Source organism: Streptomyces sp. NPDC005402, assembly GCF_040606575.1.
Taxonomy (GTDB): Bacteria; Actinomycetota; Actinomycetes; order Streptomycetales; family Streptomycetaceae; genus Streptomyces.
The window spans coordinates 1-57,009 of the sequence record NZ_JBEXFB010000032.1 but is presented as its reverse complement, the minus strand read 5'-3'; the positions used below and the strand labels follow the sequence as shown (position 1 = coordinate 57,009).

Here is a 57,009-nt window from a genome sequence, read left to right as displayed (position 1 = left end):
GGTTTCGAACACACTCGACCACCAAGTCACAGATTCCCACTATGGCGAAGTTGTAGCGCCTCAGCGCACGAAAGTTCAACCCTTCATCCATGCAGGACGGATGGCCGAAATATCGGACAGAGAGGACGACAGTCAAGAACAAACAAAATCGATCGAAGTCATTGACGCCATGGGCTCGCTGCCCCTCTCATTGATCCCCGCCAGGCGGCAGGGACCCGCCTGCTCGGATCGGAGAGGCAAACGCATGCCCAAGGGAACACCTCATCGGCCGACCGGCCGATGGCGCAGAGCCGCCACCGCCCTTCTGACACTGATCGGCGGTGTGGCCGCCCTCCTGCTTCCGGCGACCGAAGCGCACGCCGCCCCCGTGTCGTTCACCACGGGCGCCGCACGCACCGACCAGAACGGCAACACCCTGCAGTTGCACGGCCTCGGCATCATCAAGGTCGGTGACACCTGGTACGGCTTCGGCGAGGACAAGACCGGCGAGACCTCGGCCGACACGTCCTTCCAGGACATCACCTGCTACTCCTCGACCGACCTCGCCAACTGGACCTACCGGGGTCAGGCGTTGAGCAAGCAAGCCGCCGGGGACCTGGGCCCGAGCCGGGTGGTGGAGCGGCCGAAGGTCATCTACAACGCGTCGACCAGCACGTACGTGATGTACATGCACATCGACAGCACCAACTACTCCGAGGCCAAGGTCGGTGTCGCCACCAGCAGCACCCCGTGCGGCCCCTACACCTACCGCGGCAGCTTCCGGCCGCTGGGCAACCTCAGCCGTGACCTCGGCCTGTTCCAGGACACCGACGGCACCGCGTACCTGCTGAGCGAGGACCGCAACAACGGCCTGCGCATCGACAAACTGTCCGCCGACTACCTGTCCGTCGACAGCGCGGTGGCCGTGCTCGGCAGCAGCGGCAGCGGCAGCGTCGAGGCACCGGCCATGATCAAGAAGGACGGCACGTACTACGTCTTCGGCTCCCATCTGACGGGCTGGAGCCTGAACGACAACATCTACGCCACCGCCACCTCACTGAGCGGCCCCTGGTCGGCGTTCCGGAACTTCGCCGCCCCCGGCACCCACACCTACGGCAGCCAGACGGCGAACGTCATCACCGTCCAGGGCTCTGCCGGCACCACCTACATCTACGCCGGCGACCGCTGGGACACCTCCGACCTGGGCGCGTCGAAGCTGATCTGGCTGCCGCTGACCATCAGGGGTACGACGGTGAACCTCGGCCAGTACCCCACCTGGTCCCTCGACGCCGCGGCCGGAACCTGGACCGCCGGCAGCGGGATACCGTCGGAGGGCGTCCACACCCTGAAGAACATCAACAGCTCCATGCTGATCGACGTGTCGAGCGGCTCCACGGCGAACGGCGCCAAGATCATCCAGTGGGCGTCCAACGGTGGCACCAACCAGCAGTGGACCCTGACGAGGATGGCGGACAACGTCTACACGCTCAAGAGCGTGAAGAGCGGCCTGTGCCTGGACGTACCGAACCAGTCGACCACCACCGGCACGCAGTTGCAGCAGTGGACCTGCAACGGCGGAACCAACCAGCAGTGGTTCCTCGACCTGGTCGGCAGCTACACCGGCAACACGTACATGCTCGCCGGAGTGGGCAGCGACCTTCACGTCGGTGTCGCAGGCTCCACCACCCAGGGGGCGGCGGTGGACCAAGAGACGGGCACCGGCGCGACCAACCAGCAGTGGAGTCTTTCCTGACCCGTCACAATGCCGGTCGGCCTGAGGGCCGTCAGTCCGGGGCAGGTCCGGGGCCGCAGTGCTCCGGGCCGCCCTGTGCCGGTCGATCGACAGTGACTCGGCCAGCGGCGGTCGGCGGTGACCGGCCATCGCGTCACTCGCGGCGAAGCAGCCTGCGGTACTGATGCTCGCGTTCGCGAGCGTCCGCGCCAGGCATCCTGCATCCTGCCGACTCGTGCCGAGGCGGTCGTCGTCGCGTACGGACGACGTCGCTGCGCGAACCGCCCGGAGGTCGTGGCGGCCCTTGAGCGCGCACTCAGACCAGGTCGCCGCGCAGGATGCTGTAGCGCACGCCGTCACGCCACTGCCCGTCACGGAAGGCGACGCTGCGAAGGACGCCTTCGCGGGTGAACCCGGCCTTCTCCAGGGCCCGTTGCTCGGCGACGTTCTCCACCTCGGTGTCCGCCTCGATCCGCACCACCGTCGTGTGCGCGAGGAGGTAGCGGACCAACTGCCGTTGCGCCTCGGTCCCGACGCCACGTCCGCGTGCCTCTGTCAGCAGGGCGATGCCCATGTTCCAGTACGAGCTGGTCGGCGTCGGCCTGACCTTCCGCCACGCGACGAACCCCAGCCGCTCCGTGCCGCTCACCACCATCAGATGCCCGCCGTCGTCGCCGAGCAGCCCGTTCTCCGCCCACCGGCGCCGCCACCGCCCGGTGTCCCACCAGCCGAACCACTGGAAGGGCGCGGCGGTCTCCGGGTCGGTGAGGAACCGTTCGATGACCGGCAGATCGTCCTCGGCCACTGGCCGCAGCGCGACATCGTCGATGCTCATGCGGGCCACCCTACGACGCGACTCCATAGCGTCCGACACACCCACAAAAACTCGCCAACTCCACCTTGCACAGCGCCATTTGCGCGCATCCCGACTGTGGACGACGCAAAGGAACCTGGATGGAGCGCGGCGCGAAGAGGAACGCATGGGGCTCGCCGCTGCGCGCTCCGCGCCTCTGTTCCGCTCGGCGTGCGCACTCACAGCCGGTCATGAGGCGACAGTCTGGCCGCACCGGCAGTACGGATCCGCCTTCAGGCCGCAGAACGGCATCACGTCGGTGGCCACGACCGACGCAGGCCTCTGATGGCCTTCTGGAACAGCGCCTGGCCGAGATGCGGGATCACCCGTCGCGGGCGAGGCTGGTGCCGTGTCCGCACGCCGAGCGATCGTCCACCCGCCCCCTGAGACCGGCGGCTGCCTGGTGCGCATCAACGACAAAGGCTTCGGCACGGCGTACAGCCCCCACGGCCTGCCCCTGCGCCTCCAGAACGCCAGGCTGATCGGCCGGCCCGAACGGGATGTCGTCGAATCGAGGCTGATCGAGCGGCACGAAGGCGAGCCAGAGGCGTGGGCCCCCTGAGTAGGCGCAAGGGGGTGCGGGACGGCGCGGAACGCGATGTGGAAGAGGTTCTGGACGATCTCTACACCACACCTCCAGCCGACTTCGTCGCCCGCCGTGAGGAGCTGGCCGTCGCGGCCAAGGCAGCCGGCCACGCGGACGACGCCCGCCGGATCCATGCAGCCCGCCGCCCCACCCTGGCGGCGTGGGCAGCGAACCTTCTGCTGCGCTCCCGGCCGCAGGAGAGCGGGCAGTTCCTGGAGCTGGGGCAGGCGCTGCGCGAGGCATACCGCACCCTGGACGCCGCCGGGATCAGCGAGCTGTCCGAGCAGCGTCGGCGCATCGTGGCTGCCTTGTCCCGGCAGGCGGCGCAGCTTGCTCAGGAGGCCGGGCACCGGCTGTCGGACTCGGCCCGGCAGGATGTCGAGTCCACTCTGCGCGCCGTGCTCACCGATCCGGATGCAGCCGACCGGTGGGCCGGCGGCCGCCTGGAGGGCGCTCTCACCCCGCCGTCGGACTTTCCCGGCACTGCCCCGCCGACCGGCGCCGCGCGCAAGCCTCGTCGGGAGACGGCTCCGCGGCCGTCGGCGCGGACGCAGGCGAAGGACGAACTCGCCGATCGGCGCCGCCTGAGCAAGGAGCGGCTCGATCACGCCCGGGCAGTAGCCGAAGAGACCGCGCAACGATTGCAGGACGCGCGTACCGAGGAGACCGATGCTGAGGCGGCATGGCAGCGGGCACGCGACCGGCACGACGAGGCCCGCCAGCAGGTGTCCACCGCCGAGCAGCAACTGCAGCAGGCACGGCAGGAACTCCAACGCGCCGACCGAGAACAACAGGAGGCCGAGGAACGCAGCCGCGCGGCCACTGATGCACTCGCACGGGCTCGGCAGGAAGCGCGCGAGGCCGCGCAGGCGGTGAAGCGCCTGACCGCAGGCAGCAAGTAGGTGGGAAGCCTGACACCGATGTAGTGCCAAGGTGGTGAAACGAGCGTCGGATCCAAGAGCGACGACGAGCCGGTGCGAACGGTGCGTGCGGTGCGTGGAGTGCGTGCGGTGCGTGCGGGCATGACACGCCGTCTGGAGTGTTCCACGGCCTGTCGGCAGAGACGCCGCCCGTCGTCAGCGAGGCGGGTGGGACGGGAGGGCATCGGGGCGGGTGCTCTCGGCCTTGGCGGCGTCGGCGAGGGCCGCGGCAGCGGCTTCTTCCGCCTGGGCCTTGTCGTTTGCCGCCTGGGCAGCCATGTCGTCCGATGGTTTCTCGCGGGTGGCAGGCGACTGGGGCAGCACTTCGGTGAAGGCGCGAGAGACGCCCTGGAGTGCGGAGGTGATCTCGCTGGGGATCACCCAGAAGTTGTTGCCGGAGCCTTGGGCGAGTTGGGGCAGCGTCTGGAGGTACTGGTAGGCGAGCAGCTTGGGGTCGGGGTCGTTGCGATGTACGGCCTGGAAGACCTCGTCGATGGCCCGGGACTGTCCCTCGGCCTGGAGGATCGCGGCGGTGCGGTTGCCCTCCGCGCGCAGAACGGCCGCCTGCTTGTCGCCTTCGGCTGTGAGGATCTGCGACTGGCGCTGCCCCTCGGCCCCGAGAATCGCGGCCCGCTTGTCCCGCTCGGCCCGCATCTGCTTCTGCATCGCGTCCTTGATGGACTGCGGAGGATCGATGGCCTTGATCTCCACCCGGTTGACCCTCAGCCCCCACTTGCCGGTGGCCTCGTCCAGCACACCACGCAGTTGGCTGTTGATGGTGTCCCGTGAGGTGAGCGTCTTTTCCAGGTCCATGGACCCCACGACGTTTCGCAAGGTGGTGACGGTCAGCTGTTCCACGGCCTGCAGGAAATTCGCGATCTCGTAGAACGCCGCTCGCGGGTCGGTGACCTGGAAGTACAGAACCGTGTCGATCTCGACGACCAGATTGTCCTCGGTGATGACGGGCTGCGGTTTGAAGGAAACGACCTGTTCCCGCAGATCGATCACAGGGTGAACGCGGTCGATGAAAGGGATCACGAGACTGAGGCCGGGACTCAGGGTCCGGTGGTATCGGCCTAGCCGCTCGACGTTACGAGCACGTGCCTGGGGAACGATACGGACCGCCCGCATCACGGTGAAAACCGCGATCAGCGCGACGATGAGACCGGCAATGAGGAACGCCGAGGTTTCCATGTTTTCAGTCCCGTGGGTAGACGATCGCGGTGGCTCCGCTGATCTCCATGACGTCGACGGTCTTTCCGGGAGGAATCACCAGCGTCTCGTCGTAGGCGCGGGCCGTCCACTCCTCACCGTCGATGCGGACTCTGCCACTCAGGCCAGTCACCTCTGAGAGCACATAGGCAGCCTTGCCGACCAGTGCGTCCACGCCGAACTTCTCCGCTTGGGGCCGGAGAACGTGGCGGAGCGCAATGGGACGAACGAAGAGCACGGTGACCGCAGCGATGACGGTGAACACCAAGAACTGCAACGGCACGGACAGCCCGACTGCGGCGGACCCCGCCGTGACCAACGCGGCCGCACTCAGCATTCCGAGCGCAGCAGTAAGGGTGAAGATTTCCGCAGCAGCCAACACGGCTGCGACGATCAACCAGATCAGCCATGGATCCATTGCGTGCCTCTTCTGACCGGTGTGGGCGCGGAAGAGCCTGACTCCCACCATTGCACCCTGATTCGGGACAGCCGGATACCCCCGGGAGAGGAGCGCCTGCCGAACGATCGAAGGCGCACGGACGCCTTTTTCGCCTCCGAGCCAGCTATTTCATCTCTTTACAGCAATTTTACCCATAGGCGAAGATCTTCGAACTTCTCAGGGCTGGCCGGCTGGGGTGTGAACGAAACCGTTGGACGTGGCTGTGGGTGATCAGGCAGCTGACGAGTCCGAGGAGCGCTTCGCGGATGTCGTCGCGTTGTTCGCCCTCACCCCGCCTCGCGGTCACCGGGCGGATCCCGTGCTGCCAGGCCAAGCGGCGGTACCTGTCGTGACCGTAGCCGCCGTCGGCCGGCAGCGCGTCCGAGCCCCGGCATGCAGTCTGTCGAAGGCGCTCCCCCACGCATGTGAAACGCCTGCCGGTCCGTGCGCAGATCTCAGCGAGCGGGAAGAGACGTCACGCCCGGCAGCGAGGGTGGGCACGTGCACGCGAAGAACTCGCATCTGCTGCACCGGGTACGGCCGCAACCCTCATGGCTGAATCTGTACTGGCGCAGCCTCGGCAGTCGGCGCCGCCGCCCGCCGGTACCGCACGAGGAGGGCGGCGCCGGCCCGCTCGGCCGACAGGCACTCCAGATCGGTCTGCGGGACGCCGTCGGGAAAGAGCCGTCGGCCGGAGCCGAGGACCGTCGGGAAGGTCAACAGCCGGTATTCATCGATGAGTTCCTCGGCCATCAGGGTCCGTACGACGCTCAGGCTGCCGGTGATGATCACATCGCGTTCCTCGCGCTTGACGACGTCGACGAGGTCGCCGTCGATGATCCGGGAGTTCGCCCAGGCTGATGTGTCAGTCAACGAACGGGAGACGACCAGCTTGGTCGCGGCGTTCATCCGCGCAGCGAACGGGTCGTCTCGTCCCGGCCAGATGCGCGAGAACAACTGCCACGTCGTACGCCCCAACAGCATGACCCCGTCGTCGAGCGTGCTGCCGAGCCGGAACTTGTCCCCGGCGACCGCCTCGGGGCCGTACCGGAACGCCCAGCCCCCGGTCGGCGTTCCTCCGGATCCGGCCGGGTCGGACACGATCCCGTCCAGGGTGACGAACTCAATGACGATGACGCTCACGATGGGTGTCCCTTCGATCGATGCTCACCGGTACGTACCGGCGGCACCGGCTCCACTCATCGCGGCTGGCGAAACTCGTCCGAAGAAATCTGCCGGGGCAGGTCGAACGCCTCGAAAACGTGCGGATCGGCGAACACCACGTTGTGCGCGACCAGGCCGCCGGTGACCGTGAAGACCTGCAGCGTGTGCAGCCGACGCGAGCCGTCGGACTCCGGCGCGTACGCGGCGAGCGCGGGCTGCCCGTTGGCTGTCAGGTGCCTCATACCCCAGCCCGTCCCACGCATCGCGAACACCCGGTCCATGAACAGGCCGTAATCGCGGCTGCCCCGGAACCACAGCGGCACCGGCGGCATCTCCAGGACCGCCTCATCCGTGAGCAGCTGCACGAGCGCGGGGACGTCGGCCGCCTCGAACGCCCGCACATACCGCTGAAGCACTGCCCGTACGTCGGGGTCGTCCGGCTCCGTGACCTCCTCCACGCCCCCCACCTCGGCGAGGGCGGCACGAGCACGCTGAAGCGCGCTGTTCACGGCCGCGGTCGTGGTCCCCAACTGGTCGGCGACCTCGGCAGCGGTGAACTCCAGCACTTCGCGCAGCACCAGCACGGCACGCTGCCGCGGCGGCAGAACCTGCATCGCCGCCACCAGCGCGAGCCGCATGTCGGCCCGTACTTCCACATCCAACCGCGCGTCGGGGAACGGCTGCAGCCAGGGGATGTCCATAGCCGGAGTGAGCGGCTTCCCGGGATCGTCACTCGGCGCACCCAGCCCCGACGGCAACGGCCGCCGCGCGCGCCCTTCCAACGCGGTCAGGCTCACGTTGGTCGCGATCCGGTACAGCCAGGTCCGCACGGAGGCGCGCGCGGGGTCGTACCGGTCCCGGGCCTTCCAGGCGCGCAGCATCGTCTCCTGCACCAGGTCCTCGGCCTCGTGGTACGAGCCCAGCATCCGGTAGCAGTACGCCACCAGCTCACCCCGGTACGGCTCGAAATCCACGGGCCCATCATGGCGCACCGGGGCAGCTCGCGTTCTCCCGCACCTCTGCGACGTGTAGACGGTCCCGCGCGTAGGAGCTCGGCACGGCAGCGTCGAGCAACGGCTGGCCATGTACGACTTCGCCCCTGGCCGCCCCCCTTGTCAGGAGGATGAGGCGACCGTCGTCAGGAGGCGGAAGGGCCCGCACATGGCCGAGCGGCTGAAGGACGGACAGCCGCGCGCCGGCCGAGCGGGGCGTGGCGGACGGACCATGCCTACGCGTGGTGGTCCCGCACGATGATCTTTCCGGTGCTCTCGCCGTGCAGCATGCCCAGGAATGCGTCCACGATGTGCTCGAACCCGTCCACCACCGTCTGGTCCAGCGCTAGTCGGCCGCTCTGCAGATGGGGTACCGCGAACTCGTACAGCTCGTCCTGCAGGTCGCCGTAATTGCTGACCAGGAAGCCCTCCATGCGGAGGCTCTTCTCGACAATGTCCGAGTAGTTGAAGTGCGGCGGCGGCGCGTCCGGGCTGTTGTAGCGGCTGATGGTGCCGATGCGGACGATGCGCCCGAACTCGCGCAGTGCGCCCACCGCGGCGGCCAGTTGTTCGCCGCCGACGTTGTCGACGAAGACGTCGATGCCGTCTGGTGCAGCCTTGGCGAGCAGTTCAGCGGCGAGACCGTCGTGGTAGTCGAACGCCGCGTCGTAGCCCACCTCCCGGGTCAGGTGGTCGACCTTGGCCGCCGAGCCCGCGCTGCCCACGAGTCGGCCGGCGCCCAACAGCCGGGCGAACCGGCCGGTGGCGGTGCCGACGCCGCCGGCTGCGGCGGAGACGAACAGGTCGTCGCCCTCGCGGAGCCGGGCGATGCGGGTGAGGCCCACATAGGCGGTCAGTCCGGTGCCGCCGAGGACGCTCAGGTAGGCCGTCAGGGGAACCCCGTCGAAGCGGGGCAGTCTGCGGATCTCCTCGGGGCGGACCACGGAGTGCGTGCGCCAGCCCTGCCGGTGGAACACGACCCCGCCCTCGGTCAGCTCCGGTGTCCGTGAGGCGACGACGCGCCCGAGAGTCCGGCCCTCCAGCGGTGTGTGGAGCGCGAAGCCGCCGGGCACGTCGTCCATCATCTCGCGGTGGTACGGGTCGACGGACCAGTAGAGGTTCTCCACGAGCGCGGTGCCGACCGCAGGTTCGGGAATCGCGGACTCGACGAAGACGAAATCCTTGGTGGTGGGGAAGCGGTGGGGGCGGGCGGTCTGCTGGACGGTGATCGCGCTCTCGGTCATGACGGGACCGTAGGACGGGAATGGAGCCCTCGGGCAGGCAGTTGGGCTCATGTGATCCCCCGTTCCATGAACAGTTCTCATACCCTGAGGTGAGCACCCTGTGCGCCGCACGACCGACACCGATCTCGCTCCGCACGAACTGCGCATCCTGGTGGCGGTCGCGGACGCCGGCGGCTTCTCGGCCGGGGCCGAGGCGCTCGGCCTGACCCAGTCCGCGGTCTCCCACTCGGTACGCGGCAGCGAGCGCAAGATCGGCGCCGTTCTGTTCGAACGCGGCCGCAGCGGTGCCAGACCCACTCCGGCAGGGGAGAAGGCCGTGGCGCATGCGCGCCGTATCCTGCGGCTGCTGGACGTGCTCGTCGCCGAGGCGCGGGGAGCCGCCCGATCCGAGATGACGCAGGGGCCGGAGGGCCCGCTGCGGATCGCGGCCTTCCGCAGCACCGCGCTGCACCTGCTGCCGCCGGTTCTGCAGCGGCTGCGCGCGCGGTATCCCGGGATCGAGCCGCAGGTGCGGATCGTCCGCGAGCTCGGGCGCGGTACGGCGGGCGAGGTGGCCGACGGGCGGTCCGATATCGCCATTGCCACCTTGGACGGAGCGCAGCTGCCGACGGGGCTGGTTTCGGGCGCACTTTTCGAAGAGAGCTACTCCCTGGTGCATCCGGCCGGACACCCGGCTCCGCGCTCGCTGCCGCTGGTCGACTGGGTCGAGAACTGCGGCTCGTACACCCGCGCCTGGTGGGGCGCGCAGGACTGGATCCCGAGGGCCACGATCGAGGCCGAGGACGACGGAGCCGTGCTCTCGCTCGTGAGCGGGGGGCACGGGATGGCGATCATGCCCGCGCTCTCCCTGGTCGGAGCACCGGGCTCGATCGAGATCACCGATCTCGGTCCGGAGCGCCCGACGCGCCGTGTCGGCTATGTGACCACCCCGGAGCTCGCCGGCTCGGCCGTCGTACGCGCTCTGGTGCGGGAGCTGCGGGCCACCGGCTCCGCCATCTGACGAGCAGCGGGCCACCAGTGCCCGAGGTCCTGCTTTCGGGACTCATCCGTCTGTTTTCTCCGCAACACCCGGGACGACGGTCCCCCGCACGATCGCAGAATGACGCACACGTGGAACAGCCGGTGCCGGGCAGTGGTGGAACTCGCGGTTGCCGATGACACCACCGCGTTCGCCGTCCGGAACGGCTCGCCGGCACACTGCCCGGTCACCCCGGCGAGACCGTACGGTCCGCGGGTCCGGCGGGCGCGGCGGGCCCGCCGTCGGGTCGCGCTACTTCCTGAACCATCCTCATGAGCCCGACGCGCGGGCGGGTGCCGATCACCCTTGTTGCGTTCAGGCGCTCATGTCAGTCGCCATACGCAGTCGCCGGTGAAGTGTCTCGGACTCCGGCAGCGCAGAGACGAGTACTACGCCCCCGAGGGGTACTCGCCTTTATGTAATACATATCTCGGGCAAATGGGAGGTGCCGAAATGACAACGCAGCCCAGGCCGGACATGGCAACACATCCCGACATCCTCGACATGCGCAATCGCCACGAGATGGCCGAGCGTGTCGCGACCACTCCCAGGGCACAGGCCGTCGAGGCCATGGGCCTGATCACCGGCCTCTACCTCGCGGCCTCACCGTGGATCGTGGGGTTCAACGGGTTCTCCACCCTGGCGGTCAACAACCTGATCGTCGGCATCGCGTACGCCGTGATCATGAGCGGTGGCTTCGGCCGGGCATACGAGCGGTCGCACAGCATGGCATGGGCCGCCTGCGCGCTCAGCGCGTGGACGATCGTCGCACCCTGGGTTGTGGCAGGCGATGTCAGCACCACCAGGACCATCGTCAACAACATCATCGTTGGCGTGATCGGGCTCCTGCTGGGCCTCATGGCCGCCGCAGCCGCCCGCCCGGTGGATCAGTCGTCCGGCGACCGCGCGGCGTCGCGCATGTGATCGTCTCCCACCGTCTAGGGACGTGCGTCGTAGGCCGCAGGACAGCCGGGCCGACACTGGGCCATCCGTGATGCCTCGCAGGCTTCACGGATGGCCGCTGGGAGACGCCCAGGACCCAGGATCATTCACGAGACAGCCGTTTTTCTGTGCGCGCCCAGAGACGTACCGGCTCGCATCCCGGACAACGCCAGGCCCATGCTTCGGTTCGTTCCGTTCAGGCCACGCGGCGACCCGGCCCTACGCGCTCGCGCCTCCTCCCGTCCTGCGCCTCGGAGTCCCGCTCACGTGGGATCTCCGCTCCGGCAGAATGCGCCCGTACGTCGAGCGCGCCCCCGTCGCCGGCTTTCGACGGGCGTTGCCCGGTCTCCCCGGCGATGAAGTGGTCCTCTTGCGAGTAGTCCTCTTGGCGAGGCGACGGCGGCGGATGATCCACGCAGAACCGAACGCTGTGCCGCGCTGGGTGGCAGCGAAGTCCCGTCACAGGATGCGGATCGCCCCGCCCGCCTCCACCACTCATGATTCCCGGCCCCTGCGAGCCACCCTGCCCAGACTTCGCCTACGGGACATGGCGGGCGGCCCCGTGAGGACCGGCCCGCCGGAGTCGTCAGCATGGGCCGCCGGTTCAGTGCTGCCGCTTGCCGTGGTAGCGCTCGGCGAGGCGGGCGAGGGCGACGGCCGCGAGGAGGAGGCCGAAGTCGCGCAGGGCGATGTCGTAGTAGTCGGGGATGGTCAGAAGGTTGACGATGATGCCGGCCAGCCAGCCGGCCACCAGCCAGGCTCCGAAGCGGGGAGCGAGGGCCACGGCGATGCCGGCCACGATTTCGATCGCGCCCACGGCGTACATGGCGGCCTGGGCACTGCCGGGAACCAGGTCGTTGATCCAGGGCGCGAGGTAGGCGGGCCAGTCCACGAGCAGGTTGGTGAACTTGTCCAGCCCGAACAGGATGGGCGCCACCGTGAACGCGGTGCGCAGGATCGCGAACGCCTGATAGCCGGGATCGGCGAGCAGCGCACGCCGATCCCGGGCGGCGGCGGACGTGGGGCTTGTGGTTGCGGAGGACATGACGACCTCTCCTTCTATCGACAACTCTCATTACCTATAGAAGCTCCGGGCTCTTCTTTAGTCAATGGCTGTTGGTTTTACACTGGTGTTCGTGGACGACCCGAAGGAAGTACGCGACGCCGACGTCTCCGCCATCGCCGCCCTGGACGAGCCGACGCGCCGGAGGCTGTACGACCATGTGGTGCGCCAGCCGCTCCCTGTCAGCCGGGACGAGGCAGCCGCCGCGCTCGGTCTCGCGCGGCAGACCGCGGCGTTCCACCTCGACCGCCTCGCCGATGAATCCCTGCTCGACGTGGTCTACGAGCGGCGCAGCGGGCGGGCGGGTCCGGGGGCCGGCCGCCCGGCCAAGCTGTACCGGCGGTCGGCGAAGCACATCGCGGTCAGCCTGCCCGACCGGCGCTACGAGCTCGCCGGACGCCTCCTTGCGCAGTCCGTCGAGGAGTCCGCCGCAACCGGTGAGCCGGTACAGGAAGTGCTCTACCGGAAGGCCGAAGAGCTCGGCACACTGTTGGGCGGGCCGGGCAGCGGAGGTCTCTTCGACCTGCTGGAGCGGTACGGGTTCGAGCCGCGGCACGAGGAAGGCGCCGTCGTGCTCGGCAACTGTCCCTTCCATGCCCTGGCCCGTGAGTACACGCATACGGTGTGCAACATGAACCTGCATCTGCTGCGCGGCGTCCTTCAGGGGCTGGGCGAGTGCGGGTACGCGGCCTGTCTGTCGCCGAGCCCGGGTCGGTGCTGTGTCCGGTTGGAGCCCGTCGCCTGATCACAGGGACGGCATGGCCGCAGCTCGTCGCACGGCAGCGACGGGACTGGTGCCGGGCGGCGTGGACGTGTGGGGAATGGGGCCGATGTCAGCGCGCCGCGAGCCAGCCAGAGCAGCGAGTACACGTCACCGCCACTGCTGAGGACACGTGGCTGCAAAACAATTGGACGGAGGATGATCGACCTTATAACTTGCGGTTGTCCGTGACACCGCCCGAGGAGGTGAGACCCATGAACGCTGTAGCGATGTGGGTGCTCCCCCTTTCCGTCACGGCCGGCGATTGACGTAGGTGTCGCCGGGAGCGCCTCGACAACAGGGCCCTCCCGAAAGGCAACACCTATGGACTCTCAGCAGTTCACCGCCGAGCCGTCGTCGAACGATACGGCCGAGCGCGGACGCACCGTGGGCGACCTATCCGGACTCCGGTCGTCGGCTGCCGGTGCTGATCGCGCGCCCCTCACCTTCGACTTCGACGTGATCATTGCCGGGTGCGGGCCGACCGGCGCGATGCTGGCCGCAGAACTACGGCTGCACGATGTGCGGGTGCTCGTCCTGGAGAAGGAAACCGAGCCCGTGTCGTTCGTCCGCATCGTGGGTCTGCACATGCGCAGTCTCGAGCTGATGGCGATGCGCGGGCTGCTGGATCGAATGCGCGAGCACGGACGACAGCGTCCGGCCGGCGGATTCTTCGCCGCCATCAACAAACCCGCGCCTCATAGCCTGGATTCCGCGCACCCGTATCTGCTGGGAATCCCGCAGCCCGTCATCGTCGATCTGCTCGAAGAGCATGCCATCCAACTCGGTGCACAGGTCCGGCACGGGTGCGCGGTGTCCGGATTCGAGCAGGGCGACGAGGGTGTGACCGTCTGGCTGTCCGACGGCGAACAACTGCGTTCGCGTTACCTCGTCGGCTGTGACGGCGGCCGCAGTACGGTGCGCAAACTGCTCGGTGTCGGCTTCCCCGGCGAGCCCTCACGGAACGAGACGCTGATGGGCGAGATGGAAGTGGGCGTGGCGCAGGAGGAGATCGCCGCCAAGGTGACCGAAATCCGCGAGACCCATCAGCGCTTCTGGCTCCGGCCTTTCGGCGAAGGGGTCTACAGCGTCGTAGTGCCCGCCGGGGAAGTCAGTGATCGCTCGATTCCGCCCACTCTCGAGGATTTCAGACACCAGTTGCGCGCCGTCGCCGGCACCGATTTCGGCGTGCACTCCCCGCGCTGGTTGTCCCGCTTCGGGGACGCCACCCGGCTGGCCGACCGCTACCGGGTCGGACGGGTGCTGCTGGCCGGCGATGCGGCACACATCCATCCACCCATCGGCGGACAGGGACTCAACCTGGGCGTCCAGGACGCGTTCAACCTCGGCTGGAAACTGGCCGCTCAGGTCCGCGGCTGGGCACCGGAAACACTGCTGGACACCTACCAGGCCGAACGTCATCCGGTCGCCGAGGACGTGCTGGACAACACCCGCGCCCAGATGGAACTGCTCTCCACGGAACCGGGCCCGCGAGCCGTGCGCAGGCTGCTCACCGAACTGATGGACTTCGACGAGGTGAACCGTCATCTGATCGAGAAGATCGCCGCGATCGGCATCCGCTACGACCTCGGCGAAGGCCCCGACCTGCTCGGCCGGCGCCTGCGCGACATCGACCTGAAACAGGGCCACCTCTACGGTCTGCTGCATCGCGGCCGCGGACTGCTGCTGGACCGCACCGAACGCCTGACCGTCGGCGGCTGGTCAGACCGGGTCGATCAACTCACCGACCCCTCCGCCGCACTTGACGTTCCCTGCGTCCTGCTACGTCCCGACGGCCACGTCGCCTGGATCGGCGACGATCAGCAGGACCTGGACAACCATCTCTCGCGCTGGTTCGGCAAGCCCGTCAGCTGATACCGCCTGAGCAACCGAAAAGCCCGTGAAGGTCGAACGGCCAGTAACGACTGACCATCAAGGGGCTGGAGGCAGCGTCAGCCGTGGTGCTCCGACGCCAGGTTGGCCTACAGGAGGGTTGGCCTCCGGAGTGACGACCGGAAGACGGCGGAAGAGCACCGCGGAGGGAATCGGCGTAGACCCCGTGCAGATGAATGCTGGCCGTCACCAAGCGGTGTCACGGGAACCCGCACGGTGTCGCGCTGGGCGTCGGTTTCCCGGCCGAGAAGACACGCCGGCCGTCGCCACGGTGGCCTCCGGCCCCACCGTGGCCACGCGCCGGCGATCAGCCCGTCACCCCTTCGACGAGGTCTTCACCGACGCCGACCGCGACGCAACCCCAGATAGGCGCTGACCGCGGCTGCGAGTACGTCCGCAAGAGCCGCCTCTCCAAACGTCCGTGCAGCGTCTCGACGGCGCCTGCAACAACAGCGCTGTGGTGACCGTGCGGGCGTGCCGGTCGACGGCGGCCCGGTGCCTGAATGCCCGGGCAGGACACCGAGGTGCCGAGAAGGCAGCCGGAGTGTTACGTGTAGGGGCCGGTCAGCCTGGCGGCGAGCAAGCGGCCCTGCTCCACGTCGACTCGAGGGATGCGGATACCCAGGATGTCGCCCACGGCCTGCCACACCACTCCGTACAGACCACCCTCCTGCGCTTCGAGAAGGTCATGCCACTGAGGGATGGTGTATCCGTCCGGGCAGGTCGCCCCGGCGGTTCTCAGACCCTCGCCCAAAGCGGCCAGCTTGCTGCCGTCTACCGCCTGCGGACGGTACGTCGGATCGTCACCGAAGTTGTTCAGGTACACGTTCCCGTCGCCGAGCGCGTAGGCCAGGTAGCTCGGGTTGACCGCCACGTTCGCGTTCAGGCAGATCAGTTCCTCTCCGGCCGCGGGGGTCACTTTGGCCTCGTCCTCGAAGAACCATTCGCACCAGGTGCACGACCCTCGGTCTTCCAGGACGTACGCCCACTCGCCGGACGTGCCGTACATGCAGGGTGCCTTCCGGGTCGGGTGGAAGTCCCGGTACGGAATGGCGCGCGACATCTCTTGCTCGTCCGCGCCAAGCCTGAGCAGCAGATCCCGGACGGGGATCCCGCGCATCGCGGTCATGGAGATCCCACCCAGCATCCCATCGACGGCCGGTTCTTCGAATGTGTGCTGCCCCACCCACTTCAAGCCTTCTGTCACTGGGCTGTGCCTTCTCGGTGTCGTCGGGTGCCGACCGCCATGATGCCCCGGCCGTCGTCCAGGGGCCGAGGTTGCAGGCGGTCGCCCGTCGCCACATCCGCGTGCACCGTCGTCGAGGTGGGTTCAACGCTTCTTGGACAAGGACCGCCGGCCAGGGTGTCACTGCGCGAGCTGACCGAAAAGGGATCCTGACGGGCTGATCGACTGGGGTCGACGAGGTGGCGAGGTCCGCGTTCTTCCGTTGCTGACGGCGTTCATCAACGCGGCGGGCCCTCTGCCGGGGCACCTGCACGCCGACGACGAGTGCGCGCTGCGGCAGGGAGAACCGAACGGCAAGGCCGAGGCGTGGCACATCGGAGACCGACCCTGAGACCGACCCCGGAGCCACCGTTTTGGCCGGTGGGAAGCCCGGAGCGGACCAAGATGTAGTTATCACGGAGTCCAGGGGGCTCAGCAGCGGTGCGCGCGCCGGACAGCGCGGCGAGTGAAGACGACGGCGGTCGCTGCGGCCGCCGCGCCCGCGGTGACCAGGACGGCCCGGCGGGCGGTAGGAGAGCTGACCGGGGCAAGGTCGCGCAGCCGGTCGAAGACGCTGAGCGGGAGGGCGCTCACTACGTTGCCGGGCGGGCGCCGCGGCACCGCGGGATGCGGATGGGTGGGCGCGCCGACGCGCACCGCCTCCCAGGCGGCGCCGATCTGCCGCAGTCGGCGGTCGCTGAGCCAGTCACGCAGCCGCGGCAGCAGCTCGTCCTCCTCGTCACGGATGTCCTGGGAGATCAGGGCGAACGACCGGCGTACCCACGCGGAGCGACGGGGGTCGTCCGGGGACCTTTCGACCTGAGCGATCAGCTCGTTGATCTCCTGATGTTCCCGCTCGACCCGCGCGGTGAGGTCCTGGCCGTCGGAACTGACGCGCCGCAGAACGGGCCACAGGACCGTCTCCTCGGCGAAGGCGTGGCTGAACACCAGCTGCACGATGTTCTGCCACAGCTCGTTCCGTTCCTCGGGCGTGGTGTCGGCGCTGCTGTAGCGGTTCATCATCGCGTCGAGCTCAGCATGGTCGCGCCGCTGGCGCACCAGGATGCTGTCCTCTCCTCCGAGTTCGACTGCATTCTGTTCACTGATCGAAAGGGTCATGATGAACCTTCCCCAGGCGTTGAGTGATTTCACTGCCGTACGGGCTGGTCATGGCGGCTTCTCACCGTGGGACCTACCGGGTTCCCCGCATCCGACGACCCGATCGCCTCGATGTCGACCGGGCGTTCCTGTGGGCAGCAAACGGCTCCCCGAGGACGTTCCGCAGCAGTACGGTGCGGCTCCTCGTGCTCCAGCAGTTCTATGGCTCCCGTCGGCTGATTCTCACTCCTCCTGAGTGATGACATGGATGCGCCCGGCGGTTGACGCCCCTGGGGCAGTGGCGAATGAGACTGGAACTCCGTTGCTTGAACGGGGAGTTCAGGGTGGATCGGTGGGATCGGGTCGGGCGGGTCGCGGCGTATGGGGCAGCGCTGGCGCTGACTCCCTACCTGCTGATCAAAGTGTCGTGGGTGGTTGGTTCGCTCGTGGGGCTGCTGCCGGTCGGGACCGGGTTCGGCATGGCGGAGTGGGTCGTGCTCAACAGCGCGACGATCGGTATGGCAGGGATCAGGATCGCGGTGGCGCTCGCGCTGGTGCGGCCGTGGGGGATGCGCATACCGGGAGCGCCGCTGGCTTTCTGCGCCTGGGTCGGTACGGGGTTCCTCGTCCCGGTGTTGCCGTACGCCGTTCTCAGTTCGCTGCTGGGCTCGGAGGACGGCAATCCGAGGAGCGGGAGTGACGCAGGCCCGTCGATGCCGGTCTGGGAGGCCGCGCTGGTTCGATCGGGTTTGTAGGCATGGGCTTGGTCTGGCCGCTGCCCACGTACTTGCGGCGGCGCTGGCCGGACGCGTTCGCGGGTCGGTTCGGGGACCGTGGGGAGCGCTCGCCGAGGGCACTGCCATGGATGGCCGTGCTCGGCGTCGCAGTCGGTCTCGTCTGGCTGTACTGGGCGGTGGGCGCCACAGCAGGTGTCACCCACCGCGGCGAGCGGGACCTCGCTTGGTATGTGCTGTCCGGCGTCTTCGGGCTCTGGGCGTTTCGTGGCGTCCGCCGCTACCTGGGCTGCCGTCCGAGGCCGGCCCGCACGAGTCCCCCGGTGGGGTCCTATGGTGCTCGGCTGGCTCGGCTCGGGCTCGTTGTTCGCCTGGAGCGGCTGGAAGCTTCCGTTCACCCTGTACCTGGCGGTCGCGCAGCCGACCGATGCGTCCCTGCCGGAAAACCTCGCGCTCGCGGCGGTCCTGCACCTTGCAGCGGTGGGGGCGGGCGCCGCGATGCTGCGAGCCCTCGTCCGTACGCGGCCGGCGTCATCGAACTCGTAGCCGACCCACGCGGGATCGTGGTGTGAAGCGCCAGTTACGGTCGGCCCTCTGCGGTGGCTTTCAACGGCATCGACGGCGCCGTTACCGCGCCAGCGCTCCCACCGCGGCACCGACACCTGCCGCACAGGCAAGCACTGCCGACGCGCAGGCCGCATGGCGTTTGAGCAACTCTTGGCGCAGCTCGTCGTAGCGGGCCTCGTACTCCTGCCGCAGCTGATCGGCGCGCCGGACGGTGCCGAGTAGCAGGTGGCGAGTGAGCGCCATCCGCAGTTCGCAGTAGTGGTGGGCCACCTCAGCGGCCTGGGCCGTGGACAGCCAGGGCATCCTGGCGCACAACTCTCCGGCTTCACGGTGGGCGTCGTCGTGGTGGCCGTGTACCAGCAGGTAGCCCTCGGCCTCGGTGGCGAGGTCGGAGATCTGATCGGATGCCAGGCGGCGGTTCCGGCCGTTGATCACGTTCGGTCGCTCTCGTGGCCCGCCGCGTCGATCGCGTCGCGCCTGCCTGAGTGCTGCTTCTGGTCCAGTTGTGCCACGTCGGGGTGGTGCAGGTCGAAGGCGGGGGATTCGGAGCGGATGCGGGGCAGCGTGAGGTAGTTGTGGCGCGGGGGCGGGCAGGAGGTGGCCCATTCCAGGGAGCGGCCGTATCCCCAGGGGTCGTCGACCTCGACCCGTGTGCCGTACTTGGCGGTCTTCCACACGTTGTAGAGGAAGGGCAGGGTGGACAGGCCCAGCAGGAACGCGCCGATGGAGGAGATGGTGTTGAGGGCGGTGAAGCCGTCGGCGGCCAGGTAGTCGGCGTAGCGGCGGGGCATGCCTTCGGCGCCGAGCCAGTGCTGGACCAGGAAGGTGGTGTGGAAGCCGACGAACAGCGTCCAGAAGTGGATCTTCTCCAGGCGGTGGTCGAGCATGGTGCCGGTCATCTTCGGCCACCAGAAGCTGAACCCGCCGAACATCGCGAAGACGATCGTGCCGAACAGGACGTAGTGGAAGTGGGCCACCACGAAGTAGCTGTCGGTGACGTGCCAGTCCAGTGGTGGAGAGCCCAGGATGACTCCGGTCAGGCCGCCGAACAGGAAGGTGACGAGGAAGCCGGCCGCCCACAGCATGGGCGGCTCGAACGACAGGGAACCCCGCCACATGGTGCCGATCCAGTTGAAGAACTTCACGCCCGTGGGCACGGCGATGAGGTAGGTCATGAAGGAGAAGAACGGCAGCAGCACGGCCCCGGTGGCGAACATGTGGTGCGCCCACACCGTCACGGACAGACCCGCGATCGAAATCGTCGCGCCGATCAGACCCATGTAGCCGAAGATCGGCTTGCGGGCGAAGACCGGGATGATCTCGGTGATCACTCCGAAGAACGGCAGGGCGAGGATGTAGACCTCGGGATGGCCGAAGAACCAGAACAGGTGCTGCCACAAAAGGGCTCCGCCGTACTGGGCGTCGAAGACGTGCGCACCGAACTTCCGGTCCGCCTCCAGCGCCAACAGCGCGGCGGCCAGCACAGGGAAGGCGAACAGCACGAGCACCGAGGTCAGCAGGATGTTCCAGGTGAAGATCGGCATGCGGAACATGGTCATGCCGGGGGCGCGCATGCAGATGATGGTGGTGATGAAGTTGACCGCGCCGAGGATGGTGCCGAATCCGGCCAGCGCGAGTCCCATGATCCACAGGTCGGCGCCGACGTAGCCGCTGCGGATGGGGCCGCTGAGCGGGGTGTAGGCGGTCCAGCCGTAGTCGGCGGCGCCCTGCGGGGTGAGGAAGCTGCCGAGGACGATCAGACCGCCGAGCAGGAACAGCCAGTAGGAGAACATGTTCAGCCGCGGGAAGGCGACGTCCGGGGAGCCGATCTGCAGGGGCATGACCGCGTTGGCGAACCCGGCGAAGGTCGGGGTGGCGAACAACAGCAGCATGATCGTGCCGTGCATGGTGAACGCCTGGTTGTACTGCTCGGTGGACAGGAACTGCAGCCCGGGACGGGCCAGTTCCGCCCTGATCGCCATCGCCAGCGCCCCGCCGATCAGGAAGAAGCAGAACGAGGTGATCAGATAGAGATGGCCGATCTTCTTGTGGTCGGTCGTGGTCAGCCAGGAAACGACCACCTGGCCCCGGCTGCGACGCTCTGGCGCGGTCGGAACCGGAGCAACGGGTTCGGTTTGGGTCGCCATAGGATTCCTCGATCGGCAGCACGGTATGGGCGGATAGGACGGCACCGCAGAGGGACCGCTCGTGTGACCTGCCTTGCCGACGGTGTCGGGACGCTTGCATAACCAGCCCAGCGAAACCTAGTCGGGCTGATTCGGTGCCACTTCCGCTGTGCTGCGTGTCCGGGCGTGACGGGTGAACGATTCACCCGCACGGCTGAGGCGGGACCGACCCTGGGCTCCGCCCGGGCACCGTCATCGCCCAGTGCCAGTACGGCGTGGACGGCGTGGACGGCGTGGTGACGGCTGCATCAAATCCGGCTCGCGGACCACCCGTCCCACGTCCGCCAGGCTCCTCGGTGTGCAGCGCGCCGCACAGCGATGTTGCCGACGAGCCGGCGCTGCTGAGCGGTGGCAACGGTTCGGGTCACTGGCCCGATCTGCCATCATGGCCGAAAACGGAACCTCGTTCCACGAACGATACGGAACCGGACCCGCTCCGCGATCCGACGAGAGGAGCCTTACGGTGAGCGACAGCCGCCAGGGCACGGAGAAGGCCACCGCGTCCCAGCGCAAGGACGTCCGGCGCAACAAACAGATCCTGCTGGACGCCGCCGCCGCCGTCTTCGTCAGCTCGGGCGTGGAGGCGCCGGTACGTGACATCGCCGCCAGGGCAGGCGTCGGGATCGGCACGATCTACCGCCACTTCCCCACCCGGGCAGACCTGATCGTCGCGGTCTTCCGCCACCAGGTCGAGACCTGCGCCGAGGCCGGGCCCGCCCTTTTGGCGAGCTGCCCCACCGCGTACGACGCACTGGAACAGTGGATCGACCTCTTCGTCGACTTCCTGGTGACCAAACACGGACTCGCCGCCGCCCTGCAGCAGGACAACGCCGGCTTCGAGACCCTGCACGCCTACTTCATCGACCACCTCGTACCGGTGTGCACGCAGCTCCTCGACGCCGCCGCGGCCGCCGGCGAGATCCATTCCGACATCGGGGGCCTTGAGTTGATGCGCGGCGTGGGCAACCTCTGCGTCGGCGCGGAGAACGATCCCAGCTACGACCCGCGCACCTTGGTCGCGCTCCTCGTCGCCGGACTGCGCCAACCTCGGCGGCCAGGGTCAGGGGCAGCCCGCAGCGAGTCGTGAGCGGCCTCCGCACACTCGCCCGCCCCGCCCCGCGCCGCACGCCGACGGGTGCCCGCCGTACCCCTCAATGCTCCTGAACGGTCAATGCTCCTGAACGGCGGGCCGAACGGCGCACAAGCCGACGCCGTCGCCAGCCGTCGTCAGCCCTCGGCCGCACCCGCGCGCGGTTGCCGGTAGGGCCGTACCGCGCGCCGCGCTTTGACGAAACGGTGGGTCTCCGAGGGGCCGTCGTAGATCCGGAACGGCCGCACCTCCCGGAGCACGCGGGCCAGCGGCGCTTCGGCGGCCGAGATGCCGAGGGCTCCGCAGATCTGCACCGCCCGGTCGACCACCCGGTTGACCGCTTCCGCCACGAAGATCCTGGACAGACACCGAGGTGAGCTGGGAGGCGGCGGCGGAACCGGTGTCCAACTCCCAGGCGGTACGCAGGACCAGGGCGCGCTCGCCTCGATGTCGATCTCCGAGTCGGCCGGCATCTGCTGGACCATGCCGAGGTCTCCGAGGGCCGAGCCGAAGGCCATGCGGCTCCCCGCCCCTCCAGCGCGACGTCCAGGGCGCGGCGAGCCGCTCCCAGTCGGCGCATGCAGTGGCTCATCCGGGCGGGACCGAGCCGGACCTGGGCGCCCTCGAAGCCTCGGTTGACTCCCCGAGCACCTGCCTCTCCCCCACCACGCACTCGTCGAAGATGATCTCGGCGTGCCCGGCGAAGAGCGACTCGCCAGGGTCCCGATGCTGCGGACCAGGCGCACGCCGGGAGGGTCCGCGTCGACCAGGAACAAGGTGGCGCCCGCCCGGGTCGCCGGGGCCGCCCGAGGTGCGGGCCATGACGATGGCGAAGCCGGCTCCATAGGCGCCGGTGATGAACCATTTGTGCCCGTCGAGGCGTCAGCCACCCGGAACCCGGGTTGCCGTGGTCCGCAGGGAGCGGGGATCGGACCTTCACCTTCGCCGGCCCACGGCTACCAGGTCACGCTCCACGACCGCGCCTGACCGGCCAGACGTCACCGGACGAGCCCCAGATCCCAGAAGACCGCGGCTGCACCCTGGACTCGTGCGTGACGCGACAGCCCTGCGACAGAGATTCTCGCGGATGCCGGCTACCAGGGCCTTGGGCCCAGACCGGCGGACGCGTGGCGCCTCGGCCACACCGCAAGTTCAGAAGAACGCCCCGGACTGCTACGAGGAGTCCAAGGGCACGGCACAAGGCCCACCTCTCCCGTCGCATCCGCGTCGTCGAGCACCGCAGCGCCCACCTGAAGCACTGGCGAGCCCGCCCGCCACCACAGTCGGCGTGAGCCCATGAGCGACATCGTCCAAGCGATCGCTACCCTGCTCTCCCACCGACAGGCGTTCACCCTCACGGCCGGCGAACAAGGGTGAACGCCGGGCCAGTTCACACCGCGCGACGCGCCACCGCCAACCATGCACGATCTCGCTACCTATGTGAGGCCTCGACCGCCTCGACCGTCTCGACCGCCTCAGCCGCTTCGGAGCCTTCCCGACGTATCCGCTCAACCCCCAGGCACCTAGCGGCTCGAGCGCTTGGTTGAGCGTGTGACCGTGCTCAGTAAGGGAGTACTCCACGCGTGGCGGCACCTCGGCATACACCTTCCGGTGCACGAGACCGTCCTCCTCCATCTCCCGCAGGTGCTGCGTCAGCATCTTCTCGCTCACTCCCGGTAAGCCGCGACGAAGCTCAGCGAAGCGGCGTATGCCATGAGCTTCGAGTTCCCAGAGGATCAGTCCCTTCCACTTCCCGCTCACCACATCGAGCGCGGCGTCGATGCCACAGATGTAGGGCCCGCACCTCGGCGCCTTGGCCATCACTGAACCCCTTACTAAAAGGTAAGTACCGCAGAAAATAGTGGGTACTTCCGACACTAGCCGCGCTCTCCGAGCATGGAGGGGTGAACAAACAACTGAACGCCCCCACCAGGCAGAACAGCACTGTCACCGTGATCGGGCTTGGTCCGATGGGCCAGGCGATGACCCGCACCCTCCTCACCGCCGGCCACCCCGTCACCGTCTGGAACCGCACCGCCAGTCGGGCCGACGGCGTCGTCACCGACGGAGCCACGCTCGCGGCGACACCCGGCGAGGCGGTCGAGGCGAGCGACCTCGTGATCCTCAGCCTCACCGACTACCAGGCGATGTACGACATCCTCGGCAGCGCCACCGCATCGCTCGCCGGCCGCACACTGGTCAACCTGAGCTCCGACACCCCCGACCGCACGCGCGAGGCAGCGACCTGGGCGGCGGCCCACGGCGCGCACTTCCTCACCGGAGGTGTCATGGTTCCCGCGCCGATGGTCGGCACAGAGGCGGCCCATGTCTACTACAGCGGCCGCGAACAGGTGATGGAGAACCATCGGGCGACGTTGACCCTGCTCGGAACACCGAGGTATCTGGGCGACGACCCGGGCCTCGCCCAGATGATGTACCAGGCCCAACTCGCGGTGTTCCTCACCACCCTGTCGGCACTGATGCACGCCACCGCGATGTTGGGTACGGCAGGACTGAAGGCATCGGAAGCGCTGCCGGAGTTGCTCACTTTCGCCGACTCGATCGGCGGCATCCTCAGGGCCGGCGAGGGGAAGCCCGGCGCCGCGCTCGACGCCGGAGAGCATCCCGGCGACCTCAGCACCGTCACCATGATGGGTGCGACGTCCGACCACATCGTCGAGACCAGCACGTCACTCGGCCTCGACCTCGCGCTCCCCCTGGCCGTGCAGGCCCACTACCGGCACGCGATCGAGCACGGACACGGTGGTGACAACTGGACCCGCATCATCGACAGCATCCGAGGTCAGCACTGACCGACCGCGCAAGCGATGAGCAGGCCCGGGCCGACACTCCGTCCGCGCGCTGCGGCTCGCTCCGTGCCGGCCGGGCCGCAGGAGGATCAGCGGATAAGCGGTGGACCCGGTCGTTGGGATGACAGGGTGAGGCCCATGCCGTCGCCCACGTCCGAACAGATCCTCCGTGAACTGCACGCCTCTGCCCCGCACAACGGTGCGAGCAATGATCCCGGTGGCGGCGAGGAAGCTCTGCGGAGGTGCGCCCGGCTCTGATCCCGGGTGGACGCAGGTTCGAATCCTGTCCTCGTCGCCTCCACCCACGTCCCCGAACGCGACACGACGTCGCCCATCACGGCTATAACCATCACCCGTCGCGCTCGACTCCGATGAGGACGAAGGCCACCGTCGCCGGTCGGCCGCTGCGGTTGCGCCAGGCGTGTCGGGTGCCGTTCTGGATCACGATGTCCCCTGCCGAGAGCGGGGTGCAGTGGCCGTCGTCGAGTTCGAGGACGATCTCGCCCTGGAGCACGATGCCGTAGTCCACAGTCGGCGTCGCGTGCATGCCGTCGGGCTCGATGAGTTCGGCGAGGCCGGGCGAGTCGGCCCGCTGTTCCCGGTCGAAGGCGACGGGGTCGAAGGCCGGGTCGGCCAGCGCGGCCTCGGGTGGGAAGGTCAGGACGATGAACCGGGTTCCGCCGGGCGCGGGAAGAAGGCTGGTGACCTTCGGTGTGGGGTCCTCTCCTGCCCGGCCGGCCGGTTCGCCGGGGTCGGTGGCCCACGGCAGGCGGGAGACCCAGCCCGGCAGGCTGGTGAACTCCCGGCTGCGCGGGACGGGGCCGTCGCTGACGACAACCGACTTGCCGTTCTCGTCATGGCCGGTGACGACTCTGCGCATGGTCTCTCCTGGTTCGGTCCGCCGGATCCGCCGGACGATCGGTCACGTGTGTGAGTCGTTGCCGACCTCGGCTTGAGCGTCCAGGGCGGCCGCCCAGGCGTCCAGCACACCGATCACCGTGGAAGCGGGCGCCCGCAGCAGGGCCGACGCCACCGTCCGGACGAACAGCCGGTGCCGGTCGTCCGTGAGGTACTCCACCGGGGACTTGCCGTCCACACGGGCCAGCAGCAGTGCGGGCAGCAGTGAGGCGGCCCGCGTCTCCAGGGCGGGTCGGGGTTCCCAGTCGACCTGCCGGACGTATTCCTCGGCCAGCACGTGGGCGGACCGCAGGAGTTCGGCGCGGCGACCGGGCACCACGAGACTCTTCAGGAGCAGATGGTTGACACAGAAGGCCAGATCGAAGGCCGGGTCGCCGTACCAGGCGCACTCGGCGTCCAGCAGCACGGGCCCCGACGGGCCGACGAGGATGTTCTTGGGGCTGACGTCGCCGTGCACCAGGGCCAGACGGGTGCCGGCCGTGCGGTCGGCGAGGTTCTGGAGGATGTCGGCCAGGCCGGGGTGCGCCACCGCGGTGGCCAGTAGGTACGGCTCGATACGCAGGGCATGGAAGGTGTCGTCCGTGGCGAACTCCGCGGCGAGGACGGCGTCCCCGGCGCTCGCCGCGTGCAGGGCGCCGAGCACCTCACCGACGGCCGCCGCGGTCGCCACCTCCACTTCTCCGGCCAGGAGTTGGGACTTCCACATCGGGTAACACTCGGCGGGCAGGTACTCCATCGCGAAGAGGCCGGCTTCGGGGTCGTGCGCCAGCAGCTCGGGCACACTGTCCGGCCGGTGCCGGGACGCGAACCGCATCCACGCCCATTCGTAGGCATTGCGCGACACCGGCGCCTCCCAGTCGGCCGCGACGCGCAGCCGGGCCAGGGCCCGCTTGACGCAGAGGGAGCGCCCCGGCAGGTCCACCCGCCACAGATCGGAGGAGACTCCGCCGGCCAGCGGCGTCCACTGCGTGGCTTCGTCGGGGCCTGCGATCTTGTGGGCGGTCAGGAAGGCGGACAGCGCGGGATCCTGACTCCGGGCTGTGGGGCTCATCGCCGGTCACCCGATCCGGTCGGCCGGACGCCGGGGTTGTTGCAGGGATGGGCCGGCGCCTCGCCCGCCAGGATCCGTACGACCTCCTCCGCGGCGCGTCGGCGCAGTTCCGTGACGGAGGCGTCGGAGGAGAAGGCGACGTGCGGGGTGAGCAGCGTGCCGGGTTGGTCCAGCAGCCCGGCGGGGACATGGGGCTCGCTCTCCAGGACGTCGAAGGCGGCTCCGTCCAGCTGACCCGCGTCCAGCGCCTTGATGACCGCGTCGGTGTCCACCAGGCCGCCGCGGCTGACGTTGACCAGGAGCCCGCCCGGCTTCATCAGCGCCAGCTGATCGGCGCCGATCAGGTGGTGTGTGCCGGGCGTCAGCGGCACGTGGAGGATCACCACGTCGCTTCGGCGCAGCAGCTCCTGAAGGCCCACCAGTTCGACTCCGGACTCGCCCTTCGGCGGGTGGGGGTCGTGGGCCAGGATCCGGCAGCCGAACGCGCCGAGCTTGTGGGCGGTGGCGCGTCCGATCCGGCCGAAGCCGACGACGCCGCAGGTCAGCGTCGACAACCGGCGCAAGCGGGCACCGGCGGGATCCCAGCGGCCCGTACGGACTTCCCGGTCAAAGACGGCCAGGCCCCGCGTCCAGGCGAGCACCATGCCGACGGCATGGTCGGAGACCTCCTCGACGCAGTAGTCCGGCACGTTGGTGACCCACACGCCGCGCTCGGTGGCGGTGTCCACGGCGATGTTGTCGAGGCCGACGCCGAGCCTGGCCACGATCCGGAGATCCGGCGAGCTGCCGACGGCGGGGGCGGAGACGGGCGCCCAGCAGGTGAGGATGCCGGCGGGCCGATGCTCGGCGACCAGCTCCTCGATGGTCTCGGCGGAGGCGGGTTCCGCCGGGCCGGACACCAGCGTGTGGCCCGCGCCCTCGATGACGGATCGCTCGACGGAGTCGTCGGGCCAGGCGTAGTCGGTGAGCAGCACGGTGTCTGGGCGGCTCGGTGGTGTCATGGCAGATCGTCCTCGCAGAATCGTACGGCCGCCACGGACGGCCGGGCTTGACGCCCGGTCGCGTCCGGTCAGCAGGTCTGAGCGTTTCCCGCGGCGGCGGCCGTCGGCCTGTCCGATGGTCTACGGCCGCCATGGATGCGGGGGGAGAGTGTCGCTGGGCTCGGTCGGGTGTCGCCGGCGCTCTCCGACTCGTGGTCGGGAGGCGCCACCGCTGGCCCCTGGAACTGGGTCACGAGATGCCGGGGCACGTCGAATCACTTTGTCACAGCCACGCGATGCTAACGATAGCACTGAGGGTCTGCGAATCGTCAAGAATGCGGCGTACGTGGGACGTCCATGCGACTCACAGCCGGACGCACCTGCACCGCACCCGAAGCCGACGGGCCCACTCCTCCAGGGAAACCGGCGGCATTCCGAGAAATTCGCGCGCATCCCTTGACGCGCCGGGCACTTCCCTTCATGGTTTCTGCCAACCCCGACAGCGCGGCCGACAATTGTCCGCGCATGGTCCGGTTGTCGATGACTCCATAGCCACGGACGTCCCCGACGGGCGCTGTACGGCTGAATTCCGCATGCGGTGTCCGACCGCGCGGTGGCCGGCGCCCGCATTCCCTCCGACGGCGCCGATATCGCCGTCGCCGAGCCGAGTCCGTGTTCAGCCCACCGCTTCTCGTCATCGCCGTACGACTCCCGTTCGGCGATGGATCCGCCGCGGCCTGCCTGCCGTGGCCCATTCCTCATCAGGAGCCGCCATGACTCGCGCAGCGCAAGTGGACACCAGTGCAGTGCCCGTCAAGGACCCGCAGGAAAACAGGCGGCCCCCCGTCTCCCGGACCATGATCGGCGTGGGCTTCCTGCTGGTGGTCCTCTCCTACATGGTCAACGCGATGGACCGTCAGGTCTTCCCGCCGCTGCTGCCCGACATCCGGACGGAATACGGGTTCTCCCTGGAGCAGGGCGGGCTGCTGGCGACGAACTTCACCCTCGGGATGGCCCTGGCCGGCCTGCCCGCGGGCTATCTGCTGGACCGTTTCCGGCGCAAGACCGTGCTGCTGGTCAGCATCCTGGTCTACTCCCTGGGCACGATGGCCACTCCACTGGCGACCGGCTTTGCCGACATGACCCTGTACCGGGTGGTCTCGGGCTTCGGTGAGGGCATGCAGTCCGCCGCGATCTTCGCCGCGATGGGCGCCTTCTTCGCCCAGCGGCGCGGTCTCGCGTTCGGCGTGATCGGCATGGGCTACTCCGTCGGCGTGTTCATCGCCCCGCTCATCGGTGTCGAACTCGCGAGCACGCACGGCACCTGGCACTCGCCCTTCTACCTGTTCGGCACGGCCGGGCTGCTGATCGCCGCCGCGTCCCTCTTCCTGCTGAAGGCCGGCCTGACCGAGCACTCCGTCGAGAAGGCCGCTTCGACCAGGACCTACGACCACATGCCCGCCTCCGCCTACAACCGCAACACCATCGCGCTGGCCGTCCACTCGGTCGTGAGCGGCGTGGCCATCTACGGGTTCCTCGGCCTCTACCCGACGTACCTCATCACCTCGCTGCAGTACTCGGCCGGGCAGGCCGCACTGGCCATGAGTTTCCTCGGTTTCGGCGGTATGGCGGCCGTCTTCGGCGGCTGGCTCGGCGACCGCGTGAACCAGCGCAACCTGCTGATCCTGAGCCTGCTGGCCGTCTCCGCCATCAGCGTGTGCATCTACGACACACAGGCGGGGGTCGGCCTCCAGTGCGTGTTCGCCTTCCTCATGGGCGCCTTCGGCCTCGGGTTCGTCTATCCCAACACCAACAGCGTGATGCAGCGGGCCGTCCGCCCGTCGCAGATCGGACGCGCCTCCGGTCTGTTCGTCACCAGCTATTACGGGCCGGCGGCGTTCTCGGGTCTGCTCTTCGCCGCCCTGGTGGACTCCTTCGGCTGGGACCGGGCCGGGCTCCTTCAGGTCACGCTCCTGCCGCTGGCCGGCGTCGTCGCCCTGGCCTTCGTCCGTCCCGCCCGGTTCAACAACGCGGTCCGCTGACACACCGAGGGGGCTGCCCACCGCCGAGCGGTGGGCAGCCCCCTTGCGCGGTGGCCCGGCCAGTCTCGCGGTCAACGGCTCTCGGGCACGACCGTGTTGCGCAGGACGCCGATGCCCTCGATCTCGACCTCGACCTCGTCTCCGGGGCGGATCGGCCCGACCCCGGCAGGCGTACCGGTCATGATCGCGTCTCCGGGGAGCAGGGTCAGATAGCGGCTGAGGTAGCTGACGAGGTCGGGCACGGGGAGCATCAGGTCGGCCGTGCTCGCCGACTGCACGACACGGCCGTTCACGCGGGTCGTCAAGGACAGTGCGGAAGGGTCGAGTTCCGTGGCGATGACCGGCCCGAGGGGAGCGAACGTGTCCTGCCCCTTCCCGATCAGCAGCGTTCCGTATCTGCTTTCCTTGCGCTGGACGATGCGGTCGCTGACGTCATTGCCGCACGTATAGCCGAGGATGTACTCATGGGCCTCGGCGGCCTTCACATGACGGGCTTCCTTTCCGATGACGACGACCAACTCGCCCTCGAAATGGATCAGTTCACCATCCGCCGGATAAACGATGGCATCCCCCGGCCCTACGACCGCCGTACTCGGCTTCATGAAGCACACGGGAACCTCCGGAATCTCACGGTCGATCTCGTCGACATGTGAGGCGTAGTTGTACGCGAATCCGAAGACCCGGGGCTTTTCGACCGGCGCGAGAATGACGACGTCGCCCACTTCGTCGACACGTCCTGTGGGGGTCAGTCCCGTGAAGGGATCGCCCTCGAATCTCGCGATGGTGACGTCACCGGGTTCGAGTCCTCCGTAATGACGCACGCCGCCGACGGCATACCTGACGATCCGCACGGACACCTCCGTACTTGGGCAGCCACGGGCGGCTGCACGGCCCATTCAGCAATGCTAACGTTAGCACAAAGGGCCTGACCCGAGCCCGCAGTCCGCCTTCATGGTCACGGAGCGCAACTTCAATGCTATCGTTGGCATACGGAAAGTGACGGCGCGCAATGAGTCAGCCGGAGGGGACCTACACGTGATCACGACCAGGGACATCGCCGAGCGCCTCGGGATCTCGGTCTCGACAGTCGGCCGGGCGCTCGCCGACGATGCGCGCATCAGCGAGGAGACCAAGTTCCGGGTCCGTCAGACCGCTTCCGAGATGGGTTACGTCGGCAACCGGGCGGCACGGATGATGCGCGGCGCGTCCAGCAATGTGGTCGCGCTGGTCATCCCCGACATCCGCAACAGCTTCTACTCGACGATCGCGCACGAACTCTCCAAGAACATGCAGGCCGAGGGCTTCCAGCTGATGCTCTCGGAGACCGATGACGACCGGATGGCGGAGCTGCGTCACCTGCGGGAGCTGTCCGCGAACCGCGTGGCCGGCGTCATCATCGTGCCCACCGCGCGCCCGCACAGCGAGTCCGTCAAACTCCTGCGCGCCGTGCCGCACCTGCAGTTGCTGCGCCGCCACCCCTCGCTCGGCTCCCAGTGGTTCGGTGTGGACGACCGTGAGGCGCTGCGCCGGGCCACGGCCCACCTGGTGGCGCTGGGCCACACCCGCATCGCGTACCTCGGCGGCCCGGAGGAACTGCCCACCGGCGCGGAGCGTCTGCACGGCTTCCGCGCCGCCCTGCGGGAGGGCGGCCTTCCGGACGACGCCGGCCGCGCCGAGTTGGGGCCGCCGTCGTCCGTGCGGCACGGGCGCGAGGCGGTGCGCCGGCTGCTTCAGGGACCGGCCGCCCCCACCGCGCTCGTCCTGGGATCGATCCAGCTCACCCTGGGCGTCCTGGAGGAGCTGTCCGCGCAGGGCGTCAAGGTGCCCGGCGAGCTCTCGGTGGTCGGCTTCGGGGACGAGCCCGGCTTCTCCTGGTGGGGTCCCGGGCTCACCACGATCGGCCTCCCGATCCAGGAGATGGCGACCGGCTGCGCGCTCTGGCTTCTGCGTCGCCTCAAGACCGAGCCGGGCAACGACGGGCCGTACACGTCGGTCTCCCCCGGCTCCCTGGTTCTGCGCGGCAGCACGGCACCCCTCGGCGGAAGGGCTCCGTCCAAGTCCGCCTGAGCAAGTCGCGCCCGGAGCCGTGAACAGCCTCGCGTGAAGACGTGAAGGTGCCCGGAGCGCAGTGCTCCGGGCACCTTCACGTTCCCGCGCGGCGTCAGTGGGTTTCCCTGCGCAACCGGCGCATGACGGTGGAGGTGCGGACGAGTTCGTCGAGCATGTGCTCGGCGGCCGTCTCGTGAATCTTGCCGGGCCGGAAGGCGCCGTTCTCGACCTGTTCGTTGACGAAGGGGATGCTCACGGTCGGACCGATCGGCAGCATCCTGAGGTTGGCCACGACCTGCTTGGCCATCTGCACCGCCCGGGTGCCCGCCGAGACACCGCCGTAGCTGACGAATGCCGCCGGCTTGTGCTGCCACTCCACCACGAGGTAGTCCCAGGCGTTCTTCAAGGGGGCCGGAAAGCCTCCGTTGTACTCGGGGGTGACGAATACGAACGCGTCCGACGCGTCGACGATCCGGCTCCACGCACGGGTGTGGCTCTTCGTGTACTCCCGCAGAGCGGGCGGATGCGGCTCGTCGTAGAACGGAAGAGCGAGTTCGCGCAGGTCGACCAGGTGCGACTCGAACTGGTCGTACTCCGCGACCCGGGTGGTCAACCAGTCCGCGACGGATCTGCCCACACGTCCGGGACGCGTGCTGGCCACGACCGTGGTCAGGGTCATGGGTGCCGCAGAGGGCTCGGATGTCATGTCGTGCTCGCCTTCCTGTCGGCCGCGCTCGGCCCGGCGGACCCGCGCCGCCTGTGCTGTCCGTCCGTGCAGGAGCGCGGGCCCGCCGGAGTTCTTGCCAGAGCACGGCGGGTTGTGCGAACGATAGCATTGGCGTCCCGGCGGCCACATCGCGAGAACGAGCACCACATCCGACCGATGGGAACCCTTCCTGCCTCTTGACAGAAACGTCTACAGTTCGCACGATTGCGCTATCGATAGCACTGCGGAATCCCCGAAGGGTGCGAGGGGTGTCCTCGTTCTCTCGGACCGCTCCAGCCGGCCCGTCCGCGCCGTTCGCCGGCAAGGCCGCCTTCGGCCCCCTCCAACCGCGTAGGCATCCGCCCCCGATGCCGGGCACGGACCCGCTCGACGCCCGTCCGTCCGAACTCCGAAAGGTTGCACCGCAATGACAGACACCCGGATCGCCCAGCTCCACGGCCGCAGGGTGTGGGACTCACGTGGGCGGCCGACCGTCGAGGTCGAGGTCCACCTCGCGAACGGAGCGGTCGGGCGGGCCATCGCACCGGCGGGAGCCTCGACCGGCCGGGGTGAAGCGCTCGACCTGCGTGACGGCGGCTCCCGCTTCGGCGGACTCGACGTCCGTCGCGCCGTAGGTTCGGTCAACCAGGAGATCGCGCCCGCCGTCCTGGACCTCGACGCGACCGATCAGGAGGCCCTCGACCGACTCCTGGTGAACCTCGACGGCACCCCCGATCGCAGCCGCCTCGGCGGCAACGCCATCGTGGCCACGTCGATGGCGGTGGTGCACGCCGCCGCCGCCGCGGCGGGCGTACCGCTGTGGCGGCACCTGTCGGGCGGACGGCCGGTGCGCATCCCCCTGCCGGAGATCCAGATCTTCGGTGGCGGCGCCCACGCGGACCGTCGCGTCGACGTCCAGGACTTCATGGTCGTCTGCCCCGCGGCCCGCAGTTTCTCCGAGGCCCTCGACTGGACGGCGGAGATCTACCGGGCGGCCGGCAGCCTGATGCGCAAGGCGGGCAAGGCACAGGGCGTGGCGGACGAGGGCGGCTTCTGGCCCGCGTTCGACTCCAACGAGGAAGCCCTGGAGACCCTGACCCTCGCCATCGAGACCGCGGGCTTCGCGCCCGCCACCCAGGTCGCCATCTCGCTGGATGTCGCGGCCTCGCAGTTCGGCAGCGAAGGGCGGTACACGCTCGCGCTCGACGACCGCACGCTGGACACGGCGGGACTCGTCGACATGCTGGGCGGCTGGATCGAGCAGTATCCGATCCTGTCCGTCGAGGACCCGGTCGGCGAGGACGACCACGAGGGCATGGTGGAGTTCACCCGGCGCTACGGCCACCGCTGTCAGGTGATCGGCGACGACTACCTGGTCACCGACGCCAAGCGGGTGGAGGCGGCGGCCACCAACGGGGCGGCGAACGCCGTCCTCGTCAAACCGAACCAGGCGGGCACCGTCACCGAGGCCCACCAGGCCCTGCTCGCCGGAAAGGACGCCGGCTTCGGCACCGTCGTGTCGGCCCGCTCCGGTGAGACCGAGGACATCACCATCGCGCATCTGAGCGTCGGATGGGACGCGGGCCAGCTGAAGGTGGGCTCCTTCACGCGCTCCGAGCGCATGGCCAAGTGGAACGAGGTTCTGCGCATCGAGGAGGCCCTCGGCGATTCCGCGGAATTCAGCGGGTGGTCCGCCTTCACATTCGCCGGTTCCGCACCTTGCGTGCCTTCCGCGCCCAAGCCGTAAGACGCTGCCGCGTTATTCCCCCGCAGTATTACAGTCATCGAAATCAAGAGCCGAATCGCGCACGGAGACCAGCATGCTGCCACCCGTCAATCTGCGTCCGAGTTTCAACATCACCCGCTCCAGTCACGTCCGGCTCACGGTCGCGGATCTGGCCGAGAGCCGGAACTTCTATGCGAGCGCCCTCGGGCTCGTCGTCAGCGACGAGGACGAGCGCACCTGCTATCTCCGCGGCCTCGCCGAGGCATGCCACCACAGCCTCGTCCTGGAGCTGGACGAAGAGGGCGCCGGTTCCTGCCGGAGGATCGGTTTCCGGGTCTTCTTCGACGAGGACCTCGACATCGCCCACGACTGGTTCCGCGACCGGGGGCTGCCCGCGGAGTGGGTCGACATGCCGTACCAGGGCCGCACCCTGCACGTCAGCGACCCGGCCGGAACACCGCTGGAACTCTGCGCGCACATGGAGACCCGCCCGAGGCTGCACATCGACTTCGAGCACTACAAGGGCGCCCACGCACAGCGCCTCGACCACTTCCAGACCTTCGCGCCGAACACCTATGAACTCACCGCCTTCTACGGCGAGCTCGGCTTCCGCAACTCCGAGTACCTGGCGCACGGCGACAAGCTGCTGAGCGCGTTCATGTACCGCAAGGGGACCTGCCTGGACCTCGCGATCGTGGAGAACAGCGGCCCCGCCCTGCACCACTTCGCCTACACGGTCTCCGAGAGCCGCGACATCTTCACCGCCTGCGACTGGGCGGGGCTCCTCGGGTACGGCGAAGGGGTGGAGCGGGGCCCGGGACGGCACGGCCCGGGCGGGATGCTCTTCACCTACCTCCGCGACCCCGACGGTCACCGGGTGGAGGTCTTCAACAGCCACTACCAGACCATCGACACCGAGGTCGAGCCGGTGCGCTGGGACGCGGGATCACTGAGCACGAACGTCCGCTGGGGGCTTCCCGCGCTGGAGAAGTGGTACTTCGAGGCCTCGCCCTTCGTGGGGGTCAAGCAGATCCCGCCGGCCCAGACGCCGCAGCCGATGACTCTCGAGCGGTTCCTGCTCGAACAGTCCGCCCACTGACCCCCTTCGCTCCCGAGGAGACGACATGGCACGAGTTCCCTACCTGCGCCGCGAGGACGCGGACGAGGCGACCAAGCCCCTGTACGACCGGCTCGAAGCCGAACGCAAGGTACCCACGGCGAACATCTTCCTCGCGCTCGCGGGCGCGCCCGAGCAACTGGACGGATTCCTGACCTACGCCAACTCGCTGCGGGCCGCCGACCTCAGCCCCAAGCTGCGCGAGCTGGCCATCCTGACCGTGGGTCACGCGACCCGGACCGCCTACGAGGTCGCGCACCACCAGTCGCACGGCCTCAAGGCCGGCCTCACCGAGGAACAGCTCGCGGCGGTGGCCGACTTCGAGTCGTCCGAGCTGTTCGACGCCACGGAGAAGGCGGTCATGCGCCTCGCCGAGGAATCCACACTCAAGGTCGACGTCTCGACGGAGACATGGCGTGCCGCAGCCGATCACCTGACGGACCGACAAATGGTCGAACTGTCGTTGTCCATTGCCTGGTACAACTCCGGCGTCCGCATTATGGGGCTGCTCGACATCGACCTCGAGGACAATTACCCGGACCCGTTCGCCAATTCATAGTTCCCGGCACCAGACTGCCCATCAACACCGGAGTATTTCAATGGCGAAAATGCTCGCTGCCCGACTGCACGCGCTCGGTGAACCGATGTCCGTGGACACCGTCGACGTGCCCACTCCGCGGCCGACCGACGTACTGGTGCGGGTCAAGGCATGCGGGATCGTGCCGAACATGGCCAACGTGATCAACAACTGGCCCACCTGGTACCCGCACCAGCCCCTGCCCAGGCTGCCCGCGATCTTCGGCCTGGACCCGGCGGGGGTGGTCGAGGCGGTCGGCGAGGCGGTGCTCAACACCAAGCCCGGCGACCGGGTCTACGTGAGCCCGTTGCGCTCCTGCGGCAGCTGTCAGATGTGCCGCGGCGGTGAGCTGAGCCGATGCCGCTACTTCACCCTGAACGGCTACTTCAGCACCTCCCGCGACGGTCAGCGGATCTTCGATCTCTACCCTTACGGCGGCTTCTGCGAGTACATGACGGCACCGCAGTACTCGATCGTCAACCTCCCGGACAACATGACGTTCGAGCAGGCCGGGAAGCTCGGCTACATCGGCACCTCCTACAGAGCGCTCAAGTACGCCGCGGCGGGCCCCGGCCAGGTCGCGCTGATCGACGGGATCACCGGCACCCTCGGCGTCGCCTCCACCCTCCTCGCGCTCGCCTCGGGTGTCTCCAGGGTTCTCGGTACCGGCCGCAACGAGGAACTCCTCAAGCGTGTCAAGGAACTGGCCCCGGACCGGATCGAGGTCATGCGGCTGGGTGAGGGCTCCTCCGGCGCGTGGGCGAAGTCCCGCACCGGCGGCGAGGGGGCGGACTTCGTCATCAGCGCCCTGGGTGCCAAGGCCCCGGTCGAGACCATGCTGGACTCCATGCAGGGCGTCCGCCGGGGTGGCAGGGTGGTCAACGTCGGGGGCGTGGCCGACCGGTTGCCCGTGGACGTGAAGTGGCTCATGGACGAACAGGTCCACCTGATCGGCTCCAACTGGTTCACCACCGCGCAGGGCCAGGAGGTCGCCGACATGGTGGCGACCGGAGCCCTGGACCTGTCCTACCTGATCACCAAGCCCTTCCCGCTGTCCGAGGTCAACGAAGCGATCTCGGGACGCGCCACGGACCTCGACGGGGGATTCAGCAACTACGTCGTGCTCCCCTGACCGCCGGACCACCCACACTCACCCCGCGGCGAGCTCCTGTTCTGCCCTGACATCGCCGCGGGGTGTTATCACCACAGGCCGCGGACTGCCCGTTCTCCGAACGGCGCGGGCCCGGCAGGATGGAGGAACCGGTGGAACTGCGCTGGCTGGAATCGTTCGTCATCGTCGCGGAGGAACTGCACTTCGGCAGGGCGGCAGATCGCCTGCACCTCGCACCGTCGGCACTCAGCGCCCAGATCAGGGCGCTGGAGTCGCACCTGGGTGTGCGGCTGATCGACCGCGGGCGACGCACCCGCCCGGCACTGACCAGTGCCGGGCAACTGTTCCTCGAAGAAGCGCGGCTGACCCTCGCGCAGGCCGCCCGGGCCGTGGCGGTGGGCCGACGGGCAGGACGCGGGGAACTGGGACACGCCCAGATCGCTTACGTCGCCTCGGCCGCGTTCTCCGGGGTGCTCACCGACATCCTCACCCGCTGCGCGGCCCCCGACACCGAACTGACGGTACAGGTGCGGGAGTTGGAGACACCGGCCCAACTGGATGCATTGGCCTGCGGTGACATCGACGTCGGCTTCCTGCGGTGGAGACCGAAATACCCGCCGGAGGTCACAGCGACGTGCCTGCTCACCGAGGACGTCGTCCTGGCACTGCCGGCCGGCGCGCCGCTGGCGGCGTACGAGGCGATACCGGCGGCCGCGCTGCGCGACGAGAACTTCGTGGCCCCGCACTTCGACGAGGAGTACGGCTGCCGCGACCAGATCCTGGAAGTGGCCGGACAGGGCGGCTTCAGCCCCCTGTGCGCTCCCCCGGTGCGGGACTACGTCGCCGCGCTGACCCTGGTGGGCGGTGGTCTCGCGGTGGCCCTGGTCCCCGACTCACTGCGGCGCGTGCACATCCCCGGGGTGGCGTACCGGCCGCTGGCGGACGTACCGCTCACCACCCGGCTGGTCGGCGCCTACCGCAGGGGGGAGACCTCGCCCGCGGTGCGCGGGGTGATCCGGCGACTGCGGGAGGCCGCGGTCGCGACGGCCGCCAACTGATCTCGTCAACACTGCGCCAACGCACCTTTGTGCGCGGATGACGCACTGTTTTTGCAGGTCAGATGGGATGTACCCGACCTAGGCTCGATACGGCAGCACACACCGTGGCGGCGGCGGTCGACCGTCACCAGACGGAGGGACAGGCGGAGAAGCGCATGACAGCGATCAAGTACGTAGGCGTCGTAGGGGCGGGCCAGATGGGCCGGGGCATCACCGAGGTCTGCGCCCGGGCCGGGCTGCACGTCACCTTGTGCGACGTCACCGAGGACAGAGCCCGGGCGGGACTGGCGGGCGTGGCGGACTCCCTGCTCAAGGCGGAGAAGCGCGGTGCCATCGCGCCCGAGGACCGCGCACTTGCCCTGGCCGGGATCTCGGCCACCGACGATCTCTCCCGACTGTCGGGGGCGGACCTGGTGATCGAGGCCGCCGTCGAGGACGAACAGGCCAAAACCGAGCTCTTCCGGCAGTTGGACAAGGTGGTCACCGACCCGACGGCCGTGCTGGCCACCAACACTTCCTCCATCCCCATCGCCAGGATCGCGGCGGCGACCGGCCGGCCCGAGGCGGTGGTGGGCCTGCACTTCTTCAACCCGGTGCCGGTCATGCCGCTGGTCGAGGTGATCCCCTCGCTGCACACCTCGAAGGCCACGGAACTGCGTGTGCGTGCCTTCGCAGGCGAGACCCTGGGCAAGAAGACGGTCGTAGCGCAGGACCGCGCGGGTTTCGTCGTGAACTCCCTGCTGGTTCCCTACCTGTTGGCGGCGGTACGGATGGTGAGTTCCGGTACGGCCACCGCGGAGGACGTCGACACGGGGATGACCGCCGGTTGCGCTCACCCGATGGGCCCTCTGCGTCTCGCCGACCTCATCGGCCTCGACACGGTCGCGGCGATCGGCGAAGCACTGTACGAGGAGTACCGGGAACCGCTGTACGCCCCGCCCCCGCTGCTGCGCCGCATGGTCGAATCGGGGCTGCTGGGCCGTAAGTCGGGGCAGGGATTCTTCAACTACCGGGCGGCCTGAGGGCTTTCGGCCGGGCTCCGATGCGGTGTCGTCGGGGCCGGCCCCCCTGGCCGCAGATAACCACAGCCGCCCATCGAATCCTTCCCGGAGGTGCGGCCCGGACCGGCCGGCCTTTGCCGTGCGCCCCGCGGGGCGAAACCGGCGAGGCAAGCACTACCTCGCCACCCGCGGCGGCGACGTCAAGGGCGTGATCTTCCACAGTGATCGCGGCAGCGAGCACACCTCCCGCCGGTTCCGCCGGACCTTCCGCCGGGCCTGCCGGCGTGACCCGGCCCATGGGCCGCCCGGGGGCGTGCTTCGACAACGCCCCCGGCAAGCACCTCCCCTGATGCGTCAAGCGACCCCGCGCCGTGCGGCCACTTCCTGCGTGAGCTGGGGAGCCACCGAGAACAGGTCGCCCACCACGCCGTAGTCGGCCACGCCGAAGACGGGAGCGTCAGGGTCCTTGTTGACCGCGACGATCGTCTTGGACGTCTGCATCCCGGCGAGATGCTGAATGGCCCCGGAGATGCCCAGCGCGATGTACAGCTGAGGAGAGACGGACTTGCCGGTCTGCCCCACCTGGTACTGGTGCGGGTAGTAGCCGGCGTCGACCGCGGCACGAGACGCCCCCACCGCGCCGCCCAGGACGTCGGCCAGCTCCTCCACCACCTTGAAGCTGTCCGCCCCTCCGACACCACGTCCGCCGGAGACGACGACACTCGCCTCCGTGAGCGGGGGACGGTCGCCAGCGACCGCGGGACGGCGGGCGGTGACGCGGGCGGATGCCGCGGGGTCGATCGGCGGCAGGACGAGCTCGTGTTCCACGGCCTGCACAGGGTGTTCCTCCGGCTCGAAAGAACCCGGCCGCAGGGCGATCACGGGCACACCGTGGGTAACCTCGGAGCGCACGGTGTACGCCCCGCCGAAGACGACCTGCGTGACTGCGCCGGAGGGGTGCAGGTCGACCACGTCGGTCAACAACCCGGTGTCCAGCCGCGCGGCGAGGCGTCCGGCCACCTCCTTGCCGTCCGTCGTCGAAGAGACCAGGACGGCGGCGGGAGAGACCGTCCGGACCGCGAGTTGCAGGGCATTGACGGCGGCCGAGCCGAGAAATTCGCCCGCCTCCGAGGATTCGGCCACGAAGACGCCGATGGCGCCGTGACGGGCGAGGGAGTCCCTGAGTCGGGCCGATGTGCCGGGAGTTCCCGCGAGCACGGCGATCGGGTCACCCAACCGCCGTGCGGCGGCCAGGAGTTCGTACGTGGACTTGTGGACGCGTTCCCCGTCGTGGTCGACGAGGACGAGGACGTCGGGCATGGCTGTGCCTGCTTCTTGTGGTCGGGGCGGTTCAGACGAGTTTCTGGGCGATCAGGTGGTCGGCGAGCTGCCGGCCGGCCGAGCCGTCGTCCGTGACGCGGATTCCGGCGGCCCGCACCGGACGCGGGACGGCCTCGACCACGCGCGTGCGGGTCACGAGGAACCCGGTGTCGTCCGCGCTGGGGAACAGGTCGTCGAGGTCGACCGTCGCCACGGGCTTCTTCTTGGCGGCCAAGATGCCCTTGAAGGAGGGATAGCGTGGCTCGTTGATCTTCTCGGTGACGCTGACCAGCGCGGGCAGCGGCGCCTCCAGCGTCGCCTCACCGCTCTCGGTCTCGCGCTCGGCGCGCACCCGCCCCGGACCCACGTCGATGTGACGCACGTGGGTCAGCTGCGGCAGGCCGAGCAGATCCGCGACGATGGCCGGGACGGCACTCGCCTGTCCGTCGGTCGTGGCGTTTCCGGCGAGGACCAGGTCCACGTCCGCCACCGTCCGCACGGCGGCGGCCAGGACCTTCGCGGTGCTCACCACATCGGCGCCCCGGAGTCTGTCGTCGCAGATGTGGATTCCCCGGTCGGCGCCCATCGCCAGGACCTTGCGGATGGCGTCGAGCGCGGAGTCGGGTCCCATGGACACCACGGTGACCTCGGCGTCGGTGGTTTCCTTGAGGGTCAGCGCTTCCTCCGCGGCGCGCTCGTTGATCTCGTCCAGGACGAGGTCGGTGTTCTCGCGGTCGAGCCTGTGGTCGGCCTCGGACAGGGTGCGTTCGGCAGCGGTGTCCGGAACCTGTTTGACGAGTACGACGATGTTCACGGTCGTCTTCCTTCTTCGGCCGGGGGCGTCAGCGGAACGCCGGATAGCCGGTGAGCGCCTGGCCGACGACCAGCGTGTGCATCTCGCTGGTGCCTTCGTAGGTGAGCACCGACTCCAGGTTGTTGGCGTGGCGCAACGGTGAGTACTCCAGGGAGATGCCGTTGGCTCCCAGGATGGTGCGGCACTCCCGCGCGATCGCGATCGCTTCGCGCACGTTGTTGAGCTTGCCGACGCTGATCTGTTCGGGCCGGATGCGGTGCTGGTCCTTCAGGCGCCCCAGGTGCACGGCGAGCAGGGCGGCGTTGCCCACGGAGACGCTCATGTCGGCGAGCTTCTTCTGGGTGAGCTGGAAGGCGCTGATCGGCTTGTCGAACTGGACGCGGGAGTCGGCGTAGTCGATGGCCGCCTGGATCGAGTCGCGGGCCGCGCCGACCGCACCGAACAGGATGCCGAAACGGGCCTCGTTCAGGCACGACAGCGGTCCGCGCAGGCCCTGGGCGTGCGGCAGCCGGGCCGCGTCGGGCAGCCGTACGTAGTCGAAGTACAGCTCCGAGGTGATCGACGCGCGCAGCGACATCTTCTGCTTGATGTCCTGCGTGGTGAAGCCGGGCGTCCCGCGCGGCACGAGGAAGCCGCGCACGCCGTCGTCGGTCTGCGCCCAGACAGTGGCCACGTCGGCGATGCCGCCGTTGGTGATCCACATCTTGGAGCCGTTCAGGATCCAGTAGCCACCCTCACGGACGGCCCGGGTGCGCATCCCGGAGGGGTTGCTGCCGAAGTCGGGCTCGGTCAGGCCGAAGCAGCCGATCGCCTCACCGGCCGCCAGCCGGGGCAGCCACTCCTGCTTCTGCTCCTCGGAGCCCCACTTCCAGATGGAGAACATCGACAGCGAGCCCTGCACGGAGACAAAGCTTCGGAAGCCGGAGTCCGCCGCCTCCAGTTCCAGACAGGCCAGACCGTACGAGACGGCGTTGGTGCCGGCGCAGCCGTAGCCGTCCAGGTGCATGCCGAGTACGCCCAGCTTGCCCAGCTCCGGGGCGAGTTCGCGGGCGAAGTGGGCGTTCTCGAACCATTCGCCGATGTGCGGGCGCACCCGGTCGGCGAGGAACCTGGCGACGGTGGCCTGGATCTCGCGTTCCTCGTCGGTGAGCACCGAGGCGATGTCGAGAAGTTCGAGGGGGTCCTTCAGCGGCTTGCCGCTCATGACGGGCTCCTTGTGATCAGGGTTGGGAAATCGGGTGGTCGGACGGGCCGGGCAGGTCGCGGAGGATCTGCGCGGTGTGCCGGCCCAGCGAGGGCGGGGGCAGGCGATACTGCGCCGGGGCTCCACTCAGCGCGATGGGGTGCGCGACCTGGCGGAAGGGTTCGGCTCCGTCGGCGGGGGCGCCGGGGATGTCGACGATTCCGGGGAGGCCGAGCTTGTGGGCGAAGGCGAAGGCCTCGTCGAGGGTGTTGACCGGTCCGGCGGGCACTCCGGCCGCCAGCAGGACGGTGGACCAGTGGTCGGCACCCGCACCGCCGAGCCGCTCGGCCAGGATGTCCCGCAGTTCGACGCGATGAGCGACCCGGTCGGCGTTGGTGCGGAAGCGGTCGTCGAGAGCGAGGCCGGGATCGCCGAGGACCTCGGCGAGGGCCGCGAACTGCCGGTCGTTGCCCACCGCGAGGGCGATCGGCCGATCCGCGGTCGGCAGGGTCTCGTACGGGGCGATGCTCGGGTGTGCGTTGCCCATGCGGCCGGGAACCACACCGGCGACGGCGAAGGCCGATGCCTGGTTGACCATGGCCGACAGCAGTGAGGCGAGCAGGTTCACCTCCACGAGTTGCCCTTCGCCGGTGGCGTCCCGGTGCCGTAGGGCGGCGAGGATGCCGAGCGAGGCATGCAGGCCGGTGATCACGTCGACCAGGGCCACACCGGCCTTCACCGGTTCCCCGTCGGCGGTCCCGGTCACGCTCATCAGACCGCCGACGGCCTGTACGAGCAGGTCGTAGCCAGGGATCGCGGCGCCCGCTCCGCTGCCGAAACCGCTGATCGAGCAGTAGATCAACTCCGGGTGCCGGGCACGTAGTTCGCGATGACCGAGCCCCAGCCGTTCCATCGTGCCGGGACGGAAGTTCTCCACCAGGACGTCGGATGCGGCGATGAGGGAGCGGGCCTGTTCGAGGCCCGCCTCGGTGGTGAGGTCCAGGGCGACGGACCTCTTGTTCCGGTTGACGCCCAGGAAGTACGTCGAGGTGCCGTTCTGGTCCGCCGGGGGGTGCCAGGCCCGGGTCTCGTCCCCGATGCCCGGGCGCTCCACCTTCACCACGTCGGCGCCGAGATCGGCGAGCAGCATGGTGGCGTACGGTCCCGCGAGCACCCGGGAGAAGTCGGCGATGCGCAGACCGTGCAGCGCGGTGCGCCCTGCTTCGCCGGATGCGCCGACTGGGCCGGCCCGTCCGTCCGGTGCGTTGTCCTGGGTGTCCACTGCTGCCCTCTTCTCTCGTCGTGCCGCCTATGCGAACGTGATCCGACCGGTGCTGTGTCCCCTCACCACCGGCGGTCCAAGGACGTTGCCCGGTAGGTGACTTCGATGAGGGGAAGTCCCTGCTCGCGCGGGGTTACGGCCCGCACGACACGCACTCTCGACCCGGCCCCGACCACGGTCGGCTCCGCCCTGGCGAGCCGGCAGACCAGGGTGAATCCCTCGTCCATCGCGACGAACCAGGTCTCGACCGGGGACTGGCCGATACGGCGGACGAGAACCCCGGCACCCGTGCTGCGCTCCCGTCTGAAGGCGGTGGAACCGCAGGCGCGGCAGAACGAACGGCGATAGGCCGGAGTGCCGCACCACAGGCAGCTCTGGAAGAGCAGTTCACCGCGGGCCTCCGGTGCGGACGGGTCGGCGGTCGCGGTCGCCGTCGTGGCCACGGCGCCCACGTCGTCACCTGTCCGGAACTCGTCGGGTTCACGGCTGGCGGTCTGGAGCATCACGGCCTCCTGCACTCACTTCGGTGACCGGAAACGGGCGTTCGGAATCCGATATGTCTCCCTCACCCTGGCCCTGCCACGAAGCGCCGGTCAACGACGAGCTGACGCATCTTTGTGCGCGGAAAACGTTCTGTTCACCGAGGTCGGAGTGCCTTTCCCGGCGCTACTCTCGGCACGGGGCACTGGTGGGCGCGGAGGTACGGCCACGAACGAGGGAGCCGGGGTCAGGGATAGAGCCCGGCGCGGAAGGTGAACGAGACGAGTTGCGCGCGATCGCGTGCGCCGACCTTCGTCATGGCCCGTACCGCGTGCGTCTTCACGGTGAACGGCGACACGGACATCTGGGCCGCGATCTCGTCGTTGCCGAGGCCGCTCGCGACGAGAACGACCACGTCCCGTTCCCTGGGGGTCAGCGCGTCGAAGCGTCGCAGCAGCTCCCGGTCGATCACCGGAGGTGGGCTGTCGGTCATGTGACCGATGAGCGCGGCCGTCGCGGCGGCGGACAGCGCGCCTCCACCGCCGACGACCTCGGTGATCCCGGCGACGAGTTCGGCAGGGCTCACGGTCTTGCTCAGGAAACCGTTGGCGCCCGCGCGCAGGGCGGCCAGAACGATGTCGTCCTGGTCGAAAGTGGTCAGCACGATCACCCGCGTCTCTTCGGGTGGGTGCTCCGCACGGATCCGGCGGGTGGCCTCGACGCCGTCGATGCCGGGCATCCGGATGTCCATCAGGACCAGGTCCACGGGGTGGTCCCGGAGGAAGGGGACGACCTGGAGCCCGTCGGAGAGCTCTCCCGTGACCACGAGACCCGGGTCGAGCCGGAGCATCGCCCGGATCCCGGCCCTGATGTCCTCCTGGTCGTCGACGATCAGAATCCGCGTCATCGGACGACGGCTCCCAGCAGGCTGAACTCCGCGTGGACCCGGAATCGCCCGTCGTGACGGTCGATCGTCAGCCGCCCGTTGGACGACTCGACGCGCTCGCGCATCCCCACGAGTCCCAGTCCGCTGCCCGGGTCGGAGCCACGGGAGGAGTGACCGACGCGGTTCTCCACGGTGACGCAGATCCTGTCGTCGCGCTCGCTCACCTCCACCGTCGCCGTCCCTTCGCCATGCCGGTAGGCGTTCGTGAGTGCTTCCTGGACGACCCGGTAGACCGTCACGCCCACGCTGGGCTCCACGAAACCGGCGGGGAGATCGAGAGAGGCTCGGACGTCGAGGCCGACACTCTCGAAAGAGGCGACCAGTCCTTGCAGACCGCTGAGCGCCGGGGTCGGCCGGAGCGCCTCGTCGTCACGGACGTCGTCCGCGAGGCGAAGGAGCGCGAGGATGCGCTGCGTCTCGACGACGACGGTGCGGGCGCTCGACCTGGCGGAGACGAGGGCCTGCCGGGACGACTCGGCGTCCGCGGGCAGTCCGATCTCCGCGGCCCCGAGGTGCATGCTCAGCATCGCGACCTGGTGGCCGATGACATCGTGGAGGTCCCGGGCGATGCGCAGCCGTTCCTCGGTCACTCGTCGGGTGGCTTCGATCTCGCGGGTGGCGATGGCGCTCTCGGCCCGTTCCTCCAGGGTCCACCAGTGCTCTCGATGGATGCGGAGCGCGGCCCCGGTCGCACCTCCCGCCATGGCCGAGAAGAGGGCGGCGGCTCCCACGAACGCGCCCCCGCGAAATCCTCCCACCGTCATGAACGCTCCCAGGAAGAACGCCGCCACGATGCCGGTTCCGAGCAGCGGCTGCTTTCCCCTGAGGGTGACCGAGAACAGGACGAGGACCGCCATCATCCACACCGACAGCGGGTCGTGGCCCACCGCCGTGACGGCGAAGGACGCCGCGCTCGCCACGACCAGTCCTGCCCACGGCTGCCGCCAGGAGAGGGCGACACCGCTGCCGGCGAGGAGCACGGACAGGGCCGTCGGCCCGTCCGACCCTCGCAGGATCACGGCCACGATCTGACCGGTGAACACCAGCGCGGCCACCGAATAGGCGGCTCGGTGCAGCACCTCGGGGCGGCGGACCCACAGGGGTGCCACCGGCCCGTCCTGACTGTTGTGCGCCTTGGCCATGAGCTGATTCTCGTTCACGTGTTCCGCGGCCGCGTACTTCGAACGATGTAGACGGCGAGGCTGCTTCGGTCGCCGGGAACGCCGGAAACCCGGCGCGTGGAAGTGGAGGGCAGAACTACTTCGTTCGAAGTACGCGGCCGCCTCCGAGGCCGCTGAGACTCGTCGTCGAGGCGCCCGCCTCGCACCGCCACGATCGCAACGGGACACCCGATGACACAGACCACCGTAACTTCGCCGGCTTCGACCACGACCGCGACGACGCCCTCCGGGCTGCGGTCGCTCTACCTGATCCGAGTCGTCTTCTCCCTGATCTGGGTGGCGCTGGTCCTCGCAACCTCCGCCTCGCTCGCGTCGACGGACAGGCCCACAGTGATCGCGGCCCTGCTGCTCATCGTCTATCCCCTGTGGGATGTGATCGCCACGCTCCTCGAGCGTCGCCTGGCGGGCACCGGCTCCGCGAGCCGCGTCAGCGCCGCCAACATGGCTCTCGGCCTCGCCACCACCGCCGGAATGATCATCGCCGCCTTCTCCGTCGTCAGGACGGCCCTCCTCGTCTTCGGTGTCTGGGCCCTTCTTGCCGGAGCGGTCCAGCTCGTCGTGGCGATCCGACGCCGGCGCACCGTCGGCCCCCAGTGGCCCATGATCATCAGCGGTGCGCAGTCCGTCCTCGCCGGTGCCACCATCGCCGCCACTTCCGCGTCGGCGACGAGCAGCCTGTCCACTCTCGCCGGATACTCGGCCTTCGGTGCCTTCTGGTTCCTTGTCTCGGTCATCGCCCTGAGCATCCGCGGCCGACGCGAACAGCGTTGACCACCGCCGGCGAAGTCGCTCCCCGGAGTCGTGCACCGGGGCACGTGCAGACGACTCGATACTCGACAGGCATATGCCACCAGTACCACCCCCTCGACGGACGGCACACCGCTACGGCATACGCCGTACCGTCCCTCGCCCTGCCGACCGGTCCGCTCCCGTCAGAGCGGCCCATGCCAGTTGGGACTGGCGTACGACGTACGGACGATCGGTTCCGAAGGGAAGGGAACACAGGAGACACCCGGGTTCCTCCCGTCACACCCGCACCACGGGCACCCGTCAAGGCCGGCTTGCGCGCGGACTGGCGCCAGAAAGTTCAACGGAACACACATCCACCGCCCGGACACCCGCATAACGTGCGGTGACCCGAACCGCCTCCGCCTCCCCCACCTTCTTGCGGTCCGTGACTTCCGGGCCCACCGCGCTAGGAGTTTTGGGATGTCCTACGACCGCTCGGAATTATCCCTGCCGCACCGGCACAACGGACGGGTCCCCTCCCCCACCGCTCTCCGGCCGCCGTCCCCCGCGGCGGCCGGACAGCGCCCAGGCAGCGGGACCCGTCAGCGTTCATGGTCCAGCTATCACCGTGCCCTGCGGGTCCTGCGCCGTGCCTGCCGGTGGCAGCGGCGCGTGGCCACCCTCGTCGCCCTCGGTTACTTCGCCGTCTTCCTCACCCTCACCGTCAAAGCCCCCGCCTTCATGGCCCGCCCGGCCCCCGGCGGGCTCCCCACCGGCCTGCTGCTCGCCGTCGTGCAGATCCCCGTCACCTGGCTGGCCGTCCTGCTCTTCGAGTACTCGGCACGGCGGTTCGTGGATCCCCTGGCGCGCAGAGTCAGCCGGTACGCACGCCCGGCCGACGGCGACGGACGGGCACAGGCATGACCGACCTCGGCGGCTCCGCGCAGTCCTGGTCCCTCGTCGCCTTCTGCAGCGTCGTCACCCTCACGCTCCTGCTGTGCGTACTGACCGGCCCCGACCGCGACGACCTGGAGGAGTTCTACACCGGCTACCGAACCCTGTCCCCGCTGCGCAACGGCCTGGCGGTCGCCGGCGACTACATCTCCGCCGCGACCGTGCTCACCATCGGCGGGGTCATCGCGCTGTGCGGGTACGACGGAGTCGTCCTGGCCCTGAGCACGCTGCTGTCCCTGCTCCTGCTGATGTTCCTGCTCGCCGAACCCCTGCACAACACCGGCCGGTTCACCATGGGTGACGCGCTGAGCCGACGTGTCCCCGGGCGGGCCGTGCGCATCACGGCGTGCGTGGTGACCCTGTTGTCGCTGATCCCGATGATGATCGTCCAACTGGCGGGCGTGGGGCAGCTGTTGGCGTTCATCCTGGGCTTCTCCGACCGTGCCATGCAGACCGGCTGCATCCTCGGTGCCGGCATCCTGATGATCAGTTACGCCGCCCTGGGCGGGATGAAGGGCACCGCGCTGATCCAGATCATCAAGACGGTGATGCTTCTCGGGTCCGGGCTCGTGGTCGCCGTGCTCATCCTCGCCTCCTTCGGGTGGCACCCGGGAACGATGGTCGACACCGCCGCGCGGCGCAGCGGGACCGGCGAGGCCTTCCTCCAGTACGGCCTGCAGTTCGCGGACGGGCCGCACCCCGGGCTGGACATGATCAGCACACAGGTCGCCATCGTGCTCGGCGGCGCCTGCCTGCCCCACGTCACCATGCGGATGTACACCGCGGGCAACGCCCGCCAGGTACGGCGCACGATGTCCTGGGCGGTGTCCTCGGTCGCCCTGTTCATGCTGGTGATCACCGTCATCGGTCTCGGCAGCACGGCACTGGTCGGCCGCGAGCAGATCACCGCCGCCGACCCGCACGGCAGCACCGCCTACCTGTTGGGTGCGCGAGCCGTGTTCGGCGCCGACGTCTCCCGCACCGAGAGCCTGGTGTTCAGCACCGTCACCACGGCGGTCTTCCTGACCCTCCTCGCGTCCGTCGCCGGGATGACGCTCGCCTGCGCCAACTCCCTGGCGCACGACGTCATCGCCTCCCGCAACAGCCGCATGCCCGCGCTGCGGGAGATGACCCTCGCACGCGCAAGCGCACTGATCGTCGGCATACCCGTCGTACTGCTGGCCGCCCTCGCCCAGCACCGCAGCCTCCAGCCCCTGGCCACTCTGTCCTTCTGCATGGGCGCCTCCGCCATCGCCCCCGCGCTGGTCTACTCGCTGTTCTGGCGGCGCTTCGGCAAGGCCGGGCTGCTCGGCACGCTGATCGGCGGCTCGGTCGCCGTCCTCGTCCTGATGTCGGGCACCCGGCTCGTCTCCGGGTCACCGGCAGCGGCCTTCCCGGAGGCCGACCTGAACTGGTTCCCGTTCACCACGACCGCCCTGGTCTCCGTACCCGTGGGCTTCGCCTGCGGCTGGCTGGGCACCGTTCTGAGCGGACGCCGTAGCGCCCGTCGCGCACGCGAACGGTACGCCGGCATCGAGCAACTGATCCTCGCCGGACCTCCCCGACGACACCCGAGCTGGAGCCCGGACGGGCCCTGACGAAAACTCCTCCCAGAACTCATGCTGTCCGGGTGTCGAGAACGTGGCGCCGGCTCCGTCCCGGGTACAGCAGCCACCACCACGGGAGGAACAACCATGCAGGCGAACGAGATCACCGAGGTCCTGAACCGGCCGATCAGTCAGGAACTGCTGGCTCGCGACCTGACCCGCCTGGCCTACGTCGCCAAGGACGGCACACCCCGCAATGTCCCGATCGCGTTCGCCTGGAACGGCTCGGAGATCGTCATGTGCACTTCGAAGAACGCCCCGAAACTCGCGGCCCTGCGTGAGAACCCGGCGGTCGCCCTGACCATCGACACCGAGGTGCACCCACCCAAGATCCTCCTTATCCGGGGCCGGGCCGAACTGGACTTCGTCGACGGCATCCCGGACGAGTACCTCCAGCCGACCAGCAGCTACGAGATGACCCCCGAGCAGCGGGTGGAGTGGGAGGCGGAGGTGCGTTCGCTCTACCACGACGGCATGGTCCGTATCGTCGTGACCCCGACCTGGGCGAAGCTCATCGACTTCGAGACGACGCTGCCGAGCGCGGTCGAGGAACTGGTCCGGCAGCGGGAGGAGCGGCAGCGGGCCTGAGCGGTGGGGGATCACCCATGCGGGACGGGCGGAGCACCGCGCTTCCGGCCCCCACGCCTCTCGGGGCATGGGGACCAGAAGCCGGAACCCGCTTTCCTGCTACGGCCGTCAGCCGCAGGTCAGGGTCGGCACCGCCCAGTCGCCGTGGTCGTTGCCATTGCCGTCGCCGGCGTCCCCGACCTTGAGGTCGACCACCTGGGCGCCGCTGACGTCGACGTCGACGGGCACGGCGGCCTGCTTTCCGCTGATCGCCGGCGTGGTGACCAGGGTCTTGCCGTCGGCGATCACGGAGAACGTCACCGTTCCGGCACCCTTCGTCTCGTCGTCGACGCCCACCTGCGCCGTCAACCGCGAACAGTTTCCGCCCAGGTAGAGCTGGACGTCGCTGAGCGCGTTGGTGCCGAGGCCCTTGGCGTAGCCCACGCCGGCGATGGTGATCGTACGGCCGTCACCGGCGGCCTGTTCGCCGACGCTGCTGTCACGCTCCACCGGGCCCCATCCGTTGGTGGAGGACAGGAACGGCAGGTCGCTCACCGCGCTCTTTCCGGTCGGTGGGGTCGGCGGGATCCCGCCGATGACGCGCTCGTCGGTACCGGTGGCCTGCCGTCCGTTCTGTGTGTAGTGGACCGTGGTGGTGAGTGCCGAGGCGGACGGCAGCTCCCCGGTCGGCGGCTGGACCTTCCAGGTGAAGGTGGCCGATCCGCCCGGCTTGAGGCTCTTGAGCGACAGCGGGCCCACGGCGCTCACGCTCCAGCCGTCGGGGGCGGAGAGCGAGGCCGTCAGCCCGGACGCGGACGCTCCGCCCTTCGGCACCTGTACGGTCGTCCGGGCCGTGAAGGCCTCCCCCGGCTGAGCCGTGTCGGGTACGTCCAGGGTGACGTCCGCTCCCGGACGCTTCGGCATGGCGTACCTGCGGGAGTCGTAGCGGGGGCTGTCGTTCTGCGCGACGCGCAGGGACGAGGCGTAGCTGCCGTAATTGGTGAGCGAGACCTTTCCGAGGCCGCCGGTGCTGCCGTCCAGGTTCCACACCGCGATGGCGATGCTGCTGCGGCCGTTCGGATCGAGGATGCCGTTGGGGACGGGGAAGCTGTGCTGCGGGCCGAGGTAGTTGACGTAGTTGCCGACCTGCCAGCCGTTCACGAAGATCGTGGCGCGGTACTTGCGTGCCGGGTCGTCGGTGAACGTCAGGCCGAGTGAGGTGTCCTGACCGTGCGGCAGGTCCAGCTTGACATCGGTCCGGTACCAGGAGACGCCGGCTCGGGTGTCGGTCGTCGGCAGGGACACCCGGTTCCACTTGCCGTCCGGGTAGCCGGGCAGGGACCAGCCGGCTCGCTCGCCGTACAGGCCGCCCGTCGAGAGCGGGCCGCGCACCGTGTCCTGCGGGTCCTCGCCACCGCGTACGCCCTGAAGGCGCCAGGTGACGGAGGTCAGCGGGGCTCCGACGAGGGAGGCGCTGGTCAGGCCGCGCGCGGTCTTGTTCCCGTTGGTGGAGTTGTAGTCCTCCTCGTGCCCCATGTTCACGGTGAGCACGGAGAGGACGTTGTCGCCCTTGGACTTGACCGAACCGGCCGGGAACGTGAAGTCGGCACTGCCGGTGGTGGAGCTGCCCAGGAAGGTGCCGTTGAGCCAGGCGGAGAAGGCCTGCGCGCCTCCGCCGGAGTCAGAGACCAGGTGGATGCCGGTCTCCTTGCCGGTGGCGTGGAAGCGGCCGCGATACCAGGTGTTGCCGGTGTGGAAGCCGTAGTCGTCCGCGTAGAGGACCGGCAGCTTGTTGATGCCGGAGACGCTGTTGGTGGTGGTCTTGTCGGCCACCTGCCAGGTGGTGTCGTCGAAGCCGGGGGCCGCTTCGGGGGATTCCTCGGCGTGCTTCCAGTTCGTCAGGGCCGGCAGGTGGATCGCGGCGGCCACCGGGATCTTCGCGGTCAGGCTTCCGGGATCGGCGGCCGGGGTCTTCAGGGCCTTGCCGTTCCAGGTGACGTGGTCGGCGGAGGTGAACACCTCGATGTTCTTGTCGTCGGCGTTGTCGCCGGTGAGTGCCACGGTGCGGCCGCCCTTCAGGCTGGTCGCCGTGCGCAGCAGGTGGGTGCCGCGTACCAGGACCGGGCCGGTCGCGGTGTCCTGGCGCCAGAAGGTCTTCGCCGTGGCCTTGTCGCCCACGAGGAGCAGCAGCGGGCGCTGTCCGCCGCCGCTGACGTTGATCCGGATCAGGCCCTTGTGGGTGTAGTTCAGCCGCAGGTCGCCGGTGGCGGGGTCCCAAGTGGTCGTGACCGTACCGCCGGTGGCGGTCACGGTGGGCTTGGAGGAGTAGCGCAGGACCGTTTCCCCGTCACTGTCCGGGTCGCCGTAGAGCACGGCGACGTCCCGGTCGCCGATGGTCGCGTCGGTCATGATCTCGGAGGTCGAGTACTGCAACTGCGTGTCGCCGAGCCGGTAGTTCGCCACGATCACATGGGAGTCGCGTCCGTCGAGCGTGATCGCGGTGCCCGGCTGTTGGGGCACGACCGGGTAGGTCGGCTGGGCGGCGGCGTCACCCGTGGGCACGTCGATGGCGTCGATGGCCACGTAGTTGTCGGTGGATCCCGAGCTGTGGTTCCCGGCGACGACGATCTTCAGCGTGTGCGCCCCGGCCGTCAGGCCGGTCTTCTGGAAGACGACCGCCTGGTTCTCGGCGCCGGAGTCGTCGACCGTCGCCACCTTGGTGCCGTCGAGGTAGACGTCGGCGTTGCCGTGGTTGTTGGTCTTCGAGCCGATCCAGCGGATCGCGGTGCCGTCGAAGGGGACGGTGACCGAGTCACCGGCCTTGTTGGAGAACGACTCGGTCTTCTTGTAGTCGCCTCCGGTGTAGCTCTGGTTGGCCACGTGCGACCACGAGCCGGCGTACTGGAGCGCGGAGTCCGGGTCGTCCCAGGTGTAGCTGGTGTCCCCGGCCGGCTGGGCGTTGAAGTCCAGCGCGATATGAGTCCTGTCGATCGCCGTGGACGTGGAGTTGCCGTGCCGCAGCACATGGAACTGCGTCTTGGTGTCCGGGTTCATCCGGGCGGTGTCGACGACCGCGGAGTCGTCCGGTGGCGTGGTCCTGATCGCGTCGGTCTTGGTCAGCGGGGCCACCGACTGGGTGAAGTACCCGATCAGCTTGTCCTCGTCGTACTTCGGATCGAGCTGTCGGGTCTCACGGATCGCGGCTCCGTAGTCGTACGACGTGTAGTTCTGGGGCATGCTCAGCCAGCCCCAGTTGGTGCCGCCGTACGTCATGTAGAAGCTCTGCGCGGTCGCGCCGACCGCGATGTTCTGCTTGTAGAACACGTTGGCGAACTGGTCGTTGATCAGCTCGGCGCACTTGTCGTAACCCGGTCCGCCCCACGGGTCGAAGGCGCCGCCCTGGAACTCCGGGGAGTACAGCGGCTTGCCGGCCGGGTGGTCGTAGCTGATGTCCGGGACGCCGTTCCACTTCGAGGGGTTCGAGCAGTCGAAGCCCTGCGGGTAGGAGTCCGGGCCGTCCACGTCCAGGGCGCCGGCACCGGAGTTGAACGTGCCGTTGTTGTTGCCGGTCAGCGGCACGGTGATGCCGTCGGCGCGGGCCTTGTCCTCCAGGTGCTGCATGTAGGAGCGCGCTGCCGCGGAGCCGTTGTAGTACTCGTTCTCGACCTGGTAGGCGATGACCGAGCCGGTTCCGTTGGTGAGTTGGTGCCGGGCGATGATCTTGTCGATCTGCGTCAGCCACTCGTCGGCGTACTGCAGGAACCGCGGGTCGTCACTGCGGTTGTTCTCCGCCTTGGTGGTCAGCCAGCCGGGCAGGCCCCCGCTGTCGACCTCCGCGTTGATGTAGGGCGCGGGGCGTGCGATGACGTAGAGCCCGGCTTCCTCGGCCATGTCGAGGACCTTGTCGGCGTCGCGCACCCCGGTGAAGTCGTACACACCCGGCTTGGGCGAGTGGTATCCCCAGTCGAAGTACAGCGAGGTCGAGTTGAAGCCGGCCGCCTTCATCTTCTGGAAGATGTCCCGCCACAGGTCCGGGCTGGGGAGCCGGAAGTAGTGGAACTCGCCGGACCAGAGGTAGGTCCGCTTTCCGTCGACGAGAAACGAGTAGCCGTCGAGACTCACCGTGTGCGCCTGCGCGTCGGCCGCGGGCGCGGCGGCGGATGTCTGCCCGCCCGCCTCTCGCGCCGTGGCGGGCGCGGTCATCCCCACGGCCAGGGCGACGGTCGCGGCCGTCGCGAGGACCGCCCTCCACCACCCACGGCGACCGGGTCTCGCGGTCTCTGAATCGGTCCGATTTTCTCGCACTGCGGCCTCCCTCTCGCCTGAGCGATCAGCATCCAACAGACTCAGGCAAAGTCGAACAGTAGGGCGGCGGTTGGCTCAACACAATGGGGCGGTAGAAGGCTGATGTGGCGGTGGGGGCGGCCGAACGCCGGGCGGCTGCCCGGCGCGGGCCACCGTGACGAGGGTCTGGCAGTGAGGGCGAGGGCTGCGGGCTCGGCCGCCATTACCCCGTACGCCACCGCCACTACCCCGCACGACGGAACCCCCCTCACTCACCGCTCGGTTCGGCCACCGGTTCGCGGACGACTGCGACGCCTCCCTCGGGGACGGTGACCGTGCCCACGACGGGCTTTCCGGTGAGGAGTTCGACCCCTTCGGCAGGCACCTCGGCGCCGTGGCCGGTGTGGTCGATCAGGAAGAGGTAGTCGGCGTCCGCACCGCGCCGCCTCACCACCTCGACGCCGGCCGGAGTTTCACGCTCCGGGCGCACACCCGCCTCCCGGGTGATGCGCTCCAGGATCGCGGACAGAGTGGTGGGGTCCGGGTGCGTGGCGACGTACCAGGCGGTACCGCTGCCGTACGCGTGGCGGGTGACGGCCGGGACGCCGGCCAACGGTCCGTCCGCGTAGCTCGCGACGGCCTCCGCCCCGGTGAGCCGGAGGCGTTCGGTCCACAGGTCGGCGGTCGCCCCCTGCGGGACCTGGCCGACCAGGCCGACGGACTGGCCGGGCAGCAGGGGGAACGCCTCGTCGCCGTGCACTCCGAGGATCTCCCGGAAGGCGCCCGGGTAACCGCCCAGGCGTATGTGGCAGTTCTCGTCCACCGCGCCGCTGTGGAAGCCCACCGCCAGGGTGCCGCCGCGCTGGACGAACGCCTCCAGGTTGGCCGCTCCCGTGTCGTCGACCAGATACAGGCTGGGCGCGAGGACGAGCTGGTAGCGGTCGAGGTCGGGGGTGTCGGGACGGACGAAGTCGACCGCCACGCCGGCCTGCCACAGCGGTGTGTACCAGCGCCTCACCAAGTCCTGGAAGCGCAGTTCGGAGCTGGGCTGGGAGGGCTGCTCCATGGCCCAGCGGGAGTTCCAGTCCCAGACGACGGCGACCCGGGCGGGGTTGGTGCTGCCCCGGACTTCGGCCAACGCCCGTAGGTCCGCGCCGAGTTGCACGACGTCCTGCCAGATCTGGCTGTCCGTACCCGCGTGCGGCAGCATCGCCGAGTGCCATTGCTCGGCCCCCGCCTTGGCCGCGCGCCACTGGAAGTAGGCGATGCCGTCGGCACCGTGCGCGACATGGGCGAGCGCGTTGCGGCGCATTTCGCCGGGCCCCTTGGCGCGGTTGACGGGCTGCCAGTTGACGGCCCCGGTGGAGTGTTCCATCAGCAGCCACGGCCCCCCGGCCATGGAGCGCACCAGGTCACCGCAGAGTGCGACGTCGACCTCCGACTCGGGGTCGGTGGAGCGCAAGTAATGGTCGTTGGAGACGATGTCCAACTCGGGGGCCCAACGCCAGAAGTCCAGCGCGTCGAAGTTGTGCACCACCATGAAGTTGGTGGTGGCGGGGATGCCCGGGGCCGCACGGCGCAGCACGTCGCGTTCGGCCGTGAACAGCGAGAGCAGCTCGTCCGAGCAGAAGCGGCGCCAGTCCAGCTGGTGGGTGGGGTTGGGGTCGGCTCCGGTGACGCGGGGCGGGATGATCTCCTCCCAGTCGTAGTACCACTGGCTCCAGAAGGCGGTGCCCCAGGCGCGGTTGAGCTCCTGCAGGTCGTTGTCGTACTTCGCCCGCAGCCAGTCACGGAAGGCGGCCGCGCTGGTGTCGCAGTAGCAGGCGGCGTTGTGGCAGCCGTACTCGTTGTGGACGTGCCACATGGCGACGGCCGGGTGGTCGGCGTAGCGCTCGGCCAGCGCGCCCGCGATGCCGAGCGCCGCGGCACGGTAGGCGGGGCTGGACGGGCAGAACGTCTGCCGGCTGCCGTACGACAGCGTGCGGCCGTCGCGGTCGACGGGCAGTGCCTCGGGATGGGCGCGGAAGAACCATGCGGGCGGGGCGGCCGTCGGGGTGGCGAGGTCGGCGGCGATGCCGTTCTCGTGGAGCAGGTCCAGGATCTTGTCCATGCGGGAGAAGTCGTGGACGCCCTCGGACGGCTCCAACAGGGCCCAGGAGAAGATGCCGACGCTGACCATGGTCACCCCGGCCTCGCGCATCAGAGCCATGTCCTCGGCCCACACCTCCTCGGGCCACTGTTCGGGGTTGTAGTCGCCGCCGTAGGCGAGGCCGGGCAGGCGAAGACGGCGTTCGGTGCTCACTGGTGGGACTCCGGAAGGTGTGAGAGACGAGGGGCGGGCTTGTTCAGCCCTTGTTGGCGCCGAGGGTGAGGCCGCTGACGAACTGCCGCTGGAGTGCGAAGTACACGATCAGCGTGGGGATCGCGGTGAGCAGGGCACCTGCTGCGACCAGGTTGGGGTCGGTGAAGTACTGGCCGGAGAGGTTGTTCAGCGCCGAGGTGATGGGCATGTTCTCGCCAGTGGAGATCAGCACGATGGCCCAGAAGAAGTCGTTGTAGATCCAGATGGACAGCAGCGTGGCCAGGGCGGCCATCGCGGGTTTGCACAGCGGCAGCACGATCTGCCAGTACAGCCGCCACACCGAGGCGCCGTCGACGAGTGCGGCCTCGGTCAGCTCGTGCGGCAGCGAGCGCATGTAGTTGGCCAGCACGAAGGCGCAGAAGCCGGACTGGAAGGCCACGTGGATGAGGACCAGGCCGAGCGCGGAGTCGTAGAGCTTGCCGCTCATGGTGATGCCGGGCAGGTCGATGAGCAGGTA

The 57,009-nt window shown here is 69.0% G+C and carries 50 protein-coding genes, 1 tRNA gene and 1 pseudogene; 24 read left to right on the top strand and 28 right to left on the bottom strand.

The window, feature by feature from the left end; translation table 11 throughout:
- Positions 1-244: 244 nt before the first annotated feature.
- Positions 245-1,732: an RICIN domain-containing protein gene (locus ABZT02_RS40265; protein WP_356027073.1), complete on the top strand. Its 1,488-nt coding sequence runs from the start codon at positions 245-247 to the stop codon at positions 1,730-1,732.
- 295 nt (positions 1,733-2,027) lie between these two features.
- Here the strand turns inward: ABZT02_RS40265 and ABZT02_RS40260 are convergent, their stop codons facing one another.
- Complete coding sequence (locus tag ABZT02_RS40260) at positions 2,028-2,546, bottom strand: GNAT family protein (RefSeq protein ID WP_356027071.1); 519 nt, start codon at positions 2,544-2,546, stop codon at positions 2,028-2,030.
- Between the two features lie 367 nt (positions 2,547-2,913).
- Between ABZT02_RS40260 and ABZT02_RS40255 the strand changes: the two genes are divergently transcribed.
- Complete coding sequence (locus tag ABZT02_RS40255) at positions 2,914-3,126, top strand: hypothetical protein (protein ID WP_356027069.1); 213 nt, start codon at positions 2,914-2,916, stop codon at positions 3,124-3,126.
- Between the two features lie 14 nt (positions 3,127-3,140).
- Positions 3,141-4,052, top strand: coding sequence for a hypothetical protein (locus ABZT02_RS40250; protein ID WP_356027066.1), 912 nt, complete (start codon positions 3,141-3,143; stop codon positions 4,050-4,052).
- Between the two features lie 174 nt (positions 4,053-4,226).
- On the opposite strand, the gene ABZT02_RS40245 is transcribed toward ABZT02_RS40250, so the two are convergent.
- The 5 genes from ABZT02_RS40245 to ABZT02_RS40225 all read right to left on the bottom strand — a co-directional run bounded on the left by ABZT02_RS40245 (position 4,227) and on the right by ABZT02_RS40225 (position 9,121).
- Positions 4,227-5,264, bottom strand: coding sequence for an SPFH domain-containing protein (locus tag ABZT02_RS40245; RefSeq protein ID WP_356027064.1), 1,038 nt, complete (start codon positions 5,262-5,264; stop codon positions 4,227-4,229).
- A 4-nt stretch (positions 5,265-5,268) separates the two neighbouring features.
- Entirely contained in the window at positions 5,269-5,700 is a 432-nt protein-coding gene (locus tag ABZT02_RS40240; RefSeq protein WP_356027062.1) for an NfeD family protein, read from the bottom strand.
- Positions 5,701-6,270: 570 nt separating this feature from the next.
- Entirely contained in the window at positions 6,271-6,864 is a 594-nt protein-coding gene (locus ABZT02_RS40235) for a dihydrofolate reductase family protein (protein WP_356027059.1), read from the bottom strand.
- A 56-nt stretch (positions 6,865-6,920) separates the two neighbouring features.
- Positions 6,921-7,970 (bottom strand): sigma-70 family RNA polymerase sigma factor, encoded by a 1,050-nt coding sequence (locus tag ABZT02_RS40230; protein ID WP_356027056.1) that lies wholly within the window; start codon positions 7,968-7,970, stop codon positions 6,921-6,923.
- 143 nt (positions 7,971-8,113) lie between these two features.
- Positions 8,114-9,121, bottom strand: coding sequence for an NADP-dependent oxidoreductase (locus ABZT02_RS40225; protein ID WP_356027054.1), 1,008 nt, complete (start codon positions 9,119-9,121; stop codon positions 8,114-8,116).
- A 100-nt stretch (positions 9,122-9,221) separates the two neighbouring features.
- Here ABZT02_RS40225 and ABZT02_RS40220 point away from each other — a divergent pair, with 100 nt between their 5' ends.
- Positions 9,222-10,121, top strand: coding sequence for a LysR family transcriptional regulator (locus ABZT02_RS40220; protein ID WP_356027052.1), 900 nt, complete (start codon positions 9,222-9,224; stop codon positions 10,119-10,121).
- Positions 10,122-10,592: 471 nt separating this feature from the next.
- Positions 10,593-11,063, top strand: a complete 471-nt coding sequence (locus ABZT02_RS40215) for an SPW repeat protein (protein ID WP_356027116.1) — start codon at positions 10,593-10,595, stop codon at positions 11,061-11,063.
- Between the two features lie 622 nt (positions 11,064-11,685).
- Here the strand turns inward: ABZT02_RS40215 and ABZT02_RS40210 are convergent.
- Positions 11,686-12,126: a DoxX family membrane protein gene (locus ABZT02_RS40210; protein ID WP_356027050.1), complete on the bottom strand. Its 441-nt coding sequence runs from the start codon at positions 12,124-12,126 to the stop codon at positions 11,686-11,688.
- A gap of 85 nt (positions 12,127-12,211) precedes the next feature.
- Between ABZT02_RS40210 and ABZT02_RS40205 the strand changes: the two genes are divergently transcribed.
- Together ABZT02_RS40205 and rox are read left to right on the top strand one after the other, a co-directional pair.
- The gene (locus ABZT02_RS40205; RefSeq protein ID WP_356027113.1) at positions 12,212-12,889 is read left to right on the top strand and encodes a helix-turn-helix domain-containing protein; all 678 of its coding nucleotides are present in this window, start codon (positions 12,212-12,214) and stop codon (positions 12,887-12,889) included.
- A 339-nt stretch (positions 12,890-13,228) separates the two neighbouring features.
- On the top strand, positions 13,229-14,779 hold the full coding sequence (gene rox, locus ABZT02_RS40200; RefSeq protein WP_356027047.1) for a rifampin monooxygenase: 1,551 nt from the start codon (positions 13,229-13,231) through the stop codon (positions 14,777-14,779).
- 565 nt (positions 14,780-15,344) lie between these two features.
- Here rox and ABZT02_RS40195 read toward each other — a convergent pair.
- Both ABZT02_RS40195 and ABZT02_RS40190 read right to left on the bottom strand, forming a co-directional pair.
- Positions 15,345-15,926, bottom strand: coding sequence for a hypothetical protein (locus tag ABZT02_RS40195; protein WP_356027044.1), 582 nt, complete (start codon positions 15,924-15,926; stop codon positions 15,345-15,347).
- Positions 15,927-16,454: 528 nt separating this feature from the next.
- Positions 16,455-17,141 (bottom strand): hemerythrin domain-containing protein, encoded by a 687-nt coding sequence (locus ABZT02_RS40190; RefSeq protein WP_356027042.1) that lies wholly within the window; start codon positions 17,139-17,141, stop codon positions 16,455-16,457.
- A 305-nt stretch (positions 17,142-17,446) separates the two neighbouring features.
- On the opposite strand from ABZT02_RS40190, the gene ABZT02_RS40185 reads away from it, so the two are divergent.
- Together ABZT02_RS40185 and ABZT02_RS40180 are read left to right on the top strand one after the other, a co-directional pair.
- Positions 17,447-17,875, top strand: a complete 429-nt coding sequence (locus tag ABZT02_RS40185; RefSeq protein ID WP_356027039.1) for a hypothetical protein — start codon at positions 17,447-17,449, stop codon at positions 17,873-17,875.
- Between the two features lie 312 nt (positions 17,876-18,187).
- Positions 18,188-18,400, top strand: a complete 213-nt coding sequence (locus tag ABZT02_RS40180) for a hypothetical protein (RefSeq protein WP_356027037.1) — start codon at positions 18,188-18,190, stop codon at positions 18,398-18,400.
- Positions 18,401-18,481: 81 nt separating this feature from the next.
- Here ABZT02_RS40180 and ABZT02_RS40175 read toward each other — a convergent pair whose 3' ends face one another.
- Positions 18,482-18,856, bottom strand: a complete 375-nt coding sequence (locus ABZT02_RS40175; protein ID WP_356027035.1) for a hypothetical protein — start codon at positions 18,854-18,856, stop codon at positions 18,482-18,484.
- Positions 18,853-20,568 (bottom strand): cytochrome c oxidase subunit I, encoded by a 1,716-nt coding sequence (gene ctaD / locus ABZT02_RS40170; protein WP_356027032.1) that lies wholly within the window; start codon positions 20,566-20,568, stop codon positions 18,853-18,855. Before ctaD ends, ABZT02_RS40175 begins: the two co-directional genes overlap by 4 nt.
- Positions 20,569-21,070: 502 nt before the next feature.
- Between ctaD and ABZT02_RS40165 the strand changes: the two genes are divergently transcribed.
- Positions 21,071-21,694: a TetR/AcrR family transcriptional regulator gene (locus ABZT02_RS40165; RefSeq protein ID WP_356027030.1), complete on the top strand. Its 624-nt coding sequence runs from the start codon at positions 21,071-21,073 to the stop codon at positions 21,692-21,694.
- A gap of 140 nt (positions 21,695-21,834) precedes the next feature.
- Here ABZT02_RS40165 and ABZT02_RS40160 read toward each other — a convergent pair whose 3' ends face one another.
- Entirely contained in the window at positions 21,835-22,215 is a 381-nt protein-coding gene (locus ABZT02_RS40160) for an acyl-CoA dehydrogenase family protein (protein WP_356027028.1), read from the bottom strand.
- Positions 22,216-23,129: 914 nt separating this feature from the next.
- A pseudogene (locus ABZT02_RS40155) lies at positions 23,130-23,518 on the bottom strand (helix-turn-helix domain-containing protein).
- 83 nt (positions 23,519-23,601) lie between these two features.
- Between ABZT02_RS40155 and ABZT02_RS40150 the strand changes: the two are divergent.
- Both ABZT02_RS40150 and ABZT02_RS40145 read left to right on the top strand, forming a co-directional pair.
- Positions 23,602-24,510 (top strand): NAD(P)-binding domain-containing protein, encoded by a 909-nt coding sequence (locus tag ABZT02_RS40150; protein ID WP_356027026.1) that lies wholly within the window; start codon positions 23,602-23,604, stop codon positions 24,508-24,510.
- 219 nt (positions 24,511-24,729) lie between these two features.
- Positions 24,730-24,802, top strand: a tRNA-Gln gene (locus ABZT02_RS40145).
- Positions 24,803-24,856: 54 nt separating this feature from the next.
- Here the strand turns inward: ABZT02_RS40145 and ABZT02_RS40140 are convergent.
- Genes ABZT02_RS40140 through ABZT02_RS40130 form a run of 3 tightly spaced genes read right to left on the bottom strand, consistent with a single transcriptional unit; the run spans position 24,857 to position 27,477 of the window.
- A complete protein-coding gene (locus tag ABZT02_RS40140; RefSeq protein ID WP_356027025.1) occupies positions 24,857-25,387 on the bottom strand; it encodes a cupin domain-containing protein in 531 nt (176 codons plus the stop codon).
- Between the two features lie 42 nt (positions 25,388-25,429).
- Positions 25,430-26,476 carry an aminoglycoside phosphotransferase family protein gene (locus ABZT02_RS40135; protein WP_356027022.1) on the bottom strand — a complete coding sequence of 349 codons (1,047 nt, stop codon included), beginning with the start codon at positions 26,474-26,476 and terminating at the stop codon, positions 25,430-25,432.
- Entirely contained in the window at positions 26,473-27,477 is a 1,005-nt protein-coding gene (locus tag ABZT02_RS40130) for a C-terminal binding protein (protein WP_356027020.1), read from the bottom strand. Before ABZT02_RS40130 ends, ABZT02_RS40135 begins: the two co-directional genes overlap by 4 nt.
- A 752-nt stretch (positions 27,478-28,229) precedes the next feature.
- On the opposite strand from ABZT02_RS40130, the gene ABZT02_RS40125 reads away from it, so the two are divergent.
- On the top strand, positions 28,230-29,498 hold the full coding sequence (locus ABZT02_RS40125) for an MFS transporter (RefSeq protein WP_356027018.1): 1,269 nt from the start codon (positions 28,230-28,232) through the stop codon (positions 29,496-29,498).
- Positions 29,499-29,569: 71 nt separating this feature from the next.
- Here ABZT02_RS40125 and ABZT02_RS40120 read toward each other — a convergent pair whose 3' ends face one another.
- Positions 29,570-30,349 (bottom strand): fumarylacetoacetate hydrolase family protein, encoded by a 780-nt coding sequence (locus ABZT02_RS40120; protein ID WP_356027015.1) that lies wholly within the window; start codon positions 30,347-30,349, stop codon positions 29,570-29,572.
- 184 nt (positions 30,350-30,533) lie between these two features.
- On the opposite strand from ABZT02_RS40120, the gene ABZT02_RS40115 reads away from it, so the two are divergent.
- Positions 30,534-31,565: a LacI family DNA-binding transcriptional regulator gene (locus ABZT02_RS40115; protein WP_356027011.1), complete on the top strand. Its 1,032-nt coding sequence runs from the start codon at positions 30,534-30,536 to the stop codon at positions 31,563-31,565.
- A gap of 94 nt (positions 31,566-31,659) precedes the next feature.
- On the opposite strand, the gene ABZT02_RS40110 is transcribed toward ABZT02_RS40115, so the two are convergent.
- Positions 31,660-32,253, bottom strand: a complete 594-nt coding sequence (locus ABZT02_RS40110) for an NAD(P)H-dependent oxidoreductase (protein WP_356027008.1) — start codon at positions 32,251-32,253, stop codon at positions 31,660-31,662.
- Positions 32,254-32,680: 427 nt separating this feature from the next.
- Between ABZT02_RS40110 and eno the strand changes: the two genes are divergently transcribed.
- From eno to ABZT02_RS40080, 6 genes are all read left to right on the top strand, one after another.
- The gene (gene eno, locus ABZT02_RS40105; protein WP_356027006.1) at positions 32,681-34,000 is read left to right on the top strand and encodes a phosphopyruvate hydratase; all 1,320 of its coding nucleotides are present in this window, start codon (positions 32,681-32,683) and stop codon (positions 33,998-34,000) included.
- A gap of 73 nt (positions 34,001-34,073) precedes the next feature.
- Complete coding sequence (locus ABZT02_RS40100; RefSeq protein ID WP_356027004.1) at positions 34,074-35,078, top strand: VOC family protein; 1,005 nt, start codon at positions 34,074-34,076, stop codon at positions 35,076-35,078.
- Positions 35,079-35,103: 25 nt separating this feature from the next.
- Entirely contained in the window at positions 35,104-35,655 is a 552-nt protein-coding gene (locus tag ABZT02_RS40095; RefSeq protein WP_356027001.1) for a carboxymuconolactone decarboxylase family protein, read from the top strand.
- A 49-nt stretch (positions 35,656-35,704) separates the two neighbouring features.
- On the top strand, positions 35,705-36,805 hold the full coding sequence (locus ABZT02_RS40090; RefSeq protein ID WP_356026999.1) for an alcohol dehydrogenase catalytic domain-containing protein: 1,101 nt from the start codon (positions 35,705-35,707) through the stop codon (positions 36,803-36,805).
- 131 nt (positions 36,806-36,936) lie between these two features.
- A complete protein-coding gene (locus tag ABZT02_RS40085; RefSeq protein WP_356026996.1) occupies positions 36,937-37,842 on the top strand; it encodes a LysR substrate-binding domain-containing protein in 906 nt (301 codons plus the stop codon).
- Positions 37,843-37,997: 155 nt separating this feature from the next.
- Positions 37,998-38,864 carry a 3-hydroxybutyryl-CoA dehydrogenase gene (locus tag ABZT02_RS40080; RefSeq protein ID WP_356026994.1) on the top strand — a complete coding sequence of 289 codons (867 nt, stop codon included), beginning with the start codon at positions 37,998-38,000 and terminating at the stop codon, positions 38,862-38,864.
- 333 nt (positions 38,865-39,197) lie between these two features.
- On the opposite strand, the gene ABZT02_RS40075 is transcribed toward ABZT02_RS40080, so the two are convergent.
- From ABZT02_RS40075 to ABZT02_RS40045, 7 genes are all read right to left on the bottom strand, one after another.
- Entirely contained in the window at positions 39,198-40,163 is a 966-nt protein-coding gene (locus ABZT02_RS40075) for an electron transfer flavoprotein subunit alpha/FixB family protein (protein WP_356026991.1), read from the bottom strand.
- Between the two features lie 31 nt (positions 40,164-40,194).
- Positions 40,195-40,977, bottom strand: a complete 783-nt coding sequence (locus tag ABZT02_RS40070) for an electron transfer flavoprotein subunit beta/FixA family protein (RefSeq protein ID WP_356026988.1) — start codon at positions 40,975-40,977, stop codon at positions 40,195-40,197.
- A 28-nt stretch (positions 40,978-41,005) separates the two neighbouring features.
- Positions 41,006-42,181: an acyl-CoA dehydrogenase family protein gene (locus tag ABZT02_RS40065; RefSeq protein WP_356026985.1), complete on the bottom strand. Its 1,176-nt coding sequence runs from the start codon at positions 42,179-42,181 to the stop codon at positions 41,006-41,008.
- Between the two features lie 16 nt (positions 42,182-42,197).
- Positions 42,198-43,367, bottom strand: a complete 1,170-nt coding sequence (locus ABZT02_RS40060) for a CoA transferase (RefSeq protein ID WP_356027111.1) — start codon at positions 43,365-43,367, stop codon at positions 42,198-42,200.
- Between the two features lie 137 nt (positions 43,368-43,504).
- The gene (locus ABZT02_RS40055; protein WP_356026983.1) at positions 43,505-43,945 is read right to left on the bottom strand and encodes a zinc ribbon domain-containing protein; all 441 of its coding nucleotides are present in this window, start codon (positions 43,943-43,945) and stop codon (positions 43,505-43,507) included.
- Positions 43,946-44,169: 224 nt separating this feature from the next.
- Positions 44,170-44,829 (bottom strand): response regulator transcription factor, encoded by a 660-nt coding sequence (locus ABZT02_RS40050; RefSeq protein WP_356026981.1) that lies wholly within the window; start codon positions 44,827-44,829, stop codon positions 44,170-44,172.
- Complete coding sequence (locus ABZT02_RS40045) at positions 44,826-46,010, bottom strand: histidine kinase (RefSeq protein ID WP_356026978.1); 1,185 nt, start codon at positions 46,008-46,010, stop codon at positions 44,826-44,828. Before ABZT02_RS40045 ends, ABZT02_RS40050 begins: the two co-directional genes overlap by 4 nt.
- Before the next feature lie 210 nt (positions 46,011-46,220).
- Between ABZT02_RS40045 and ABZT02_RS40040 the strand changes: the two genes are divergently transcribed.
- From ABZT02_RS40040 to ABZT02_RS40025, 4 genes are all read left to right on the top strand, one after another.
- Complete coding sequence (locus ABZT02_RS40040) at positions 46,221-46,820, top strand: DUF308 domain-containing protein (protein WP_356026976.1); 600 nt, start codon at positions 46,221-46,223, stop codon at positions 46,818-46,820.
- A 438-nt stretch (positions 46,821-47,258) separates the two neighbouring features.
- Positions 47,259-47,702, top strand: coding sequence for a DUF485 domain-containing protein (locus tag ABZT02_RS40035; RefSeq protein WP_356026973.1), 444 nt, complete (start codon positions 47,259-47,261; stop codon positions 47,700-47,702).
- The gene (locus ABZT02_RS40030) at positions 47,699-49,330 is read left to right on the top strand and encodes a cation acetate symporter (RefSeq protein WP_356026971.1); all 1,632 of its coding nucleotides are present in this window, start codon (positions 47,699-47,701) and stop codon (positions 49,328-49,330) included. The genes ABZT02_RS40035 and ABZT02_RS40030 overlap by 4 nt, the downstream gene beginning before the upstream one ends.
- Positions 49,331-49,426: 96 nt before the next feature.
- Positions 49,427-49,927, top strand: coding sequence for a pyridoxamine 5'-phosphate oxidase family protein (locus tag ABZT02_RS40025; RefSeq protein ID WP_356026969.1), 501 nt, complete (start codon positions 49,427-49,429; stop codon positions 49,925-49,927).
- 108 nt (positions 49,928-50,035) lie between these two features.
- On the opposite strand, the gene ABZT02_RS40020 is transcribed toward ABZT02_RS40025, so the two are convergent.
- From ABZT02_RS40020 to ABZT02_RS40010, 3 genes are all read right to left on the bottom strand, one after another.
- Complete coding sequence (locus ABZT02_RS40020) at positions 50,036-54,211, bottom strand: beta-galactosidase (protein WP_356026966.1); 4,176 nt, start codon at positions 54,209-54,211, stop codon at positions 50,036-50,038.
- A 247-nt stretch (positions 54,212-54,458) separates the two neighbouring features.
- On the bottom strand, positions 54,459-56,492 hold the full coding sequence (locus ABZT02_RS40015; RefSeq protein WP_356026963.1) for a beta-galactosidase: 2,034 nt from the start codon (positions 56,490-56,492) through the stop codon (positions 54,459-54,461).
- Positions 56,493-56,535: 43 nt separating this feature from the next.
- The coding region (locus ABZT02_RS40010; protein ID WP_356026961.1) for a carbohydrate ABC transporter permease at positions 56,536-57,009 on the bottom strand (474 nt) is incomplete at its 5' end.

What these genes read in the sequence shown, in the direction of transcription:
- ABZT02_RS40265 (WP_356027073.1), top strand. Translation starts at nt 245, where the DNA reads ATGCCCAAGGGAACACCTCATCGGCCGACCGGCCGATGGCGCAGAGCC.
- ABZT02_RS40260 (WP_356027071.1), bottom strand. Translation starts at nt 2,546, where the DNA reads ATGAGCATCGACGATGTCGCGCTGCGGCCAGTGGCCGAGGACGATCTG.
- ABZT02_RS40245 (WP_356027064.1), bottom strand. Translation starts at nt 5,264, where the DNA reads ATGGAAACCTCGGCGTTCCTCATTGCCGGTCTCATCGTCGCGCTGATC.
- ABZT02_RS40240 (WP_356027062.1), bottom strand. Translation starts at nt 5,700, where the DNA reads ATGGATCCATGGCTGATCTGGTTGATCGTCGCAGCCGTGTTGGCTGCT.
- ABZT02_RS40230 (WP_356027056.1), bottom strand. Translation starts at nt 7,970, where the DNA reads ATGGCCAGCCGTTGCTCGACGCTGCCGTGCCGAGCTCCTACGCGCGGG.
- ABZT02_RS40225 (WP_356027054.1), bottom strand. Translation starts at nt 9,121, where the DNA reads ATGACCGAGAGCGCGATCACCGTCCAGCAGACCGCCCGCCCCCACCGC.
- ABZT02_RS40215 (WP_356027116.1), top strand. Translation starts at nt 10,593, where the DNA reads ATGACAACGCAGCCCAGGCCGGACATGGCAACACATCCCGACATCCTC.
- ABZT02_RS40210 (WP_356027050.1), bottom strand. Translation starts at nt 12,126, where the DNA reads ATGTCCTCCGCAACCACAAGCCCCACGTCCGCCGCCGCCCGGGATCGG.
- rox (WP_356027047.1), top strand. Translation starts at nt 13,229, where the DNA reads ATGGACTCTCAGCAGTTCACCGCCGAGCCGTCGTCGAACGATACGGCC.
- ABZT02_RS40195 (WP_356027044.1), bottom strand. Translation starts at nt 15,926, where the DNA reads ATGACCGCGATGCGCGGGATCCCCGTCCGGGATCTGCTGCTCAGGCTT.
- ABZT02_RS40190 (WP_356027042.1), bottom strand. Translation starts at nt 17,141, where the DNA reads ATGACCCTTTCGATCAGTGAACAGAATGCAGTCGAACTCGGAGGAGAG.
- ABZT02_RS40180 (WP_356027037.1), top strand. Translation starts at nt 18,188, where the DNA reads ATGGTGCTCGGCTGGCTCGGCTCGGGCTCGTTGTTCGCCTGGAGCGGC.
- ctaD (WP_356027032.1), bottom strand. Translation starts at nt 20,568, where the DNA reads ATGGCGACCCAAACCGAACCCGTTGCTCCGGTTCCGACCGCGCCAGAG.
- ABZT02_RS40160 (WP_356027028.1), bottom strand. Translation starts at nt 22,215, where the DNA reads ATGGCCTTCGGCTCGGCCCTCGGAGACCTCGGCATGGTCCAGCAGATG.
- ABZT02_RS40140 (WP_356027025.1), bottom strand. Translation starts at nt 25,387, where the DNA reads ATGCGCAGAGTCGTCACCGGCCATGACGAGAACGGCAAGTCGGTTGTC.
- ABZT02_RS40135 (WP_356027022.1), bottom strand. Translation starts at nt 26,476, where the DNA reads ATGAGCCCCACAGCCCGGAGTCAGGATCCCGCGCTGTCCGCCTTCCTG.
- ABZT02_RS40130 (WP_356027020.1), bottom strand. Translation starts at nt 27,477, where the DNA reads ATGACACCACCGAGCCGCCCAGACACCGTGCTGCTCACCGACTACGCC.
- ABZT02_RS40125 (WP_356027018.1), top strand. Translation starts at nt 28,230, where the DNA reads ATGACTCGCGCAGCGCAAGTGGACACCAGTGCAGTGCCCGTCAAGGAC.
- ABZT02_RS40110 (WP_356027008.1), bottom strand. Translation starts at nt 32,253, where the DNA reads ATGACATCCGAGCCCTCTGCGGCACCCATGACCCTGACCACGGTCGTG.
- eno (WP_356027006.1), top strand. Translation starts at nt 32,681, where the DNA reads ATGACAGACACCCGGATCGCCCAGCTCCACGGCCGCAGGGTGTGGGAC.
- ABZT02_RS40100 (WP_356027004.1), top strand. Translation starts at nt 34,074, where the DNA reads ATGCTGCCACCCGTCAATCTGCGTCCGAGTTTCAACATCACCCGCTCC.
- ABZT02_RS40095 (WP_356027001.1), top strand. Translation starts at nt 35,104, where the DNA reads ATGGCACGAGTTCCCTACCTGCGCCGCGAGGACGCGGACGAGGCGACC.
- ABZT02_RS40090 (WP_356026999.1), top strand. Translation starts at nt 35,705, where the DNA reads ATGCTCGCTGCCCGACTGCACGCGCTCGGTGAACCGATGTCCGTGGAC.
- ABZT02_RS40080 (WP_356026994.1), top strand. Translation starts at nt 37,998, where the DNA reads ATGACAGCGATCAAGTACGTAGGCGTCGTAGGGGCGGGCCAGATGGGC.
- ABZT02_RS40075 (WP_356026991.1), bottom strand. Translation starts at nt 40,163, where the DNA reads ATGCCCGACGTCCTCGTCCTCGTCGACCACGACGGGGAACGCGTCCAC.
- ABZT02_RS40065 (WP_356026985.1), bottom strand. Translation starts at nt 42,181, where the DNA reads ATGAGCGGCAAGCCGCTGAAGGACCCCCTCGAACTTCTCGACATCGCC.
- ABZT02_RS40055 (WP_356026983.1), bottom strand. Translation starts at nt 43,945, where the DNA reads ATGCTCCAGACCGCCAGCCGTGAACCCGACGAGTTCCGGACAGGTGAC.
- ABZT02_RS40050 (WP_356026981.1), bottom strand. Translation starts at nt 44,829, where the DNA reads ATGACGCGGATTCTGATCGTCGACGACCAGGAGGACATCAGGGCCGGG.
- ABZT02_RS40045 (WP_356026978.1), bottom strand. Translation starts at nt 46,010, where the DNA reads ATGGCCAAGGCGCACAACAGTCAGGACGGGCCGGTGGCACCCCTGTGG.
- ABZT02_RS40040 (WP_356026976.1), top strand. Translation starts at nt 46,221, where the DNA reads ATGACACAGACCACCGTAACTTCGCCGGCTTCGACCACGACCGCGACG.
- ABZT02_RS40035 (WP_356026973.1), top strand. Translation starts at nt 47,259, where the DNA reads ATGTCCTACGACCGCTCGGAATTATCCCTGCCGCACCGGCACAACGGA.
- ABZT02_RS40030 (WP_356026971.1), top strand. Translation starts at nt 47,699, where the DNA reads ATGACCGACCTCGGCGGCTCCGCGCAGTCCTGGTCCCTCGTCGCCTTC.
- ABZT02_RS40025 (WP_356026969.1), top strand. Translation starts at nt 49,427, where the DNA reads ATGCAGGCGAACGAGATCACCGAGGTCCTGAACCGGCCGATCAGTCAG.